The following is a 56,344-nucleotide window of genomic DNA, read 5'->3' as shown; positions in this document are numbered from 1 at the left end:
CGAAGCCCAGGCCACCAGCGGTCAGACCTTCAGCCTCGCAGCCCTCAAGGGCAAGCAAGTGGTGCTCTACTTCTACCCGAAGGACAGTACGCCGGGCTGCACCACTGAAGGCCAGGGTTTTCGTGACCAGTACGCAGCGTTCAAGGCGGCCAACACTGAAGTGTTTGGCGTGTCGCGCGACAGCGTGAAGTCTCACGAAAACTTCAAAGGCAAGCAGGAATTCCCCTTCGAGCTGATCAGCGACAAGGACGAAGCGGTTTGCCAACTGTTTGACGTGATCAAGCTGAAGAAACTGTACGGCAAGGAATACCTCGGCGTGGATCGCAGCACGTTCCTCATCGACAAGAACGGTGTGTTGCGTCAGGAATGGCGTGGTGTGAAGGTGCCGGGGCATGTGGATGCGGTTTTGGCGGCGGCGCAGGCACTGAACAAGGCGTGAGTCTGTAGTGAGCGGACTTGTCCCGCGCTGGGTTGCGAAGCGACCCCAATACAGTACAGTCTCCGCGTTCTTTCAGATGAAACGCGGTTGCAGGTTTTAGGGCTGCTTCGCGCCCAAGCGCGGGGCAAGCCCGCTCACTACAAGTTGTTACGCCGTTACAATAGCGGCGCAACCACCGGTTCTTGACGCGGCCATGCATCCAGAACGGCCTTGAACAGCGTCGCCAGGGGGATCGCAAAGAAGACGCCCCAGAAACCCCACAACCCACCAAACAACAACACTGCGCAGATGATCGCTACCGGGTGCAGGTTGACAGCCTCCGAGAACAGCAGTGGCACCAGCACGTTGCCGTCCAAGGTTTGGATAATCCCATACACCGCCATCAAGTAGATGAATTGGTCGCTCCAGCCCCACTGGAACAAGGCAATCAATGTAACCGGCACTGTCACCACCACCGCGCCTACGTAAGGCACCACCACTGAAATCCCGACCAGCAATGCCAGCAAGGCCGCGTAGTTCAGGTCCAGGGCAATAAAGGCAATGTAGGTCACGCCCCCGCAGATAATGATTTCGATCACCTTGCCGCGTATGTAGTTGGCAATCTGCCGGTTCATTTCTTCGGCAACACGGGTAATCAGCGCTCGCTCGCGCGGCAGGTAGCCACTTACCCAACGGCCGATCATGGCGCGGTCCTTGAGGAAGAAGAACACCAGGATCGGCACCAGCACCAGGTAGATCATGATGTTGACCAGCAGCGGCAAGCTGGACAGGGAAAAGGTCAGCGCCCATTGGCCGAACTTTCCGATCTCGCCGCGGGCCACTTCTATAGCCTGCAACACCTGCTCGTCCGACACCAGGTGCGGGTAGCGTTCCGGTAACAGCAGCAACAACGACTGCCATTTGGCAAGCATGCCCGGCAGTTCATTGAACAGGGTGATGAGTTGATGCCATAGCAACGGCAGCACGACCACGATAAACAGCACCAACACGCCCATGAACAAGGCGAACACCAGCCCCACCGCCACCCCGCCCGGCAGGCGCAACCGTTCCAGCGCGGTGACCAGGCCTTGCATCAGGTAGGCCAGCACCATCCCCGCCAACACCGGTGCCAACATGCCACCCAAGGTGAGCACAGCCGTAAACGCCAGAAACAATAGGACCGCCAGCACCACGGCCTCCTCATCGGAGAAGTAGCGCTGGATCCAGTCTCGTAACACTTTGAACATCAATCAACCTCGGTGGTGGGGGCAAACAGTTCAGGCCTTGCGCAACCAGTAACGGTAAACACCGGCGGCGTCTTCTTCGTGCAACAGGGTGTGGCCGGCCAGCTTGGCAAACGTACGAAAATCACGCTGGGAGCCTGCGTCCGTGGCGATCACCTTAAGTACGGCGCCACTGGCCAGACGATTGAGTTCCAGCTTGGCCTTGAGCAAGGGCAACGGGCAATTGAGGCCGCTGGCATCAAGTTCGGCATCAAAAGCTACAGCGTCGGTCATGGTTTTACTCCGGGCACGCGTTTGGGCTGCTTAGAATATCTGGTCCGAAGCTCAGTGTCCGGCTACAGTAAGCTCTTTGTCGAAAGGCTCTGTGCATGACTTTTTTGCGCCCTACCCTGCTGACGCTGGCTTGCCTGCTGGCCTCCCCAGGCTTCGCTGACGACCTGCCGTCACTTGGCGACGCCAGTTCTGCCATTGTCTCGCCACAACAGGAATACCAGCTGGGCCGCGCCTGGCTGGCCTATCTGCGAGGCCAGGTCTCGCAACTCAACGATCCGCAGCTCAAGGATTACGTCGAAACCAGCGTTTACAAACTGGTGGAGACCAGCCAGGTCAACGACCGTCGGCTGGAGTTCATCCTGATCAACAGCCCGCAACTGAACGCCTTTGCCGCACCCGGCGGTATTGTGGGGGTCAACGGCGGCCTGTTCCTCAACGCTCAGACCGAAGGGGAATACGCTTCGGTGCTGGCGCATGAGTTGGCGCACTTGTCCCAACGCCACTTCGCCCGTGGCGTGGAAGCGCAACAGCGCATGCAGCTTCCGATGATGGCCGCGTTGCTTGGCGGCATCATTGCCGCAGCCGCTGGTGCGGGTGACGCCGGTATTGCTGCGATTGCCGGCACCCAGGCTGCTGCAATCCAGGAGCAGCGCCGGTTCTCGCGGCAAAACGAACAAGAGGCGGACCGTATCGGCATCCTCAACCTGGAAAAAGCCGGTTACGACCCGCGCTCCATGCCAACCATGTTCGAGCGTTTGATGCGCCAGTACCGCTTCGATGCCAAGCCTCCGGAATTCCTGCTGACACACCCGGTCACCGAATCGCGAATCGCCGACACCCGCAACCGTGCCGAGCAGTCCAAGCCTGGCGGCAAGGAAGACAGCTTGCGCTATCAACTGATCCGCGCACGGGTGCAATTGCAATACGAAGACACCTCAGGACTCGCCGCCAAACGCTTCCAGGCACAACTGGACGAGAACCCGAAGAATGATGTGGCGCGCTACGGATTGGCCATTGCCCAGATCAAAGGTTCTCAGTTCAAGCAAGCGCGGGAAAACCTGACGATGTTATTGGCCAAGGCACCGAATGACATTACCTATAACCTGGCATTGATCCAGCTTGAGATCGACAACAATCATCTGCCTGATGCCCAGCAACGTACTGATCGAATGCTGACCCAGTACCCCGGCAACTATCCGCTGAATCAGATCCGGGTCGACCTGCTGCTCAAACAGAACCGCACTGCTGATGCGGAAAAGGCCTTGGATAGTTTGCTCAAGTCTCGTCCGGATGACCCGGACGTTTGGTATCAGGTCGCCGAGACCCGCGGCTTGTCCGGTAACATCATTGGCCTGCACCAGGCCCGCGCCGAATACTTCGCATTGGTAGGTGACTTCCAGCAGGCCATCCAACAGTTGGATTTTGCAAAGCGTCGCGCTGGCAGCAATTTCCCGCTGTCGTCGCGTATCGACGCGCGTCAGCGTGAACTGATCGAACAGGAGCGCCTGGTCAAAGGGATGATGAGCTAAATCCAGCGGCCACAAAAAAAGCCCCGCCCTCGTTAAACGAAGGCGGGGCTTTTTCTTTTTACCGGGTTACTCGGCCAACTTGAAGGTTATAAAGCTGGCACGCCCCTGACGCAGCACTCGCATCGATACCGAGCGGTTCTTCGGCAGCGCCTTGGCGATGTCAGTGAACTGCTTGGTGTTGTCGATTGCCTGATTGTTCAGGTGGGTGATCACGTCACCTGGCTGCAGGCCAATCAGGGACGCAGGGCCATCCTGCACTTCCTTGATCACGACGCCGCTCTTGAGGTCGTATGTCTTCTTCTGCTCAGCGGTCAGTTCGGCGACAGCAATGCCCAGACGATTGCTGCTGCGTTCGGCACCCGGCTTAGCGTTGCCCAAGGCATCCAGTGTTGCCCCTTCTTCAGGGATTGCACCAACAGTCAGCTCAACGTTCTGGCGCTTGCCCTCGCGGATCACTTCAAGCTTGGCCTTGCTGCCTGCCTTGAGCGCGCCTACCAGATGCGGCAGGTCGGCCGACATGACGATTGGCTGGCCGTTCATGCTAAGGATCACGTCGCCGACTTGCAGGCCACCTTTGGCAGCCGGACCATCGTCCTGGATCTGCGCGACCAGTGCACCGGCCGGCTTGTCGAGGCCGAAGGATTCAGCCAGGTCTTTGTTCACTTCCTGAATCACCACGCCCAACCAGCCACGGCTGACCTTGCCACCGCTTTTCAGTTGGTTGGAAACGTCCATGGCTACATCGATCGGAATGGCGAACGACACCCCCATGAAGCCACCGGAACGGGTGTAGATCTGCGAGTTGATCCCCACTACTTCACCGGCCAGGTTGAACAGCGGGCCACCGGAGTTGCCCGGGTTGATCGGCACGTCGGTCTGGATGAACGGCACGTAGTTTTCGTTCGGCAGGCTGCGGCCAATGGCGCTGACAATGCCTTGAGTCACGGTATGGTCAAAGCCAAACGGCGAACCGATAGCGACTACCCACTGCCCGGCTTTCAGGTCCTGGGATTTACCCAGTTTCAGCACTGGCAAGTCTTTGCCTTCAATCTTCAGCAAGGCCACATCGGATCTTGGATCGGTGCCTACCAGCTTGGCTTTCAGCTCACTACGATCAGCCAGGCGCACGAGAATCTCGTCGGCATCGGCAATCACGTGGTTGTTAGTGAGGATGTAGCCATCCGGCGAGATGATAAAGCCCGAGCCCAGGGACTGAGCCTCACGCTGGCCGCCACCGCCACCACGGGGCGCGCGCTGTTGCGGCATGCCGCGCTCGAAGAACTCGCGCAGCATCGGCGGCAGGCCTTCCAGGTCCGGCATCTGCTGATTGGAGACTTTGCGATCAGGCAGTTTTTGCGTGGTACTGATGTTCACCACGGCAGGCGATGCCTGCTCAACCAATTGGGTGAAGTCAGGCAACTCGACCGCTTGCGCAGGTAAGGCCTGACCCAGCACCAATACCGTGGCGACTATGGATAGGTAAGATTTCAAACGTGGTATCGACATACAGCTCCCGTTACGACGAGCAGGGTTGAGCGACAGGGTTCAAGAAACGCCGAAAACTGCGACCGACATCTTTGTTCCGCGAACAAGACAAGGCCAGAGCCGACAAGCCCTGACCTATAAAAAACATGAGGGATTTTTGCAAGTGAAAATGCTGATCCAGACATTTCATGCTCTCGGCAGCCAACCTGGCATGCAAATACAGTGAAACGTCAGGATGAACATAGGATTAACGACTCACGGCTGAGCGACTGGCTTTTTTTCACCGCGTACCGACAACGCGATACGTTCTGCGGTGCCGATTGGAATCTCACCCACCACTGTCACCATCATTTCGCCGTCCACCGTATTCAGGCGGCGCGACACTGCAACGGTGGGGCCCAGTTGAGTGCGGGTTTCCGTGACGCTCACATCGCTGATTGGCTCGAGGAACACCGAGAAACGCGCCAGCCCGTCCTCATACATCAGGCTGTCGACGGTCGCTTTCGTCTGGGTGTCTTTGCGAGCACCGCTATTGGTCAGCTGAAACCCCGGCGGCAACCATTCCAGATGCCAGATCTCGGTAGACTGCACCTCTGGGGCTTTATCTTTGGCGACCGTGATAGGTGTGCATTCACTGCTAGGCTGCAGATCGCGGTCTTCAGGGACGACCGAAGTATTCAACCGCGTGAACTGGAAACGCTCGAGCAACTGCCCCTGATCATTCAGTAACAGTGATTTGAGTGGCAGCGCGGTTTCACGGTCCAAGTGCAGCTCAAAACCGTAGCGGTATTGGTCACGGGGAGTGATTGACACGATCACCGCATTGCGACCGGCCACGCGGGACTTGCCAATAACGGCGAGTTCGTAGAATTGATTGAGTTTTTGCGGATCAAGTGCACGTGATGGTGCATCACGCGAATTGCCAAGGCCTGCGACAAGAGTGCCGCTGACACATTGCGTTCGACCATCCAACCGCACGACTTCCTGGGCAGAACCATCAAGCTGCAAGAGCCGCTCACGGACCTGACCATTCTGGACGCGATGCCAGATGTCATGAGTAGAAAAACTGCCGTTACGTTCGTAGACAAACGTACCTTGAAAGCTCTGCTGCTGTTCTGCACGCCCAAGTCGAGTCAACCAGTCTTCGGCTTCATCGGCATGGGCGGGGAGTGCAAAACAACCACTAAGCAAAAGCGTAAGGAGCGGTATGGCTCGCATAGAGCTCCTTACGGATTAGCGGTTTTCCAGGCTTGCTGCGCGAGCGTATGGCAGAGCGCTTTCAGTGCCTTTCAAAGCGGATTCCTGTGCGTGTTGGCGCAGGTAACCAGGAAGACGCTGATCTTGCCAGCCGGATTGCCCTTGCAACACACCGTTGGCCATAGGGCCGGTTGAGTCAGAGCTTTCCTTGTAGCCAGCCAGCACCGCTGGGCCTTTGACTTGCGGACCGGCCATGACCGGTTGCTGAGTCTGCTGGGCCAGTTCGGCACCGGCGATTTCGTCCTGATTATACAGGCGAACACCGGCCAACACTGCGACAGTCACCGAGGCAGCCACTGCGAGGCGACCCAGGCTACGCCATGGACCACGAGCAGCCTTTGCCGGAACGGCTTCATCAGCAAGCGCAGCAGAAACCGCCGCAGCAATATCCAGACGAGGGATTAGAAGATCCTTGTGCATTACCGCCCGAGCGACTTGGTAACGAGACCAGGTATCACGGGTTTCGGCATCATCAAATGCATTGAGCACTCGACGAAGTTCCAGTTCATCCGCTTCGTTATCCATCACTGCGGACAGCGATTCCTGCAGGGCATCACGACTCATGGCGGTTCCTCTCTTGGCTGTAGCCGCTGTCTTTAGTTCTCTTGCAACAGCGGTTGCAAGGCTTTATCGATGGCTTCCCGGGCCCGGAAAATCCGTGACCTTACAGTCCCCACCGGACACTGCATGACGCTCGCAATGTCTTCGTAACTCAGACCATCGAATTCACGTAAAGTTAACGCCGTACGCAAATCTTCTGGCAGTTGCTGAATTGTGCGATGAACGGTGCCTTCGATCTCGTCGCGCAGCAACGCACGCTCCGGCGACTCGAGATCTTTGAGGCCGTGATCACCGTCGTAAAATTCTGCATCTTCTGAACTTACATCGCTATCCGGTGGGCGGCGTCCGCGAGACACCAGATAGTTCTTCGCCGTGTTAATGGCGATTCGGTATAGCCACGTGTAAAACGCACTATCACCGCGAAAATTACCAAGTGCACGGTAAGCCTTGATAAAGGCCTCCTGTGCAACGTCCTGCGCTTCATGGGTGTCGTGCACAAACCGCACGATCAACCCGAGAATTTTGTGCTGGTATTTCAGCACTAGCAGATCAAAAGCCCGCTTGTCACCGCGTTGAACGCGCTCGACCAGCTGCTGATCCTCTTCCTGGGTTAGCATGAACACTCCTCGTTGTACTTGAAGGAGGCTTGCATAACTAAACGATCAGGCTTGCAAACATAGACTCGGACTTTTCGCAAAAGTTCTCCCCCTCAAAGCAAGTTTCCGGCATGCACTGATTTGGCACACACGAAAAACGCAGCACGGGCAACGCCGGCTGCGCGAATAATCTTGTCGCCGGTTTTATGACGCGTCCAATGCTCCCGACGGGCCAATAAACTCAACGTTTCCCAGCTTCCGGGCAACCTGCTATTGAGTCGAGGCTTATGCAAAAAGTTCCCGTCTCAATAACCAGCCGATTTTACCGAAGCCGTGCACCGTAATCTCATATTGCCACGAATGCCCGACTATTGTGCCGCTCCACCCCTCTATATACTAGTAGTCCGTGTGACCCTTTGATTCGCCGGTCCAGGCGTCCTGTTTGCGCCACCCCGGATCGCTTTTTGCGGAATCCTTTAAATGAGCCAACAGTTTCAACACGATGTCTTGGTGATCGGTAGCGGCGCGGCCGGCTTGAGCCTTGCGCTGACCCTCCCCAGCCACCTGCGTATTGCGGTACTGAGCAAAGGCGACCTGGCAAACGGCTCGACGTTCTGGGCCCAGGGCGGTGTTGCCGCCGTGTTGGACGACACCGACACCGTGCAATCCCACGTCGAAGACACCCTCAATGCCGGCGGCGGCCTGTGCAATGAAGAGGCGGTGCGCTTCACCGTCGAGCACAGCCGTGAGGCGATCCAATGGCTGATTGACCAAGGCGTGCCGTTCACCCGTGACGAACACGCTGGCAGCGACGACGGCGGCTTTGAATTCCACTTGACCCGCGAAGGCGGCCACAGCCATCGCCGAATCATCCACGCTGCCGACGCCACCGGCGCAGCCATTTTCAGGACGCTGCTCGACCAGGCACGCCAGCGCCCCAATATCGAGCTGCTTGAGCAACGCGTCGCCGTCGATCTGATCACAGAGAAACGCTTGGGCCTGGACGGCGAACGCTGCCTCGGCGCCTACGTGCTCAACCGTGGCAGTGGTGAAGTCGACACTTACGGCGCGCGCTTCACCATCCTGGCCTCAGGCGGCGCAGCCAAGGTCTACCTCTATACCAGTAACCCGGACGGCGCGTGCGGCGACGGTATTGCCATGGCCTGGCGCTCGGGCTGCAGGGTGGCCAACCTGGAATTCAACCAGTTCCACCCCACCTGCCTGTATCACCCACAGGCCAAGAGCTTCCTGATTACCGAAGCCCTGCGCGGGGAAGGCGCACACTTGAAACTGCCTAACGGCGAACGCTTCATGCAGCGCTTCGACCCACGCGCCGAGCTGGCCCCGCGCGATATCGTCGCCCGTGCCATCGACCATGAAATGAAGCGCCTGGGCATCGACTGCGTCTACCTGGATATCAGCCACAAGCCCGAAGCCTTCATCAAGACCCACTTCCCCACGGTTTATGAGCGCTGCCTGGCGTTCAACATCGACATCACCAAGGGCCCGATCCCTGTGGTGCCGGCCGCCCACTACACCTGCGGCGGCGTGATGGTCGACAAGCACGGCCGCACTGACGTACCCGGCCTGTATGCGATTGGCGAAACCAGCTTCACCGGCCTGCATGGCGCCAACCGCATGGCCAGCAATTCGTTGCTCGAATGTTTTGTCTATGCGCGCTCTGCGGCGGCGGACATCCTCGAACAGCTGCCACGCATCCCGGTGCCTGCCGCCCTGCCCCGCTGGGACGCCAGCCAGGTCACCGACTCGGACGAAGACGTAATCATCGCGCACAACTGGGACGAACTGCGCCGCTTCATGTGGGACTACGTGGGAATCGTGCGCACCAACAAACGCCTGCAACGCGCGCAGCACCGGGTGCGTTTGCTGCTGGATGAAATTGACGAGTTCTACAGCAACTACAAAGTCAGCCGCGACCTGATCGAGCTGCGCAACCTGGCCCAGGTAGCAGAGTTGATGATCCGCTCGGCCATGGAGCGCAAAGAAAGCCGCGGCCTGCATTACACCCTGGACTACCCGCAGATGCTGCCCGAAGCCCGGGACACTATTCTGGTGCCAACCACCTACGGCGGCTGAACTTCAAGCGCACCCGCAGGCGCCGATGCACATCGGCGACCTGCGCATCCGCCGGCACACAGATAGAACGCACCCACCACGTCCCAGGCACCCGATAGCGCAGTACCACGATCAGCGGCAGCGCCAAGCTGTCGGGACGCAACTGCACGCTATGCCAACCGCGCTCAGCACTGAGCAACTGCCAGCCATCGGCGTCGCGGCGCAGGCCACGAATCGACGAGCGGTGTGTGAGCAGGATATGACGCGGTAAAACCCAGGCGGCATGCGCCAGGCACAGCAACATGCCCAGGCTTGAACAAGACAGATCAAGAAACAAAAGCGCACCCAACGCGAACAGCTGGGCGAGGAGATACGCCGCCAGCATCAGCCGTGAGGCCTGCCAGCGGCATTCAAACGTATTACTTGGGCTGAACACGGTCCAGAATCATCCGGACCATACGCTGCAGTTCCGGGTCTTCCGATTCGGCACGCTCCATGAACCAGCCGAACATGTCCTGGTCTTCGCATTCCAGCAGCCTGACGTAGAGGTCGCGATCCACCTTATTGAGCGTCGCATACACTTCCTTGGTGAAAGGCACCAGCAACACGTCCAACTCCAGCATGCCACGACGGCTGTGCCAGTAGAGACGATTGATTTCTACATCTTCGACCATGGAGCGCTCCTCAAATAGAGCGCAAGTATACAGGCCCGACGGCACCGGAACAGTCGGCTTTGGTCGCCCCATACGGAAACTATCCATTTGCCGGGCGCCCCTCTATGATGCACCTATGACTTTTTGACCTGCGATGACCCATGGCCGACTCTGCTTTCTTCTGCCCCTTGTCCCACGAAGGCGTTCTCGCCGTCCGCGGCGCCGACGCTGCCAAATTCCTTCAGGGCCAACTGACCTGCAACCTCAATTACCTGAGCGAGACCCAGGCCAGCCTCGGCGCGCGCTGCACACAAAAAGGGCGTATGCAGTCGAGCTTTCGCATCCTGCTGCAAGGTGACGGCGTATTACTGGCAATGGCCACTGAGCTGCTGGAACCGCAACTGGCAGACCTGAAAAAGTACGCCGTGTTCTCCAAATCCAAGCTCACCGACGAAACCGCCGCCTGGGTGCGTTTCGGCCTCGTGAACGCGAATCAGGCGCTGGCCAGCCTTGGCCTGGAACTGCCGGCCGAGACCGATAGCGTCGCCCGCAGCGATGCATTGATTGCCATCCGCGTGTCCCCTGAGCGCGCCGAACTCTGGGTACCCACCGAACAAGCCGAGGCCGTGCACGAGCAACTGGTCAAGCAATTAAAAGAAACAGATTTGAATGATTGGCTTCTGGGTCAAATCCGCGCAGGCATTGGCCAGGTCATGCCGCAGACGCGCGAACTGTTCATCCCGCAGATGCTCAACCTGCAAGCCGTGGGCGCCGTCAGCTTCAAGAAGGGCTGCTACACCGGCCAGGAAATCGTCGCGCGCATGCAGTACCTGGGAAAACTCAAACGCCGGCTGTACCGCTTGAGCCTCAAGACCGTTGAAATGCCCGAGCCAGGCACCCCGCTGTTCTCTCCCAGCCATAACAGCTCGATCGGCGAAGTGGTCATTGCAGCAAAAGCTGACCAAAGCGTTGAACTTCTGGCCGTATTGCAAGCCGAAGCTGCCGATAGTGGCGATGTGCATTTAGGCACGCTAGAAGGTCCCGCCTTACAGCTGCTTGACCTGCCTTACACACTCGACCGTGATCGAGAGATCCAGCGTTAGTCGCCATACCTTTTTGCAACACCCTAGAGAGCATGAATGAACGAGCTGGCGGAAAAAGTCCAACAGGCTTTAGTGACGGCCATCGACAACGATGACCTGGTTCTGCCGACATTGCCGGAAGTGGCCCTGAATATTCGTCAGGCCGCTGAAGACCCGGAAATCAGCATCAGCCACTTGAGCAAAGTGATCGCTCGCGATACCGCGCTGTCGGCTCGCCTGATAAAAGTGGTCAACAGCCCGTTGTTGCGTGCGACCCAGGAAGTCACCGACCTGCACACCGCCATCACCCGGCTGGGCACCAACTACAGCAGCAACCTCGCAATCGGCCTGGTGATGGAGCAGATTTTTCACGCCCGCTCCGATGTGGTTGATCAGAAAATGCGTGATGTGTGGCGTCGCAGCCTCGAAGTGGCGGGCGTCAGCTATGCCTTATGCCGCCGTCACAGCCAGCTCAAGCCCGATCAGGCGGCCCTCGGCGGCCTGGTGCACCAGATCGGCGTGCTGCCGATCCTGACGTACGCAGAAGACCACTATGAGCTGCTGTCGGACTCGGTCAGCCTCAACCATGTAATCGAGAGCATCCACCCGTTACTGGGCGACAAACTGCTAAGCGGCTGGGACTTTCCGGAAATGCTGGCGAAACTGCCCGGCCAGTACCTGGACCTGGAACGCGATTCGGCCAACCTCGACTACATCGATGTGGTGCAAGTCGCCGTACTGTATTGCCATCGCGGCACCGATCACCCCCTGGCAAGCGTATCGGCCTCTACCCTGCCGGCGACCAAGAAACTGCGCATCGACCCCTACAGCGAATCCTTGCGCGCCGAGCTGGATGAAGCCCGCTCGATGTTCTACTGATCAGCCCGCGATAAAACTCACCCGCACCTTCAACCCGGCCTGCTCGCCATCATGCAGGCTGATCTGCGCCAGATGCGCCCGGCAGATTTCACCGACAATCGCCAACCCAAGGCCTGACCCCATGCCTTGTTGGCTGCGGCGGTAGAAACGTTCGAACACCCGGTCCCGCTCATCCTGCGGAATACCGGGGCCGTCATCCTCCACTTCCAGCACCGCTGGTGCCGTTACGCGCAGGATCACGTTGCCACCCGGCGGCGTGTGAGCCAAGGCATTGTCCACTAGATTGCTCAGCAGCTCATTCAACAGCGTTGGCTCACCGCGCAGCCACACCGGCTCGTCGGCTTCCAACGCCAGCGCCACGCCGCGTGCGTGGGCCAACGGCGCCATGGCCATGCCCAGCTCCCGAGCCAATTGGCTGAGGTCAAGCAGCTGCGCGCCGCCTTCGGCAATCGCCCGGGCACCGTTTTCGATGCGTGCCAGAGACAACAGTTGATTGGCCAGATGAGTCAGACGGTCAGTGCCCTGGGCTGCGGTTTCCAGAGTACTGCGCCAGGTGGCGGGATCTTCGGCGCGCAAGCCCAGTTCCAAGCGGGCCTTCAGCGCTGCCAGCGGCGTGCGCAACTCATGGGCCGCATCGGCAATAAACTGCGCCTGGCGCTCGAACTGGCCACGCAGGCGCTCGGTGAAGTGGTTGAGGGAGCGCACTAACGGGCCGAACTCGTGCTGCACCTCCACCAACGGCAAAGGCCGCAAGTCGTCGGGCTGGCGCTCCTCCACCGCCGTGCGCAAACGCTCCAATGGGCGCAACGCCGCACTCACGGCAAACCACACCAGCAACAACGCGCCGATGCCGAGCATGCCCAGGCGCAGCAAGGTGTCGGCCATCAGGCTGCGAGCCATGCTTACGCGCGCTTCATCGGTTTCGGCGACGCGGATTTCCGCCATGCCATTCATGTTGGGTTCAGAGACAGCCTTTAGCAGGCTCACCACACGCACTTCCTGGCCCTGATACACGGCGTCATAGAAACGTGCCAGTGCCGGATAGTCATCGGTGCGCGGCGTGCCCGGCGGCGGGCCGGGAAGGTTTTCGTAGCCGGAGATCAACTGCTGGTGGATGTCATTGACCTGGTAATAAATCCGCCCGGCACTGTCGTAGGCAAAAGTGTCCAGGGCGACGTAGGGCACATTGGCGCTCAAGGTGCCATCCACTTGGGTCAAGCCAGCGGCGATAGTGCGCGCCGACGCCAGCAGTGTGCGGTCGTAGGCGGTATCAGCGGCCTCGCGGCCATTCCAGTAGGCGCTCATGCCGCTGGCGAACATCAACAACACCAGCAGCAGCGCCAGGTTCCACAGCAGGCGCCAGCGCAGGCTGCTGGGCTTATGCATCGCGAGCTTCCAGCAAGTACCCAAGGCCACGAAAGGTCACGATAGCGATGGGCTGGCCGTCGAGTTTCTTGCGCAGGCGGTGCACGTAGATTTCGATGGCATCCGGGCTAGCCTCCTCATCCAGGCCGAACACCTGGGAGGCTAACTGCTCCTTGCTCATCACCCGACCCGGGCGAGCGATCAGCGCTTCGAGCACTGCTTGCTCACGGGACGTGAGCGTCATCAGCTCGCCACCCGCGGTGAAACGCCGGGTGTCGAGGTCGTAGACCAGCACACCGCAGGCCTGCTGACGCTCGCCACCCAACACGCTGCGCCGCAGCAACGCCTTGACCCGCGCCTCCAGCTCCGTCAATTCGAAAGGTTTGGCGAGGTAGTCGTCAGCCCCCAGGTTCAGGCCGTGTACGCGGTCCTTCACATCACTGCGTGCCGTCAACATCAGCACCGGCAGGTTTTTTCCACGGGCGCGCAAACGCGCGAGCACCTCGAAACCATCCATGCGTGGCAGCCCCACATCGAGTATCGCCGCCGCGTATTCCTCGCTGCTCAGGGCCAGGTCCGCCGCCACGCCGTCGTGCAGCACGTCAACGGTCAAACCCGTGCTCTTGAGCGCTTGCGCAACACTTTCGGCGAGTTGCAGATGGTCTTCAACCAGCAAGACACGCATGGATTTCTACCTCATTCAGGCGTGGTCGGCACCACGCATTGCCGGGCAGTTTACAGGCGCCGCCTGCCCTGTGAAGCCCGAAGACATTGAAAGGTGACTGAAAGGTTAGTGAAAGCTTCGCGCTTTAGCATTCGGCTACGGCAGGTTACGCCTGCCAAGCTATTTGAGTGATAGCAGCCGAAAAACGCCTCGAAGCGTTTTCGTCCCAATAAGAACAATAATGGAGACAGGCATGACCCCTTCCCTTCGTAAATTCGCGCTCGCCGCCGGCTGCATGCTGTTTGCCGGCCAACTGTTAGCCGCTGATGAACCCAAGCGCCCGGAATGTATCGCCCCAGCATCGCCTGGCGGCGGCTTTGACCTTACTTGCAAACTGGCGCAAAGCGCGCTGGTCAACCAGAAGCTGCTGAGCAAGCCGATGCGCGTCACCTACATGCCTGGCGGCGTGGGTGCCGTGGCCTATAACGCGGTGGTCGCCCAACGCCCTGCGGACGGCGGCACCCTGGTTGCGTGGTCCAGCGGTTCGCTGTTGAACCTGGCCCAAGGCAAGTTCGGTCGCTTCGATGAAAGCGCCGTGCGTTGGTTGGCAGCGGTCGGCACCAGCTACGGCGCCATCGCGGTGAAAGCCGATTCGCCCTACAAGAACCTCGACGATCTCGTCAAAGCCTTGAAGAAAGATCCAGGCAGCGTAGTGATCGGTTCCGGCGGTACCGTGGGCAGCCAGGACTGGATGCAAACCGCGCTGATCGCCAAAGCCGCCGGAATCAACCCGCGCGAACTGCGGTATGTGGCCTTGGAAGGCGGCGGTGAAATCGCCACCGCCCTGCTCGGCGGCCACATCCAAGTGGGCAGTACCGACATCTCCGACTCCATGCCGCACATCTTGAGCGGCGACATGCGCCTGCTGGCGGTGTTCTCCGAACAGCGCCTGGATGAGCCGGAAATGAAGAATATTCCGACCGCCAAAGAGCAAGGCTACGACATCGTCTGGCCGGTGGTTCGCGGTTTCTACCTGGGGCCAAAAGTCAGCGATGCCGACTACGCCTGGTGGAAAGACGCCTTCGACAAGCTGCTGGCCTCCGACGAGTTCGCCAAGCTGCGTGACCAGCGCGAGCTGTTCCCGTTTGCCATGACCGGCCCGGAACTGGACACCTACGTGAAGAAACAGGTGGCTGACTACAAAGTGCTGGCCAAAGAGTTTGGCCTGATCCAGTAATCGCCCCGCCACACAATGCCACTGTAACTGTAGGAGCGAGCTCGCTCGCGAAGAACTCAAAGACACCCCGTGCATCCAGACAGCACGCGTTATCGTTGACGTTCTTCGCGAGCAAGCTCGCTCCTGCAAAAGGTGGCTCTGGAGTTTCCTATGCTCTTACAACGCATTTTCGCCGCCGTGTTGCTGCTGGTCTGCGCTGGCCTCGCGCTGATGGCCTGGCCGTATCAAGCAGCATTTTCCTACGAGCCAGTCGGGCCTCGCGCCTTCCCGCTGCTGATGCTCGGGCTGATGAGCCTGGCGCTGGTCTATATGCTGATTCGCCCGCAGCCAACCAAACACACCGAAGAAGAACCGGCTCTGGACCGCGACACCTTGATCAAGATCGGCGTATGCGTCGCGCTGTTGATCGTGTTCGCCGGCACCTTCGAACCCCTGGGCTTCATCCTCAGCAGCATGCTGATCGGCATCCCGATGGCACGCCTGTACGGCGGCCGCTGGTTGCCCAGTGTGGTGATCGTCAGCCTGATGGCGATTGGTCTTTACCTGCTGTTCGATAAAGTCATGGATGTGCCGCTGCCCCTTGGCCTGCTCGCCGTTCTGGAGAACTGATATGGATACTTTCGGCTACTTGGGCCAGGGCTTCGGCGTTGCACTGTCCCCCTACAACCTGATAACCGCGCTGTGCGGCACCCTGATCGGCACTGTGGTCGGCCTGTTGCCAGGCCTGGGCCCCATCAATGGTGTGGCGCTGTTGATCCCCATCGCCTTCGCCCTCGGCCTGCCGCCGGAATCGGCGTTGATCCTGCTGGCCGCCGTGTACCTGGGCTGCGAGTACGGCGGCCGGATCAGCTCGATCCTGCTCAACATTCCGGGCGAAGCGTCCACCGTGATGACCACCCTCGACGGCTACCCGATGGCCCGCAAAGGCCTGGCGGGTGTAGCGCTGTCGTTGTCGGCCTGGAGCTCATTTATCGGTGCGTTTATCGCTACCTGCGGCATGGTGCTGTTTGCGCCGCTGCTGGCCAAATGGGCGATTGCCTTCGGCCCGGCGGAATACTTCGTACTGATGGTATTCGCGATTGTCTGTCTCGGCGGCATGGCGGGTGATAAACCCCTGAAGACGTTTGTGGCGGCACTGATCGGCCTGTTCCTCTCGGCGGTAGGCATCGACGCCAACAGCGGTGTGTACCGTTTTACCGGCGATAACATTCACCTCACCGACGGCATCCAGTTTGTGGTGTTGGTGCTGGGCCTGTTCTCCATCAGCGAGATCCTGTTGCTGCTGGAAAAAACCCATCGTGGCCAGGAAGCCGTGAAAGCCACCGGACGGATGATGTTCAACCTGAAGGAAGCGACTTCTGTCTTTGTAGTAAACATCCGTTGCGGCCTGCTGGGTTTCATCATGGGCGTTTTGCCGGGTGCCGGTGCAACCCTGGCCTCGGCGGTTGCCTACATGACCGAAAAACGCCTGGCCGGTGCCAGCGGTAAATTCGGCCAAGGCGACATGCGCGGCCTCGCTGCTCCGGAAACCGCGATCGGCGCCTCCGCCTGCGGCGCCCTGGTGCCCATGCTGACGTTGGGCGTACCCGGTTCGGGCACCACGGCGGTGATGATCGGCGCGTTGTCGCTGTACAACATCACCCCTGGCCCGCTGCTGTTTCAACAGCAACCGGATATCGTCTGGGGCCTGATCGCCTCGCTGTTTATCGCCAACATCATGCTGGTGATCCTCAACATCCCGATGATCCGCATCTTCACCCGTATCCTCGCCGTGCCGAACTGGGCGCTGGTGCCGGTGATCGCCATCATCACGGCGATTGGTGTCTACGCCGTTCACGCCACCACCTTCGACCTGTTCCTGATGGTCGGTATCGGCATCTTCGGTTACATCCTGCGCAAGCTCGACTTCCCGCTGTCGCCAGTACTGCTGGGCTTTATCCTTGGCGGTTTGATGGAGCAGAACCTGCGCCGTGCGCTGTCGATCTCCAACGGTGACCTGCAAATCCTCTGGTCGAGCCCGATCACCTTTGGTGTGTGGGTGCTGACTGCTCTGATGCTGGCCTTCCCGCTGGTGCGCATCTACCGCAAACGTGCCCTGCAGCGTCGTGCCGTGGCCGATGTCTGAAGTCACCTTTAGACAATGGTGGGGAACACCGCTGGTCGGCCTGGCCGGCGGTTACCTGGCCAGCCTGGTCGGCTGGCCTTTGCCGTACATGGTCGGCTCGTTGCTGGCGATCATCCTGGTGCGTTGCCTCACGCCTTGGCAGTTGGGCGAGATTCCCGGCGGGCGCAAATGCGGCCAATGGGTGGTGGGCATCGGCATTGGCCTGCACTTCACCCCGGTGGTGATCGAGCAGGTGATGAGCCACTTCGGGCTGATTTTTTTTGGCGCACTGGTCACCAGCCTGTCGAGCGTGGTCGGCGTGTGGCTGATGCGCCGTAGCGGTGAAGACCGCGCGACGGCGTTTTTCTCCAGCATGCCGGGCGGCTCCGGTGAGATGGTCAACCTCGGTGCACGTAACGGCGCGGTGCTCAGCCGGGTCGCGGCGGGGCAAAGTCTGCGGGTGCTGGTAGTCGTGCTGTGTGTGCCGGCGATCTTCAAATATCTGCTGGAAGGCGGTACGCCGCAGTTTCATCCGGCGCCGGTGAGTTGGCCTTGGTTGTTAGCCCTGTTTCCGATGGGTGCGCTGGTGGCCTGGGGATGGCAGCGTTTGCGTCAGCCAAACCCGTGGTTGTTCGGTCCCTTGCTGGTGAGCGCCACGGCCAGTGTTGTCTGGGACCTGCATATCGGCCTGCCCAATGGCGGTAGCCAGATTGGCCAATGGCTGATCGGCAGCGGCTTGGGCTGCCACTTCAATCGCCAGTTCTTCCGCCGGGCACCTTCGTTCATGGGGCGCACCTTGATTGGCACCGCCTTGACCATGGCGCTGGCGACATTGGCAGCCGTGGGCTTGAGTGCCCTGACTCACCTGGACCTGCGCTCGCTGACGCTTGGCATGATGCCCGGCGGCATTGCCGAGATGAGCCTCACCGCCGAAACCCTGCAATTGTCGGTGCCACTGGTCACGGCCATGCAGGTGATGCGATTGTTATTTGTACTGTTTCTGGCGGAGCCATTGTTCCGGTATTGGAATCGTCAACCCTGACAACCGTTACCGTTTGTCGGCACTGTCAATTCTCACAGCTGGTTGCCCCCCGAGTTCCGCGTTACACCTCTCGCAGCTACTCCCACTCAGTAAATGGGCCGTAGACATTGAGTTCCTCACTGACTGCAGAGGGTTCCACCATGGATAACGCAGAAGAATCTTCCACGCCACCCGGCCAACGCTTGATCAAGCTTGCACAGGGGCGAGCACTGCTTGCGCCGTACGCCGCCAAGCAACAACAAAAAAAGAAACAGGCTGCACGGCGTACGTTCATTGATCCTCGTTACCTGGTGCCACGCCCCTCCGACGTATCTCTCAACTCGACGCAAGCCTTCAAAAAGGTTCGCCTCGAAGACTTGGTACTGTATATCCCCGCAAATACCCAGCCGGTGCAAGGCGTCGATGCAGGTATCAATCTCGTCGCGATAACGACCCACGAGGAGGGGCTACTGATCGCCTTGCTGCCATTTCTGGAAATGGCAGCGCTGCAGCTCGTGGAACTGTTCTTTGGCGACCTGACCAAGCCCGTCGCGTCCACCACCATCCACCAGCATGAAGTGGATAACGCAGAGTTGATTGTGCTGTTCGTACCCTCGGATACGATCACCGATGGCTTTGCAATCGCGTACATCAGGGTCACAAGCCTCGGCCAGGCCGTAGGAGAAACCAGAAAATTCACGCTGAAGGTCGATAAGGTGGTACCCGCCGGACAAAACCCGAACGGCCACAGTTTTGTAAATACGAATATGCTCAAGCCAATCATTCCCCAAGAATTTCTCGACTTTGGCGTTTCAGAAGACGACGCCCAAAACTGCATAGAGATTCGCGTCCCCTTCTACCCCGCCGATACCTCATTGTCACCACGCACCTACCGGGCGGAGCGTGATGTTGTTCGCCTGAAAATCGGCGACGCATTATTCGAACATAAGGTATCTGAGCCAGAAGCGGATGGTTTTGAGGACATTGTATTCAGGCTGTGCATTGAACAGTGGCGCCAGATCGGCAGCGGCTCTCACCTCGCCGAGTACAACGTGATTGATGAATGCGGAAACTATTCGGAAGGCTGGTCGCTCCCCGAATTCATCCAGGTGTTCCTGAACGATGGTTCAGAGCCATTGTTGCCCCACTGCTTCTTCGATGAGGCTCCGGAAGACATCCTCAACCTCGACGAGGTCGTTGGTGCCTTCGTGACGATCATCATTCCAATCGCGGGTAACGCCTACCTGTTGGGCGACGTGATCAAGGTGACCCTCACTGGCAGGACGGTGGATGGGCAAACGGTGAAGAAAACCTACAGTTCCGCCCCCCTGACATCCACCACGACGCGCCAGCTTAGAATTCCATGCCCGGTAAGCGACCTGGTCCCGTTGATCAGAGGGCAGGCTCGACTTCGCTATGAGCGCATTCGCTTTGGCGCGCCGAATAGAGGCTCACAGCTTACCCAGGTCAGAGTGATCGGCACCGCCCTTCCCGTCGGGCTCTACGCCCCGATATTTCGGGAGGCTGTCGGTGAAACACTGCCTGCTGATACCCCCATCGTTAACATTGACATCCGTAAATCTCACGGACAGGATTTCTTTGACCGCATCACGCTGAAGCTGCTGGGCCGCTACCCTAACGGCAAGTATTACTACCACGAAGAATCCAAAAATGCAGGCGCAGGCAATGTGGTGTTCTCGATTATCAATGGCCCCGAGGGTGATATTGCCAAATTGGCAGGGGGCAGCCTGACAGCCTCTTATACCAGTGAGAATAGCGAGGGAACACGGCCATCCCCGGAAACAACAGTTTATGTCGGTGCCTCTGCGGCCGCACTGCCAGAACCGAGGGTGTATGATGCGCCGCCGCCTGATTACGTGTTTGATACGAGCCAATCCCCCGGCGATGCCACCATTGAGGTCGACCCCAACAACGATATCAAAGTGGGGGATACGGTCACCCTGCATGCTGAAGGCAATGGAGGAAGCGCTCCGCCGCAACCCTTCTTTGTCTCAGACACTTGGGAAGACAGGCCGCTGCCTTTCACGCTCGAGCGCAAGTACATCCTGCTCAATCACTTCATGAATATTTTCTACGACCGGTCCCGCCCAGGCGTTGTAACGCGCTTTTCGAACAGCGTGCCCATGAAAATCCTCGCAGGGCGCCATCTACCTACGCCTTTCGTTTACAACAGCACGCCGGTGGACGACGAAAACGCGACCATCAACCCGGTCATTGCTGACAACACTCCCGAGGTGACGGTGCGCGTGCAGTTTGCACCGGTGTCTTCGAACGATCTCATTAAACTCGAACTGCTGGGCAAACCCGGTGCGACGCTGCCGTCCATAACGCCCCAATACGGCAACCCAACCACAGGTTTCGTCGATTTCAAGTTCTCCAACAGTGTGATCGGCGACTACGTTGGGAGCGTCCTGCGTCTTCAGTATCACGTCACCACCAACGGCGTCACCGATGACTCAAGGGTGCTGAATCTGCGCGTACTGGACTTCGATGAACTACCCGGCGGCAATCCACTGCCGCGGCCAAGACTCAATGGCCTGAAACCCGGCTCAATCGTGGACTTGAACACATTCAACACCGACTGCTGGGTGGACTTGGCGCGGTGGCTGTTGAGCAGAAAAGGCCAACGGATCTGGCTCAGGCTCCATAGTGTTGGTGCAATACCCTTAACACTGTTGGACGGCCATCCGATCGACCAAACCCAAGCCGACAACGGGATAGTGAATGAAAAGGCAATACGCAGTTGGTTTACCCCACTTGCAAATGACAGCCAGGTTACGGCAAAGGCAGCCGTCACTTTCGATGGTAGTTCAAATGAACTGAACGCCACGTCCTTTCCGTTGAGCACTTACATCATAAGAGCGCTTCGGCTCCATGATTTGACAGACTTTGAATTATTGTCCTGGAACGGATGGGTCAATATCATCAACGGCACGGGCGTAATCAGAAATGTAAATAACAATAATTTCTGGTATGTAAAACTGAATAACGGCAGCCCTGTCGCTCCCGGCGTCATTAAAACTTTCTATATCGAGAGCGGTAAAGCCTACGACTTGAGCTTCAAGATGAAGGTGGACCTGAGCCCCTATCAACCCCAGGTTTTCATAGAGTTCGGCACTCAGTCACAGACGTTCGTCCATGTTAACCCAGGTGTGTGGACCTCACATTCGAGGACCTTTTCATTGCCTGCCGGAGTTCCCTCTCAGTTCTTGCCTATGCGCATCTACTTCAAGAGTACCTACTCAGGGGCAGAATTTTCACTGGATGATATTTTGGTTGTGGAGCGGCCATAGACTCATTCCTGAACACCGACGCAGGGTGGTGATATCGCCACCCCACGCCGCAATTCTCCAGGCATTAAAAAGGCCTCTTTACCGTCAGGTAGAGAGGCCTATTAATGTATTACTTCTTATCTACAACGTTTAAGAGCCTCATCAAACTCTTGCCCAGCCGGGCATTGGTTTGGGTATTTTATCCATCGATTGATACTGCCGTTCCACACACACCGATAATACCAACCGGGCGATATGCTTTTGAAATAACCTGCGCTAGTGCAGGCAGGATCAAGTCCGGGGTACTCACTTGAGACCGTCTCGGAAGGTCCACTGGAACAAGCGGCAAGCAGTACAGCCATGCCTGCTGCCAGTAAGACCTTGGGGACGGTACGCATAGTTTTTTTACTAATAAAATGAGGCATGGGAATCTCCTGATAAGGAATGCCCATCCAGTTAGCCCCCAAAAACACAAACCGCCTACTGTCAGATTTGACAGGTTAGCGGTTTGCCTGACGAACGGAAATCAGCCCCGACGACACTTAGAACGCGTAGCGAAGCCCCACATTCACTCCCATGGGTTGCTTGATATTCTTGCCCACGCTGCGTTCCACGTCTGCATGCAGGCTCAACGCCTGCGACACCGACATCGCCACACCCGCCCCCAGTTTCAATCGTGAACCCGACAGGTCGTTGTTGAACGAGTTATCGTTGACGAACACTTTGTTGCTCTGATCAAACTCATGGGCGACCGCGGCTTTCAAGTAAGGCTGCAGCACGCCGCCGTTGTCGAGCTGGATATTATTACCGGCAGTCACGCCCAGCTCACCAATGACCGAACTCGAACGATCACCTTTGGCTTGCAGGCCATTGTCCAGCGTATAGCTTTGGGCTTGAGTAATCACCGCCGCCAACTGGCCATAGGGTTCGACGAAGTAACCGTCATCCAGCGTAATATGGCGGCCGAACTCCGCCGAGGCGCCCATGGCGTTTTGCGTGTAGTTGCCTTTACTCTTCTTGCCGTCGCTCATGGCCACGTTGGACTCATTGTGCAAGCGGTTGAACTTGAGCACACCGTCGAAGTAGAAGCCGCTTTCGCTGTCCAGCCACGTTGCATAGCCGCCCACGTAGTAACTGTTGATGGTGGCTTTGCTGCCCAGGTTCAGGTCCAGGTCCGATTGGCTGTGCCCGGCCATCGCGCCGATCAGCCACTGCCCGTCACCGGCTTCCAGCGGCGCATCGGCACCCAGGGTGAAACCGCGTTGGCTCTGGTTATAATCCAAGCCCGTCTTGTTGTTGGACACTTCATACTTATTGCCATAGGCGCGGGTCCACAAGCCGGCGGTCTGGCCGCCATTGAAACGCAGTTCGCCCATGCGCGTACGCAGGTTGGTCATTTCCCCCAACAACACACTCGGCGCCGCATTGAACAACGCCAACACCGAGTTGGTGCTCGGACTGATGACCTTGCTGTCCGGGTCCAGGTACCAATCGTGGTTCTGGTTATCCGCTGCCAGGTCGTAAGAATAGGTGCCGCGATCGACCCGACCGCCCACCAGGCTGAAATTCGCCACACCATCGGCGGTGTGCACCATGTGCAGGCGCTCGTTCAACGGGTCGGCACCCGTGGCGGCGAGCAGCAACTGATGGTTACCTGCTGAGGTGCCCGTCACGTTCAGGAAGTCGCCGGTCAGCGAGCCGAAATCTGCCTTCATGATGAACGTACCGCCGGTGCCGGACAGGTTGGCCACGTCCAACTTATAAAAGGCGGCCGAGTCGCCAAACTTCACGTTACCGCCATTCATCGACAACTCATTGAGTGCCTGTTGACCGTCCACCATTACCCAGGTGGCGTCGCTGTTGACCGACAGTTTGTCGACATTGTCCAGGCGCCCGGTCAGCACTGAGCCGTTGTTCAGACCAACGTTGGCGATGCCGCCGCTGTTGATGATATCGCCGTTCATGAAGGCGAAATCCATGTTCAGATCCAGGGCGCTGTCTTTGCCGACTTGGATATTGCCGTTCAAGGAACTGTTGTAGACATTGACATCGGCCGCGCCGCCGTGGGCGAGCTCAAGCATGTTGCCGTTGCCGCCGACCAAGGTCGTGCCATTGTTGATGTTGATCTCGGTGCCACCGGGGTAGTCCACCAGGATGGCAGCCCCTGTTCCGCCCACCACTTCAGTCTGGTTGAGGTTAAGCACGGAGGGGTTATCCACCGTAGGCAGGCGATACGCCACAATGCCGTTGGTGCCGCCGTAAATTCGGCCGCCCTGGGTGGTCAACTGTCCGTCGTACGCTCGCAAACCAGCGTTTGCACCGCTGACCTGGGTGTTGTGCAAGGCCAAGGTGCTAGAGCCGCTAAGCACGATGCCATCTGTGGCGCCCGTCACCTCGCTATCGAACACTTCGACGGCAGAGCCGCGGTCCGAATTGGTGCCGACAATCATGCCTTCGGCACCGCCGCTGTAGATCGAAGCATCGCGCAGGGTGGCTTTACTGCCATAAAGCGCCACGCCCACTTCAGTACCGGCGGTGTTCTTGACCGTGCCACCGTTCATCGTAAAGGTCGAATCATAGGCTTTAACGCCCAGCATCCTGGCCCCATTCGAGGTCAGGGTGGCCTCGGTCACGTCGTAGCGGTCAACCAACGTGTCAGCGTCAATGACCACGTTCTGCCCAGGGTAGATGTTCAACGCATGGGCCTGTGTCGCCGCCAAGGCCACAGGCATGACGGCCAGTAATTTGATAGCACGTGATAAACGAGAAAGACAAAATGTTTTTTCAGTAGACATGTTTAGTACCTCTAGTCGGTGACTGAACAAGCCAAGCGATTTAAAGGACCATCGACTCTGGCTTTCAGAAGCGGCAAGGGTACGTATCAGGCAGGGAAGCCCATGTAGGGATAGTCCAGGGGCGGAGTAGGACTTTCCTTAATCACGGCAGGTCGTGATGTTTGAGCCGGCAATGGCTCGCGAAAAAAGAACGGTAAAAACCGTCACGGCTACCCATGACGGTTCATACCTGGCGACGCTTTCAAGGCGTAGGCAGAGCACCGCAAACGGTGTTATCGGCGTTACGACGGCTGACATAAAGAATCGTCGGTAGGGCTTGGCCCATCGTCACCCCATCGGCTTTGAGTACGGTGTAATAGAACTCAACTCGCCCCAAAACCGCTGGCTGGACATACGTGGCGAAATCCGCGACGAATTCTTCGCCATCGTGGCCCGGTAGGCTGTGATCATTTGCGACCACAATCGGAGGCAGAATTTCTGCTTCGACCAATTTGTTGGTGGACGTCAAGCCCTCTCCATACAGGGTCCAGAAACGCCTGATCGTGTCGCCTGTTTTCAGATTCACCACATCCTTGATTCTGGTGTCGATGCCAAGCTCAACAAACTGCTTGCAACTGATCGAGCGCAAGGTGCCGCCCGCACTTACGGATTTAGGGAATTCCGCCAGTGCCAGGTTTTTCAGTTCACTGGCAAACACATCAACCAGCGTAGACAGGGAGGTGTCCATGTTGGGGTTCACACCGTTCGTCAGGCTGTACCAGACGGGCTTGTCCACTCCGTTAAGGCCTGCGGCGATGATTGCCGCAGCAATAGGGAACGTAAATGTCCCTGAGTCAATCTCCGCTTGTGTCACGATATGAGGAGTGGGGGTGAAAATCGGTATTCCGGCCCAGTAGAGCTGAAGCTCGTGCCCCGCCACCGCTCCCGTATATACATCAAATTCTGCAGTAGCGTCGCCGTCATCACCCGGTCCAATTTCGTTGGTGAGTCCTTCGGAAGAAGTTACCGTAATCAGCGGTAGGTAATCCCGGATGGGGCCGGGACCTCCAGGTTCTCCAGCGGCTGAACTGAAGTCTGCAGCCACCGAAATAGAGTTGGACCATGCTGAAGGAGTGCCGCCATCCACCACTTGGTAACGAAGGTTGGCTGTACCTGCAGCGGTGATTCCATAGGCCATGAAGAGAATGAGCCATGGAATTTCAATTTTTTCGGGGTTTGCAAGCGTCGGCTCGGATGACAATGCAACCGAGAACACGTGACCACCCAGGTCGATGTTCAGGGTTTGGCCAGGTCTATAATTGTCCCAACCAAAAATATGCACTTCCACCAATTTCAACTGCGCTTCTCGAAGGTCCCACGGTGCCGCCGGTGCCGCGGGGTCAGTCAAGTTCATCGGCTGGGGCGTTAACACATACTCAACCTCTCTCAACTTTGTCGGATAAATCGTTGAGTTCTCGGAGTAGTCAAAGTAGCGAAACGACATGTGTTCTACACGTGAGCCTTTACCGATAATCTCATCCTTACTGAGAGAAATAACGACAGGCAAATTATTAACTGGCAGATCGGTAACAACTTTTATTGGTTGCTCATCGGTTAAATCCGCATACAACCACAGTTCATCCTTAAGACGTGCAATCAAACGCCCTGGAACAGAAACATCAAGTTTGTCCCCATTCGCGGCCAACGACTCCAGCGTGACTTTCCCACCCACCGCACCGCCCTTCAGGGTCACAGCATCCAATAAAATCCCACCGGCAGGGCCAATAGTATCGACGTTCACCAGGGTAGTACCGGATTGCTCATTACCACCCGACCCCAAAGCAACCTCAGAACGTACACGATACTCTCCATGACTCGAAACATCGACGGCATTGATGGTTAATTTCAATGGCCACTCCAGATCCGCCAATGGCTTGGCTCGCTCAATAGGCTTGCCATAAGGGACATCATTCACATACATCCGAAACACATCAGGAATGCTTTGAGGAAGCGGAAAGGTATCTTCCCACATACCAACTTCAAGGTTGACGCCTTCCGTTTGCGCAACGATAGTTTTCATCAGATTAGGCGGCAAACCGTCCACTGGAGGAAGGGCATTGATAACTTCCGGATCATCCAAAGCCCGAGGTCCAGGGGGCGCAAGACCATGGGGAACAGGACTCACCAAGGGGTCGACGTACGCTTTGGTACCGCCCTCGGCTTTTGACTTCTTTGTTTTCTCGGCTGAGGCTTTTTGCGTGTTGTTCGACTTAGCCATGTTTTTATACTCCAATGAATGAGGGACTGTTCGCGTTCATCGCCCGAGACGCGAGACGAATGACAGCTTAATTAGACCTCGTTCACCCTGAATGCACAGCCTGTTAACTTTGACAGCTGCACAAACGCACAAAGTATGCTTCTAACTAACACTGCGCACAAACACCTTCCTTAATAGCAAACCCGTGGAAAAATAGATCCTTTTAACGCCAGTTAATCTAAACACCGCCTTAAATTTTAGAATCGTTTCGCTGCAAAAATCGTGTCACCGTTTCCACACAAAAAAAACAAGAGGGCTTTCGCCCTCTTTTATTGAGTCAACGTTTTAATTGCCGTCACTATGCGGTCCCAGGCACGTTCCACCACCCGGTATTTTCAAATTGACGTATATAAGTTTCCTGGAGGACAACCCGGTCTCCCCTGTTGCCTTGAACAAACGATACCGCACAACCGCCGAGCCGAAATCCGTCACCAAGCCCGGCAATGTGATCAGGCTGAATGGCTGGATGCGGATCTCGACTTGGCCTCTGTCACGATCATCCAATGTCAGGCGGTGCTCAAAAAACACATCGGTGCCACTGAAAGGCTCACCACTGCCATTTTTCGACGGGTAACTTGTCCAATATAAATGTAGGTAATCATCGATGGCGAAATGATTAAAATCCCAGCCTACGCCAATGAATACCCCCTCATAAGGTGCCGGCTTGGTCCCGCACGCAATAAAGAACTCGTCGCTGTCATTCAATAATACCGGACTTTTCAGGCCGGTCAGGGTATCGAGGTTCACCCGTACAGGTGTCGAAGGGCTGCGCTGCCGGTTTATGCCGTTGTCAGTCCAGTAATAGACTTCAGCGAAGTTGACGGACGACGCCACTGCCCAGAGCACCCAAAGGGTGATCAACTTCCCGGCCACGTCACCCGGCTGAACGTCATAGGCCGCGACGATAACGTCGTCGCTGTTCCAACACAGTTCAAGGCTTTCACCTTCTTTCGGGTTTTCAAACAATCGCACTTCAACAGGCACCGGCCCGGGGCTATCAACGGAAGTCAGCACATTGTCGCCGGTCTTGCCCTTTACAGTGGGCACGGCCAGCTTGCGATTGATTGGATCAGGCCCGCTGGGGTCCGGACCGGCTACCCTTCCATCAACTTCGTAAAAGCTGTCGGGTGATGGCTTGGAGGCTGAACCTCGCTCATACACATAACGCACACGCACTGGGTAGCGCGCCAAGAAGCCACCGGCAGCAAAAATGGCCCACGGCACACTCACGGGGATGGGCCATGTCTGCACTTCGCCAACTGTCTTGACTTCAAGAGCATGAGTGTTCCAATAGGTATAAATCTTGTCCCCTGCTTCTGCGTCATCTACCCGAGGGATGGTGACCGCCAGCGCCTTCGGCGGCCAGGTATCTTCAAAGAGGACTACACCTGTCAGCTCAGCCAACTCAATGAAAGGACGAGGCAGGTCCGGCAATACAACCGGGAAGACCTCGAGCTTGAGTGCATCAGAAAACTGCCCCACATTGCCGCCTCGATCCTCAAGCCGGCAGGACACGAACCTGTCACCGCGACCGCTGGCACGCACGTGCGCCTCAGGAACGGTGAACGCGATGGGGGCGCCTTGCACGTGCGCTCTCGTAATGCAAAAGGTGGCAGCCTGGCTTACATCGGGAAGTGTTCCGTAATAGATGTGGATCAAATCGCCAATACGCATATCAAACCAACGCGCGAGCCAAAAAGGTATGCCAGCGTGCGTCACTAGATACTCATCTGTCACCTTGTGGCGAGCCTCGTCATCCACCTGCACATCCGGGCCAGGGTTGCCGCCATTCGGAGCGGTTTTGTCGACATTAACGAAAGTTGGAAATGAGTCGGTCGGCCCAATCAACCTCGCGCTGACATTGTAAGTCAGCCGGTGGATGCCCTCGGGCGACAAGATCGACTTGGATAAATACTGCACTAACGGAAAGTAGTCGTCAGGGTTGTACGGACCTTGAATAGGATAGGAAAGCACAGGTACGTCATCCCAACGGTACTCCACCGTTGTCACCATGTCCTCCTCATGGAGGTTGAACGGCCAGACCCGTGCAATCGTGACTTCCAGATCCTGATCATGGAGTACAAGCGGCAAGGTCCGAGCCGCTTCGTCCCACTCTAAATCCAGTGCCTGGGTAGGGTTAGGCGCGTCCAGCTCAAGTATCACAGGGTCATCGCGCACCGAGGGGCATCTGCACTTCGGGGCCGGTCTTGGCCAATGAGGGCGCCGCCGGCCTGAGGGCTCGTTCGAATCAGACATGGTCACACTCCTTGAGCAATCAATCGAGGATCGACCCGGGCGATCAGCGCGCTCAGGTCCGGATACTTATTGAATGCGCAAAAAAAGTGCCCGGATACTGTCAGAAATAACAGGTCCGAGCCGTGACCGATGAACGGCAGTCCGCCGCCCCAAGAGACTCAGAGCGGTGGCAACACCCAATTGATCGGCGTCTCGCCATTCTGCTCAAGAAACTTGTTGGTGCGGCTGAAATGCCCGCAACCCAGAAACCCGCGATACGCCGACAATGGCGACGGGTGCACCGAGGTCAGCACCAGGTGCTTGGTGGCATCAATCAGCTTCTGCTTGCCCTGGGCATGTGCCCCCCATAGCAGGAACACCAAGTGCGGCTGATGCTCACTGACCACTTCGATAATGCGGTCAGTAAAGAACTGCCAGCCCTTGCCCGCATGCGCATTGGCGTTGGCGCGCTCCACGGTCATGGTGGTGTTGAGCATCAGCACGCCCTGGTCAGCCCAGCTTTGCAAGTAGCCATGGTTGGGGATGTCGATGTTCAGATCGTGCTTGAGTTCTTTATAGATATTCACCAGCGACGGCGGCGCCGGCACGCCCGGTTGCACCGAGAAACACAAACCATGAGCCTGGCCGGGGCCGTGGTACGGGTCCTGGCCGAGGATCACCACTTTTACCTTGTCCAGCGGCGTGGAATTGAGTGCGTTGAAAATCAGCGGGCCGGGCGGGTAGATCTCCTTGCCGGCGGCATGTTCCTGACGCAGGAACTCACGCAACTGAGCCATATACGGCTGCTCAAACTCCTCGCGCAGGGCGTGTTTCCAGCTGGGTTCGAGTTTGATACGGTCGTCTTCGGTCATGTTGAATGGTCTTGTATAAAAGAATGAGGCGAACCCTAGGAAAGCCGACTCCGCTTGTCAATTGATCTGACACACCACCGGCACTTTCCTGCGAAGCGATCATACTGATCCTTCACCTTCTCGATTGAGGTCACGATGAACCTGCACTTCGAAGAGCTGACCGGCAGCGACGGTGCCCGCATCGGCATCGCCAGCCTCGATGCTGAAAAGTCCCTTAATGCCCTCTCCCTGTCGATGATTTTGGCCTTGGGCGAACGCCTGGATGCCTGGGCCAAGGATCCGAATATCGTCTGCGTACTGTTGCGCGGCAATGGGCCCAAAGCCTTTTGCGCTGGAGGCGAAGTACGCAGCCTGGCCCAGGCCTGCCGTGAACATCCCGGCGAGGTGCCGCCACTGGCTGCGCAGTTTTTCGCCGCGGAATACCGCCTCGACTACCGCCTGCACACCTACCCCAAACCGCTTATTTGCTGGGGCCACGGCTATGTGCTGGGTGGCGGCATGGGCCTGCTGCAAAGCGCGTCGGTGCGTATCGTCACCCCGAGCAGCCGGTTGGCGATGCCGGAGATCAGTATCGGCTTGTATCCGGACGTAGGCGCCAGCGGGTTCCTGTCGCGCCTGCCGGGCAAGCTCGGTGTGTTCCTGGGCCTTACCGGCGCACATATCAACGGTCGCGACGCCCTGGACCTTGGCCTGGCCGACCGTTTCCTGCGCGATGATCAACAAGACGAACTGCTCGATGGCCTGCTGCAACTGAACTGGCAGGAACAGACCTCGATGCAGCTCAATAGCCTGCTCAAGTCGCTCGCCCAGGAAGCCGTCGATCAACAACCCGAAGCGCAATGGCTGCCACGGCGGGCGCAGATCGACGAATGGTTGGACGTAGGCGATGTGCGGTGTGCCTGGCGTGCCTTGAGCCAACTGCGTGAGCACGCCGATCCACTGTTCAGCCGTGCCGGCAAGACGCTAAGCGAGGGCTGCCCACTGACCGCGCACCTGGTGTGGGAACAGATCGAGCGCGCCCGGCATCTGTCGCTGGCCCAGGTGTTCCAGATGGAATACACCATGAGCCTCAATTGCTGCCGTCACCCCGAATTCAGCGAAGGGGTACGCGCACGGTTGATCGACAAGGACCAGACGCCCCATTGGCATTGGCCCGATATCAATACCGTCCCAGAAAAGGTGGTGCAGGCGCATTTCAACAAGGCGTGGGACGGCCGCCATCCGTTGGCGGACTTGTCTGATTACTGATTATTGGCGCCCAAAAAAAAGCGGCGCTTCATGCGCCGCTTGCAATACTGGCCTGTCAACGGTGACCGCCGCGGCCACCTCCATGGTCGGAGCCGCGTCCATGCCCGCCATTGCCCCACCGATCGCCGCCCCACCCCTGGTTCGGATAAGGCCGGTAGCCAGCACGCGGCCCGTAGTAGCGCGGCGCTGGCTGGTAATAACGCGGTGCCGAGTAATAACGCGGTTGTGGCGCGTAATAACGCGGCGAAGGGTAGTAGTCACGGCGGTAAGGGTACGCCGCGCCACCGCCGTAGTAGTACACCGGCGCCGGTGAGGTGTAGACCTCGGATCGATAGTAGCTCTGGCCTCCATCGTAATAGGGCACACAGGCAGAAAGGGTCAGACCGAGTAAAGCACTGAGCAGCAGTCGTCGATACATGGCGGCCTCCTGGACCGCGGAAGAGCACCTCCAGCGACGCTGAAGGGCGGCATTCAGCTTTCACTGAATGACGAAATATCTGACATCAAAAACCGAATCTGGTGCGTTTCCGCAATAGCTTGATACATCTGCGCGCACTTTAACGTTTCAGTAAATTTAGCTGGCCCGAAACTTTGCCAATTGCGATGATGTCACTATGGCATCGCACGAGACCAGACAGGCTCTACCGTGCGCCCTTCGCGACTATGGCCGGACTCGACTCATGAAAATATCTACCAAACTGCTGCTTTCATTCCTTCTATGTGCGCTGGTCACCCTCGGGGTCGGCCTGCTGGGGATCAAAGGGGTGGTGCGCCTCGCCACGGCATTGGAGCAGACGTTCTCCAACAATCTGGTGTCCGTCAGCAACACGGCGGCCACCCTCAATGGCTTGGTCGCGCATAACCGGGGCCTGTACCGATTGATGGATGCAAGCAAAGGCGACGTCTCCGCCCAGGACCGCGATCGCGTGCGCCAGGACATCGCCAACGAACTTAAGCGCAGCCAGGCGGCTTACGCTACCTACCGCGCAACACCGCTGGAAGATGACGAACGGGCGGCGGGAGACAAACTCGACCAGATTTGGCCCGCTTATACCAGCAGCTCCGAACGCATCATGGCGCTGCTCGACAGCGGCCAGGTCGAACAGGCCCGCACCCAGCTCAACACCGCCAACAACGAACTCTTCCGTCAGGCGCGCGAGTTGATCCGCGTGATGATCGAATCCAATAGCCGCCAGATCAAGGAAGGCGCCGTCGCCGCCGATGAGCTGCGCGGCAGTGCGTTGGCGTGGATGATCAGTGGCATTGTCCTGGCCTTCATCATTGCCCTCACCATTGGCGTGTTGATCACCCGCCTGATCACCCGCCCTATCGCCCAGGCTGTGGAAAGCGCACAACGCATTGCCAAGGGCGACCTGACCCAGGTCATCCTCACCGAACGCACCGACGAAGCCGGGCAATTGCTGATGGCACTGGCGGATATGCAGGGCGGTTTGAAGAGCACCCTGGTGGAAATCGCCAACGCTTCCGACCAGCTCGCTTCAGCCGCCGAAGAATTGAGTGCGGTCACCGATGAAAGCAGCCGTGGTCTGACCCGTCAGAATGATGAAATCCAACAGGCCGCTACGGCGGTGAACCAGATGACCGCTGCGGTGGACGAAGTGGCGAGCAACGCCGTATCGACCTCGGAGGCTTCGCGCCAGGCCACCACCGAGGCCGAGGACGGTCGCCAGCAAGTCGAACAGGCCGTGTCCGGCATGAGTTCGATGGTGAGTGAAATCAACGATTCCACGCAATCGGTTGCAGATCTCGCCGGGCAAGTGCGGGAAATCGGCAAGGTGATCGATGTGATCCGTGGCATCGCCGACCAGACCAACCTGCTGGCCCTCAATGCCGCCATCGAAGCGGCCCGCGCGGGCGAGCAAGGTCGCGGTTTTGCAGTGGTCGCCGATGAGGTGCGTGCACTGGCGCATCGCACTCAAATCTCCACCGTCGACATCGAAAAAATGATTGGCGAAGTGCAAATCGGCGCTGATGGCGCGGTCGCGGCAATGAACAAGAGCCTGACCTGGGCCAACAATACCCAGACCCTGGCACAGAACGCCGGTGAAGCGCTGCAACGTATCACCGCCAGTGTGTCGATGATCAATGAACGCAACCTGGTGATCGCCTCCGCGTCGGAGGAGCAGGCCCAAGTGGCTCGCGAAGTGGACCGCAACCTGCTGAACATCCAGGACCTGTCCACCCAGACGGCCGCCGGTGCCAACCAGACCAATGCCGCCAGCCAGGACCTGTCGCGCCTGGCCACGTCCTTCAATGCACTGGTCAGCAAGTTCCAGCTCTAAGTAGCCTGCGCGGGGTCGGCCCTGTATCGTGCAAGGCCCCCCGGGATTGTCCGGAACCTTGCCCGATCCAGCCCGAACCTGCCGATGACCACGCCAACCCTCTGCCCTGCCTGCGGCGCCCGCAACGACTGTACCCTGGCTGACCCACGTACGGTCGACCAGGCCTGCTGGTGCTACAGCGTCACCATCGACCCGGCCGTGCTCCAGGCCCTGCCCGATGAATTGCGCAACAAGGCCTGCCTGTGCCCGCGCTGTGCCAGGGTAGATCAGCAATTGCGCGGGGCCGAGCCGACGTAATGCGGGTTGATCGTTTCCTCAGCAACCTGCCGCGCTTCAATCGCCAGCAAGTGCGTTTGCTCTTGGTTGAACGGCGCGTGTCGGTCGATGGCGTGGCAGTCAGCGATCCTCATCATGAGGTGCGCGAATTCAGCCGCATCTGCGTCGACGATGAAGTGCTGCAGGCGGGTAAACCCGCGCGCTACTTCATGCTGCATAAGCCCCAGGGTTGTGTGAGCGCCACGGCAGACCCGCAACACCCGACCGTCCTGGATTTATTGAATGAGCCCGACAAAGCCGACTTGCACATCGCCGGCCGCCTGGACTTCAACACTACGGGGCTGATGCTGATCACCAACGACGGCCAATGGTCGCGCCGACTGACGCAACCGCAGACCAAGTTGCCCAAGGTCTACCGGGTGGAGACCGAGCAAGACATCAGCCCTGAGTACGCGATTACCTTCGCCAAAGGCCTGTATTTCGCTTTCGAAGACCTGACCACGCAACCCGCAGGGCTGGAACTGCTAGGGCCGAGAACCGCTCGTCTCAGCATAATCGAAGGGCGCTACCACCAAGTGAAGCGCATGTTCGGGCACTTTGATAACAAAGTGATCAACCTGCATCGCGAGCGGATGGGCCCTTTGGTGCTGGATGCGGCCCTTGCGCCGGGCCAGTATCGGGCGCTGACTGACGACGAAATCCGACAAGTCTGACGACCGTTCGGCCGGTGATGGCGAAAAATCGGCTCATCGCCTTGCGGGCTGGCATCTCTGCTGCTTGAATCAGGATCACCAGTTTAAATATGACTGGCGAGTCGCCTATAACCTCCAAGAAACACATTGCCCCGCCCGCGCTTGATCTACGGGCCTTCCCGGCAAACAGCCCGCCATAACAACACCCGTCGGCCAGCCGTCATCGGATCGACATGGGCCTCCCACTTCAAGGCGTATGCCTACCTGTCACATAGCTCGTGCAGAGTTACCTGCGCGCCCTACCCGCTTGCCAGGAGTCTTACGACATGAGGCCAGAAATCGCTGTGTTGGATATACAGGGTCAGTATCGGGTTTACACGGAGTTCTATCGCGCGGACGCTGCTGAAAAGACCATCATCCTGGTCAACGGCTCCATGGCCACCACGGCATCCTTCGCTCAAACCGTGAAAAGCCTGTACCCGCAATTCAATGTGGTTTTGTACGACCAGCCCTACGCTGGCCGCTCCAAAATCCATAACCGCCATGAGCAGATGCTGACAAAGGAAGTCGAAGGCCAGATCCTGTTGGAGCTTATCGACCACTTCGCCGCCGAACACGTATTGTCATTTTCCTGGGGCGGCGCCGCCGCGCTGGTTGCCCTCGCCCATCGCCCTCGTCGGGTCGAAAAGGCCGTGATCAGTTCGTTCTCGCCGGTGATCAACGCCCCCATGCGCGACTACCTTGAACGCGGCGTCGACTACCTCGGCAACCTCGACCGCGACCGCGTCGGCCATCTGGTCAACAGCACCATCGGCAAACACCTGCCGTCGCTGTTCAAACGCTTCAACTACAAACACGTCAGCAACCTGGCCGAGCATGAATACGGGCAGATGCACTTTCACATCAGCCATGTGCTGAACAGTGACCGGCAGTGTTACGTCAAAGCGGCCAGGCAAATCGCCGTTCCCGTGTTGTTTGTGAACGGCGAATGGGACGAATACACCAGCGCCCAGGATGCCAAGCTGTTTGGTCAGTACGTGGCTCACAGCAGCTTCAGCACCATTCAGGCGACCGGGCATTTTCTGGATATGGAGCACAAGGCGGCGTGCCGCGACAGTCGGGATGCGGTGGTGGGCTTTCTGAAACCTGAGCGGCAGGTCAGCCGGTTGCGGTATCACCAAGGCCAGACGCAGCATGCCTTTGCGATCTGAAATGAGATCCACTGGAGGCGCGAGCGGGTGTGGGAGCTGGGCTTGTGTGGGAGCTGGCTTGCCTGCGATAGCATCAACTAAGTGTGATTGACACACCGAGGTGCCGGTATCGCAGGTACCCCACACATTTTTGAAGAAAAACTTCAAATCCAGGCGAACATCTGGTACAAAGTCAGCCGCTCTGAGCGGGTATAGTTTAATGGTAGAACAGTAGCTTCCCAAGCTTCCGACGAGGGTTCGATTCCCTCTACCCGCTCCACTCAAATTCTCGTTCCGCGTCAGGTCTGTTATTGACGGGAATGTATAAAAAACCGGTCCTATGAGGCCGGTTTTTTTATGGCTGCGATTTGAGGCATCCGTTATTCCCGTCGCGAAAACCTGTACAAATCTATATTTCTGTACAAGTATCTATTCAACACGCTGGCAATTCGCCGCGCGCGATCACGGAGCCGGGCAATGACTCGTCTACTGGTTTCATTGTGGCTGGTATTGAGTTTGAGCAGTTGCGCCAACGTTGGGGTCGAGCACTACGCTGACCAGCAGCCGCAGCTGGACTTGGAGCGTTTTTTCAGCAAGCCCGTCAAGGCTTGGGGGATTTTCCAAAAGCGTTCCGGCGAGGTCGCCAAGCGCTTTGAAGTGAACATAGCCAGCCGACGCGAGGGGAACGCCCTGATTCTCGACGAGCGCTTCCTGTACAGCGATGGCACGCGTCAACAACGCGTGTGGACGCTGACACCGGATGGCCCGGGGCGCTGGCGGGGCCGAGCAGGTGATGTGGTCGGCGAGGCAATCGGCGAAGTGGCGGGTAACGCACTGCGTTGGCGCTACCGACTCAACCTGCCCGTGGACGGCTCGGTCTACGAGGTGAGCTTTGATGACTGGATGTACCTGATGGACGAGGACACCTTGATCAACCGCTCCAGCATGACCAAGTTCGGCGTCGAATGGGGCCAGGTCACGTTGTTCTTTCGTCGCCAATAAATAACTCGCAGCGAGGCTCAATCATGAATATGCACATGCTGACTGAATTGGCGGTAAAAGGTGAAATTCGCGAGCTGGAGTTACTGTCGCTGGAGGGTGGTTTCTACATCGCGCGCGTCAGGCTGGATGACGCTGAAATGACATTGCTGGGCGATGACGCCAAGCCGCTGCGCATCGGTTCTACCACGCATTTGCGCGACCTGTTGCAACGGGTGCCGCCGTTTCCCTGCGTGCTGGTGCAGCAGTGCGTGCACGATGAAATGTGCGGTGTTCGGGAAGGGCCGATCGGCGCGCTGCGCATTCCGTTTTCGCTGGCCTCATCTCTTTAAAGCGCTATGCATTTTTTGGCTCCCCTCCCCCTTGGTATGGGCGGCCTGGGAAGGCAAGCCTATGCAGTGCGCGAACGGCCTTACGCGGCTTGATCCACGCGGTCCTGCGCCGCTTCCACCAGCATCAGCCCCAACTCGATCATTTGCTGAATCGCAAGGGCCAGGTAGCGCTGTTGGGACGGTAGGGTTTCGGCGAACTCATGGGTCATGGCGCCCGCGCCGGCAATGGTTTCATAGGCGTTGGCGAGTAACGCTTCGGTGTTGACGTCGGGACGGACGCTGAACAGTTTTACGGAGGGGTCACAGGGGTCATTGCACATCTGTTGATCCTCGGTAAGGACCACCTTCCACAGCTACTAAACAATGGGTGGCGGCTGTATGCAGGTTAGTAGACCGGCGGATCAACGAAACCGGCGCACTCGAAAGTGCCCTGCGTACAGCCACCATTGAGAACAGACACCAAGATGCCTGAACGCTGGTATAGCCATACGCCGTTGATCAAATCGAGCTACTAAACCCGACCGCTGATGGGCAGCGGCAAACGAACCTTAAAGAGGTCGACCAAGGCGCACAACTCGGACGATTCTGATCGTTGTGTAGGCAATGGCGCAAGCTGCAAAAGCACATCCCAACATCGCACTGATCACTCCTCAACCATCCCCCGCTGCACCTCCCACGCCAACGGCAACGTCACCATCAACACCCCCGCCAAGACCATCATCGCCACCGGCACGCCCAATGCGTCCCCCACCCCACCAAACACCACCGGCGCCAGTGCCCCGCCGCCAATCGTGCCGGTGTAGAACACGGCAAATGCCTGCTCCCGTTTCCCTGCGCCGGCCAGGTCCGGCACGGCGCCGTACAACACTGAGGACGTGCCATTGAGCACCAGGCCCAGCACCGGCAGCATCACCATCAACCCGGCCAGTGGCAAATACACGGCGGCAATGATCAGCAACGCGGTGCTGCTCTCCGTCAGCCACACCGTCCTCATCATGCCGATGCGCGCACCAAGATAACCGCAGAGCAATTTGCCGAATGCGCCACCGATAAACAGCAGCGTCAGGGCCAGGCCAATACCGGCGGTGCCAGCCCCCTTGGCTTGCAGCACAAATGGCAGGAACGTGAGGAAACCCATGCGCACGGCGCTGTCGAGGGTGCCCGTGAGAATCAGGGCGCGCAGGCCTATGACGGAACCGGTTCCGCTGTGGGGTTTGGTCTTTTTTGTGGAGTCAGATTCGGATACTTGTGTAGGAATCAACCACCACAACAACCCCGCCGCCGCCAAACCCAGCAGTCCCAGAAGCGTGGCACTCGCGCGCCAACTGATCACCGTAAGCAGCAGTCCCACCAGTCCGGGGATCAGGGTTTTGCCGATATCGCCGCTGAAGTTGTATTGAGACAGCGCCTGCTTGATCCCACCACCGTCCTCGTAGGCATCGCTGATCATAGAGGAGGCGAGCGGGTGTTGGGTGCTGGCGCCACACCCACCCAACAGCAGCGCCAGCAGTAACATCGCCAGTCCGCTGGCCTGGCCCACCAACACGTAAGCCACGCCCGCGAGCGCGGTGCCGCCCACCAGCATCGGTACACGCCCCCAGCGCTTCGCGGCGCGACTGGCCATGAGCTGGAACACCGCCATCATCCCGGAATAGGCCCCGCGTAACAGTCCGATTTGCGCGTAGGAAAGCGCGAACTGCGCCTGCCAGATCGGCAGCAACACGTAGATGACATCGGTAAGGCCGTCATGCACGGCATGCGCACCGCAGCCGGCGATCAGCGTGCGACGACGGGTTGATGATGCGGCAGCAGGCACCTCGACGGTATCGTTCATGGCGTCGGAGTCGGTTCAGGTTCAAGGGGCTTCCAACCCGTCAGGGCAATCAGCAAGGTCAACACCTGGAAGGTCATAATCAGCGCCACGCACCCGGCCCAGCCCCAGCGTTCCCAGATCAAAGCCGGGATAATCGCACCGCAACTTCCGCCCAGGTAATAACACGTGAGGTACACGCCCACGGCGCCTGCTTTGTTGTCACGGGCGGTAGCGGTGGTGAACGCGTTGGCGGCTGCCTGGGCGAGGAATACGCCGGTGGAGCTGAGGGCCAGGCCCACAACGATGCACCATAAGGAAGGCACTAACGTCAGCGCTGAGCCGGTGATGCCCAGCACCGCAGCCACGCACAGCAGTTCGGCGTGAGGTCGGGCTTTACTGAGGCGACCGGCGACGGGGATCACGACCAGCGCCAGCAGGAACACGATGTAAAGCGTGCCCAACGCCGCAGGCCCCAAGTTGAATGGCGGTAATCCGAGGTACAAACCGGCGTAGGTAAACGCTGCGACTTGGGAGAACAACACGCAAAAACCTACAGCGTAAGCAGCCAGCAAAGGCTTGCGAAAAACGGCTGAGAAAGAGGTTTTAACCTTCGCCGTTCGCGCACGATTGATCGGCAACAAGAACTGGATAAATCCACCCACCATCAGGCTCAGCACCGCCAGCAACTCAAAGGCTTCGCGCCAGCCCACGTATTCAGTCATCACACCCGTGACAAAACGCCCGGCGAACCCACCCAGTACGGTGCCTGCCACATACAGGCTGGTGACCTCCGTCACCGTGCCGCCACTCCAGCGGTCGCCGATGTAAGCCACGCTGGTGGCAAACACCACCGGGATCAACATGCCTTCGACAAACCGCCACACGAGCACTTCGGCAAAACTGTCGGCATAGGCGGTCATCAGCGCCGGCACCGCCAACAGCAATGCCGCCACGCTGATCACCGTGCGTTGCTCAAAGCGCCCGGTCAGTCGGCTGACAAACGGTGCAGTGATCGCCACGGCCAGCGTCGTCACGGTGATACTCCACCCCGCCGCCTTGGCGCTGACCTGAAAGTTCGCGGCAAAGGTCTGCAGGATGCTCTGGGTGGCATAGAGGTTGAGGAACGCCGCGCAGCCACACAGGAACAGGGCAAGGCGGGCACAATGCAGGCGCGGTTTCATGAAACCTCTCGTTTTATTTTGTGAGGTCTTTATAGAATGGCCGGCGGGTCTTAAACCAATACCGATTTCGAACCGATCGATACCCAAGGATCAGGATGCTCGACCTACGCAAGCTGCGGTACTTTCTGACGGTCGCTGAAGAATTGCACTTCGGTCGCGCGGCCATTCGCCTGCACCTGGCTCAGCCACCGCTGACCCGGCAGATCTCGGCGCTGGAAACCGAGCTGGGCTTCAAGCTGTTTGATCGCACCAGCCGCACCGTCACCCTCACCGCTCAAGGCCGGTCATTCCTGCCCTACGCGCGCGGCGTGCTGGAGCAGGTGGAGCTGGCGCAGGTGATTGCCAGCAAACTGGCTGCGGGCACCGCCGGGCAGCTGGCGTTGGGGTATGTCAGCTCGATTGCCTTGTCGGACTTGTTCAGCCAGACGATCCAGGCGTTTGCGCAACGTTTTCCCGACGTGCAGCTGACTTTGGTGGAGTGCGCCTCCGGCAGCCTGGGCGCACACGTGGCGGATGGGCGGCTGGATATCGGGTTGAGTCGCCTGCTACCGCAAGGCGAAGAGGTGCAAGTGCTGTCTTTGGGTGACGAAAGGCTGGTCGCAGCAGTGTCCAGTGAAAGCCCGATGGCCAGTCTGCCAAGTGTCAGTCTGGCGCAGCTGAGCGCCTATCCAGTGATTCTGTTTCCTGCGGATTTTGGATCGGGGCTCAACCAGTCCATCGAGCAACTTTACCGGCACCACGGCCAACCGTTACGCCTTGGGCCAACCGGGCGGCAGATCACCTCGATCATAGCGCTGGTAGCGGCTGGGCAAGGTGTGGCGTTGGTGCCGGAATGTACGCAGAGCTTGATGAACAAAGGTGTGACATACAGGCCCCTGGTGGAGGGGGATGCGTGTGCGCCCTTGTTAGTATTGACCCGGTCTGAAACAAAAAGTGTGCTGGTTGATGCGTTTCTCACTGTCATTGCACAGTCCCTACACACTCGGTAACTCCTTCGCAAAACCCCGCAATACCTCTCCCCGGCGCCATTCCCAGGCGCTCATACACTGCATTGACCGCCTGACAGGAAGCCGGTCATCGGCCACTGGTAGGTAGAGTGTTGATAATTCCAATTCAGTGGTTATAGTCACCACCATCACACACCACAAGGAGGTGCTGTGGATAGCCGATATTTAATAGGTCACATCGTTGCGGACGGTTGGTATCTGGTGCGCATCAAAGGCAGTCATCACCACTTCAAACACCCGACAAAACCGGGGCTGATGACGATTCCACATCCAAAGAAGGACCTGTTGGACAAGACCGCTAAGAGCATTTTGAAACAAGCTCTGTTGAGTTAATCGTCCGAGGAGGACAACAGACATGCTTTACCCGATTGCAATTTCAACCGGCGACGACGATCACGCCTGGGGTGTAGAAGTGCCGGATATTCCCGGCTGCTATTCCGCCGGCGACGATTTGGACGACGCCATGGCCATGGCCCGCGAAGCCATCGAAGGGCACTTCGAGATTCTCGCGGAAGACGGTGCAGCGATTCCCAGTGCGCAAAAGGTCACCTTGCATGCCGCCAATCCTCAGTATGCAGGCTGCACCTGGGCAGTCGTGGACATTGATGTCACCAAGTACCTGGGCAAAGCGCAGAAGCTCAATATCACGCTGCCCGGTTATCTGCTGAACCGCATCGATGAATATGTGCTGCATCACCCTGAAGAAAAAAGCCGTTCGGGGTTTCTGGCCTCAGCAGCGCTGAAAGTGCTTCAGCAGGGGCATTGATTAAGCCCATCCCTACAGGGACCAGAAAGTTCTCCTATCACCATGGGAAACCTTAACCAGAAACAGGACAAAGCAGAATGCTCCCGCGCGGACAAAAAACGTCGACGCAGGTCTTTAGAAAAGTCGTAGGGCTGGTGCTGATCATCCCACTGCTGGCCCCACTGATGCCTATTCCCACGATAGGCCTGGGCCGTTTTGTATTGATAGCGGCAGTTGCCGGTTCTATCTATGGCGCGTGGTACGCAAGGCAGCACGCCGGTCGAGGCCTGACAATCGGCGCGACCATCATCGCTCTACTCAATCTTGGCTCATTGGTCGCACTGTCAACGCCCTCGATAGTCTGGTTTGTCTACTTGGTCTCCTCGGTCTATGGGTCGGGCAATTGGATTCACTGGCGCTTTTAGCGGGCGTAGAATTACACCGCAAGAAACAAGGTTCCCCCACGGTTCGCAGGACGGATAATGGCGCCCTACAGCATCAAGGATTATGCCCATGCCTTATGAATACAAGCTCATGCCCTCCCCTGTGGGCCAGCTCACCCTGGTGGCGCGCAATGGCAAACTCGGCGCCATCCTGTGGGAAACAGAGCGCGCCAACCGTGTGCGCCTGGGTGAGTTGCACGAGGCCAATGACAGCCCGGTGCTGTTGGAAGCCGAACGCCAACTCAAGGAGTACTTCGCCGGTACCCGTAACCGATTCGAGCTGGAACTGGACTTCGATGGCACCGACTTCCAGAAACAAGTCTGGCAAGCGCTGCTGACCATTCCTTTCGGCGAAACCCGCAGCTACAGCCAGATCGCCCAGCAGATCGGCAACCCGAAAGCCGTACGTGCGGTGGGCGCAGCCAATGGGCGGAATCCGATCTCGATCATTGCGCCGTGCCATCGAGTCATCGGTGCGTCGGGCGGGCTGACCGGATTCGCCGGCGGGCTGCAAGCCAAGCAGTATTTGCTGGCACTGGAAGGCACGGGCCAGGCGCAATTAGCCTTCTAAAAAAACAGCCGCCGACAAAAACGTACACCGTTGTTCATCAGGCGAAATGTAAAAAGAAATTTCAAAGAATCCCTGCGGTCCATTATTTCATCACCCCCTACCAAGGAAACCGGTCATGAAATTCTCCACAGTCTCCCAATCCCTGTCCCGCTGGGCCGGCAGCCCACGCACGTTCTACGCGGCGGTGGCGTTGATCCTGGCGTGGAGCCTGAGCGGGCCGTATTTCCACTACAACGACACCTGGCAACTGATCATCAATACCTCGACCACCATCATCACGTTTTTGATGGTGTTCCTGATCCAGAACACGCAGAACCGCGACAACGACATCCTGCATATCAAGATCGATGAACTGCTACGCGTGTCCAAGGATGCTCAAAACGCTGTGCTCAGCCTGGACGGCCTGGACCGTAAAGAATTGGAAAAACTGCGCCAGGAATACCGTAGCATTGGCAAGGCTGGCACTGTGAGCCTGAACAGCAGTTGTGGCCATGCTGCCGACGATGCAGGGCCGAAAAAAATTGATTTGAACCAGGCATAAAAAAACGGCGGTTGGAGAAGATCCAACCGCCGTTTTTCATTTCAAGTGACGAATTCAACCGTCGCCTTGATGGCCTTTGGCGTAGGTGGACGCCAAGGCACGGGCTTTCTGCAAACGCTCCTCCAACTTAGGCAGCGTCTCGTCCACCAGGGCTTTTATTTCAGGTACATCCGATGCCGCGCCTTCCCGTTTGAACAGGGCGATGGCGTCTTCGTTTTCCTTCACCTGTTGCGCGGTGTAGGCCGCATCAAAGGAATCGCCGTCCTTGAGTTCAGGCATCAGGGTTTCGGCTTTATCGACGATTTTCTCCCGCGGCGCCACGGGCAAGTCGAGCTTCTTGGCAATGGCCGCCAGATGCTGGTTGGCCAAGGTGCGCTCGTTGATCACCTCGATGGTGTAGTCCTTGATTTCCTGCGACGAAGTTTTGGCATGGGCCATGCGACTGGTTTCGATATCGGCCATACCTTTGGCCGAAGCCTGCTCGATGAATTCAGCAGGCGACTGGGCGAAAGCATTGCTGGCGCCGAGGCCCAGCAGCATCGCGAAACTGGCGGTGCGTAACCGGATAGCCATGCGGCTCATGATGGGTTCCTCCAGGGCAAAAATAGGCGCGGGAGAACACAGCCCGCCCTCAATTCGAATTTTCAGGGCAGCAAAGGTTTAGAAAAAACTTTCCAGTGCGACGAACGGTCATCTTCGAGCCCGGCTGGTTTGCTGCCTGCCTAACCCGCCAACACGTGCGCTTGAGCGTTTACGCGCCTGCCCGTCCTACGGGTAAAACGTCATTCCGGCATAAGGCTTTGCGCGGCACGCTTGTAGCCGTGAGGCCAGGTCGCCGACATGGGCTTCGAGCTTGTGACCATCGGGGTCGAGAAAATAGAACGAAGCGCCCTCACTGCGGTTGTCGCGCCACTCTTCAACATCAACCGCTCGCAGGCGCTCGATCAGCGCGGCGAAATCAGCCGCAGCGACGGTAAACGCATAGTGGGTGTAATCGGCGGCTGGATTCGCGTCGCGCAATGGATCGAGCGATAAACACAGCCATAAACCCGGCAGTGAGAGGTAGGCGCCGGCGTCCCAGGTGGCGTCGAGCTGAAGTTGCAACAGCTCATGGTAGAAGCAGACGCTGCGATCCAGATCGGTGACGGCCAGGGTCAGGTGGTTGAAGCCTGAGAGCATGTTGTTGTTCCTGTCAGCGGTAGTCTTCGGACAATACACCCTGCACCTGCCCAATCAACCACTGCAACCCCGAATCCCCACCCCGCCGTGCATGCCACGCCAATTCAAATGCAAACGACGGAATATGAAACGGCGGCAGCACCGCCAGCAAGTGCTGATGATCGATATCGAGCACGCCACGGGACGACACCGTAAGGATCAGGTCCGTGCCCCGTATCAACTGCGGTGCCACCCCCCAGTGCGGCAGGCTGATCGCCACATGCCGCCGTTCCCGGATCGCCGTCAACGCCCGCTCGATTTCCGGCGTACCGCTGCCGCGCATTTCCAACAACACATGCGGCCGTGACAGGTAGGTGGGCAAATCCAGCGTACCGTCCTCCGGCAGACTGCTGCGGTCCACCAGGCAGGTGTAGTGCTCTTCGAACAGCGGCGTAGTACGCAGCTCGGCGGGCGTGTCGGGGAAAACACCCGCCGCCAGGTCGAGGTCGCCATTAAGCACCCCATCCACCATGCCTTCACGGCTGGCCTGGATGATTTGCAGATCGATACCCGGTGCTTCATTGCGCAGCGTACGCACCAGAGCGGGTAGCAAAATCGCCGCGCTGTAGTCAGACATCGCCACGCGGAACCTGCGCTTGGCCGATGCCGGCTCAAAGCGATTCGGCGCCAGCAGGGCTTGCACCTGGGCCAGGGCTTCAGCCAGTGGCGTGGCCAATTCCAGCGCGCGGGCGGTCGGCACCAAACTACCGCCCTGACGCACCAGCAGCGGATCGCCGAGCAGGTCACGCAAGCGCGCCAGCGCATGGCTGACCGCCGGTTGGCTCAGGTGCAGACGCTCGGCGGCACGGGTGACGTGTTGCTCGCTGAGCAAGGCGTCGAGGATCACCAACAGATTGAGGTCGATGCGGCGCAGATCATTCATCAGCTGCATGCTCACCATAAGAACTTGGAATTTAAATTTGCGCGACGAATAGCCTAGAGTCCAGCAAAACCTCTGGGAGATTTGAAATGACAACATTGCATTGGGTGGGTTTATTGGCGCTGGCCGTGATTGCCGGGGCCGTGGTGCCGTTTCAGAGTGCGATCAACGCCAACCTCGGGCGCGGGCTCGGCCACCCGTTGTGGGCCACCCTGGCGTCGCTGCTGGTGAGCATCATCGTGTTGCTGCCGGTGATTATCGCGATGCGTTTACCGCTGCCGAGCCTGACGTTTGTCACCCAGGCGCCCCTGTGGACGTGGGCGGGTGGCGCGTTCGGCGTGTGCTTTATTTCCCTGGCGTTGATGTTATTGCCTAAGCTCGGCGCCTCGGGGTTTATCGCGTTGGCCATGGCCGGGCAGATTCTTGCGTCACTGGCCCTCGATCACTTTGGCCTGTTCGGCCTGGCTGAGCGCCAACTGACAACGCCCCGCGTGCTGGGGGCGTTGTTGTTGATTGGCGGGGTGGTGTTGATTCAGTTCAGCGCCTCCCCCGCCCGTGCATTGTCAACGGCGAGCTGATCAGCCTTTGTCGAGTGTGCGCAGCTTCTGCGGCAGGCCCCACAGCAAGAGCGCCGCCGCCAACAGCGCACACACGCCAATCACATACAGCGCCGGGGTGGTGCTGCCCGTGAGGTCCTTGATGCGGCCCACCATCACCGGGCTGACAATCCCACCGAACTGCCCGAGGGTGTTGATCACTGCAATACCGCCCGCCGCGCCTGCGCCGGCGCCCGCCAGCAATTTGGGTGGCAGGGTCCAGAAGGTCGGGATCGACGCAATGATGCCTGCGCCCAACATGCCCAGGGCAATGATCAGGAAGGTGGTGTGGTCGGCGAAAATCCCGGCGCTGAAAAAGCCCACCGCACCGAGCACCACTAGGCCGCAGACAAACTTGCGCCGCTCGCCGGTAGCATCCGACAGTCGCCCGATCACCACCATGCTGATGGCGCCGCACACATACGGAATCGCCGTGAGCAGGCCGATCATCACCGGGCTCTGGGTGCCCGCGCTGCGGATCAGTTGCGGTGCCCAGAAATTGAGGCCGTACGACGCCACCTGAATCAAAAAGTAGATAAAGCCGAGCATCAGGAACCCCGGAATACGGATCGCCGACAGCAACGAGCCACCGTGCTGGTTCGGCTCATGCTTGGCGATACGGCTCGACAGCAACGCTTTCTCCGCCGGCGTCAGCCAATGGGCGTCTTCGATGCGGTCCTTGAGCCGCGTCAGCACCAGGAACCCCAGGCCGATGCACGGCAAGCCGCCGAGCAGGAACAACCAGTGCCAGCCACGCATCTGCAACACGCCGTCGAGGTGTTCCAGTACCAGGCCGGAAAACGGTGCGCCCACCAGGCCCGCAAACGCCGAAGCCAGGAACAGCATTGAGGTGATGCGCCCACGGAAATGCTGCGGGAACCACAGGGTCAGGTAATACAGCACGCCGGGCGCGAAACCCGCCTCCATCGCCCCGATCAGAAAGCGCAGCGCATAGAACTGCCACTCTGCCGTGACAAACACCATGGCCGCCGTCGCCAGGCCCCACGACATCATGATCCGCGCAATCCAGCGCCGCGCGCCGACCTTGTACAGCATCATGTTGCTCGGCACTTCGAAGATCACATAACCCACCACAAACAAACCGGCGCCCAGGCCGTAGGCGGTGTCGCTCAGGCTCAGGTCTGCCTGCAACTGAAACTTGGCGAAGCTGATGTTGATCCGGTCAAAAAACGCGAACAGGTAGCACACCATGATCAGCGGCATCAGGCGCCAGGCGACCTTGCTGACCAGGGCTTTTTCGGCATCGATTTCAGCGGCCGGGCGCGTGCCGGCCTCCAACGTATTAGTGCTCATGGTTTCTCTCCAGCGGGCTGCTCACAGGCGCCCAATTGTTTTTGTTGTCTGGTGTAGCGTTACAACGTGGCGATATAGGCCGGCGGCGAGTGCAGGTCGCAATTGCGCCCTGCCTTCGCCACCTGGCCAAGAAGTTCGTGGCCCAACAGGGCCGGCAAGCGGCGGGACATTTGCAGCAGGTGCGGCAGGTCGATACCGGTGTGAATTCCGACTTCCTCGCACAGGTTGACCAAATCTTCGGTGCAGATATTGCCCGACGCCCCCGGCGCAAACGGGCAGCCGCCCAAGCCACCGAGCGCCGCGTCAAAACGACGGGCACCGGCCTCGTACGCGGCCAGCACGTTGCACAACCCCAGGCCGCGGGTGTTGTGAAAATGCAGGGTCAGGTCACTGGCCGAGACGCGCTGCAGCACGCGTTTGACCAGGCGCTCCACCTGACGCGGGTTGGCCATGCCCGTGGTGTCGGCCAGGCTGATACCCTGGATGCCCAGCGCTTGATAGGCCTCGATAATCTGCAGCACGCGGTCTTCGTCGATCTTGCCTTCGAACGGGCAACCAAAGGTGGTGGCGATGCTGCCGTTGAGCCTCACCGGGTGGTCGGCGGCAAAGCTGACGATATCGCCAAACGCCGCCAACGACGCCTCGCAGCGCATGCGCATATTGGCCAGGTTGTGGGTCTGGCTGGCGGACATCACCAGGTTCAGTTCATCGGCGCGAGACTCGATAGCGCGCTGCGCCCCCTTGAGATTCGGGATCAACGCCACATAGATGACACCGGGCTTGCGCCTGATGCCCTGGAACACTTGCTCGCCATCACGCAATGCCGGGATGGCCTTGGGCGAGACAAATGAACCGGCCTCGATCCGCGAAAAGCCCGCCTGGGAAAGCTGGTCGATCAAGGCGATTTTGTCGGCCGTCTCGACCCACGTCGGCTCGATTTGCAGGCCGTCGCGCGGGGACACTTCCTGCACAATCAGCGGGTCGGAATAATCAGAAATCATTGCACCACTCCCGAGCGTTTCAGACGTTGGATATCAGCACCGGCCAGGCCCAGGCTGCCGAGAATTTCATCCGTGTGTTGCCCCAGGGTCGGGCCCTGCCAGTTCACGCCGCCCGGGGTTTCCGAGAGTTTGGGCACGATGCCGGGCATCTTCACTGACACACCGCCGGGCAACTCGGCAGTGAGCAACATGTCACGCGCCTGGTAGTGCGGGTCGCTGACGATGTCCGCCACCGAATAGATACGCCCGGCCGGCACTTCGGCGGCCTCCAGGGCGCTGAGCACTTGGTCGATGGGCAGGCTGCTGGTCCAGTGGGTGATCGCGGCGTCGAGCAAACCGCTCTGGGCGGCGCGGCCATCGTTGTGGGCAAATGCTGGGGCTTCGGCCAGGTCGGCGCGGCCGATGGTGGTCATCAAGCGTTTGTAGATCGGGTCGCTGTTGCCGGCAATCACCACGTAGGCACCGTCGGCCGTCAGGTAGGTATTGGAAGGCGCAATGCCCGGCAAGGCGCCGCCACTGCGTTCACGCACATGGCCGAGCATGTCGTATTCCGGCACCAGGCTTTCCATCAGGTTGAACACGCTTTCGGCCAGGGACACATCGACAATCTGCCCATCGCCCTGCCCCGTCTTGACCCGCAGCAACGACATCAGCGCGCCGATCACGCCATGCAACGAGGCCAGGGAATCACCGAGGCTCACACCGACCCGCGCGGGCGGCGAATCCGGGTTGCCGGTGGTGTAGCGAATGCCGCCCATGGCCTCGCCGATGGCACCGAAGCCAGGGCGGTCGCGATAAGGGCCGGTCTGGCCATAGCCAGAAATACGCACCAGCGTCAGCTTGGGGTTGAGCGCGTGCAACACGTCCCAACCCAGGCCGAGTTTTTCCAGGCCGCCGGGGCGCAGGTTTTCGATGAGGACGTCGGCGTCGCCGAGCAGCTGCTTGATCAAGTCCAGCCCTTCTGGCGACTTGAGGTCCAACGCCAGGGACTTCTTGTTGCGCGATTGCAGGTACCACCACAGCGACGTGCCTTCGTGCAGCTTTCGCCATTTGCGAAGCGGGTCACCCTGGCCCATGGCTTCGATCTTGATCACCTCCGCGCCAAACTCGGCCATCAGCCGGGCGGCGAACGGCGCGGCAATCAGGGTGCCGATCTCGATCACCTTGATACCGCTCAGGGGAGCCGTCATGGCGTGTACCTCTTATTCTTGGAATGTGCGACCAAGGCTAGAGGACAGGGGCAGAAGAAATCCAACCGTCAGTTGGCAAGGCGCGTTCGCGAAATGCGAACACTGTAGTTCGCTTACACCGGCATCTTGCGCAGATATTCGAACAACAGCCGGCTGACCGGCGACAGCTGTGCCTCATCACGCACCACCAGGATCAGGCTGCGATCCGACCAGTCATCCGTCAACGGCACGGCATGTAACCCCAACGCGCGACCGAAAAGTTCATAGGCCTTTTGCGGCAGGATGCCAATACCCATATTCGCCTGGACCATCCGGCACATCGCATCAAACCCCGGCACATGAATGCGCAGGCGCAGCATCTTGCCCGCCTCGCGCGCGGCGGCGTGGGTGCGCATATTGATGGAGCTGGCGGCGTGCAGGCCGACGTAATCGCTGTCCAGGGTTTCGGCAAATGCCAGGGTTTCCCGGGTTGCCAACGGATGATCCGCCGGCATCAGCACCACCAATTTGTCGTGCCGATACGTCACGCTCGGCAGGCCCTTGGTGTCAGTGTCAATGGAGCAAATCCCCAAGTCCGCCACGCCATCCAGAACGCCTTGCACCACGCCGTTGCTGGGGCGCTCTTCCAAGTCGGTTTTCACTTCGGGGTGCTGCTCGGAAAAGTCCCGCAAATCTTCAGGAAGGAACTGAATGATCGCCGACAGATTGGCCAGCATCCGCACATAGCCGCGCACGCCGTGGCTGTGTTCGCCCAATTCCAGGCCCATCTTTTCGACGTTGAACAGCATCTGCCGTGCATGGTGCAACAGGGTTTCGCCGGCTGCGGTCAGCTCCATGCCCTTGGCCCGCCGCACAAACAGGCTTACGCCCAGCACCTGCTCCAGTTCCATCAAGCGCTTGCTGGCAGCCGAAACGGCAATGGCTTCACGGTTGGCGGCACGGGTCAGCGTACCTTCCTCAAATACCGCGACAAACAATTGCAGCGTGATCAGATCCAGCCGACGCACCAGGCTTTTGTGCATCATCAGCGACGCTCGCTGGCCAACCGATTGATCTCGGCCTGCTCCACCACTGGCTGCGACGCGCCATGACTCGCCGCCTGCAACATAGCCCGGCCGACGGTCTCGGTGCTTACCACCCAACCCGGTTTTATCCGCCGGACAAACGACAACAACGGCCCAAGCACCGAATAGAAGGTCTGGTACAACGGCGTCTTCGAGCGCACGCCATGCAAGGGCTGGATCACCCCCGGTCGAAACAGATACACCGCCTTGAACGGCAGGCGCAGCAGGGCATTCTCGGTCTTGCCCTTGACCCGCGCCCACATCGACTTGCCCGCCTCGGAACTGTCGGTCCCGGCGCCGGATACATAGATAAAGGTCATCTGCGGATTGAGCCGCGCCAGGGTGCTGGCCGCGACCAGAGTGAGGTCATAGGTGAGGTGGGTGTACTTGGTTTCATTCATCCCTGCCGACGAAACGCCGAGGCAGAAGAAGCACGCATCAAAACCTTGCAGCAGGTTTTCCAAAGGTTGGAAATCCAGCATGTCGCCGTGCAACACCTGATGCAGCTTGCCGTGTTCCTGGGTCAAGGGCGTGCGGCCCACGGCGATGACTTCCTGAACGTCGGCGGCCAACAGGCACTCGCGTAGCACGCCCTGACCGACCATGCCGGTGGCGCCGAATAGCAGAACTCTCATAGGGGGACCTCAGCGGCAAGCCGCAAGCTTCAAGCTCAAGTTGAATGCAGTTCAGCCTGTAGCTTACCGCTTGCAGCTCATAACTACCCCATTCAGAACGCGTTACGAAAGATCTCCTCAATTTGACGCTGATCCGCCCGCCGTGGGTTGGTCAAACCACAGGCATCCTTGAGCGCATTGGTCGCCAGCAGCGGAATGTCCTGCAACTTGGCGCCCAATTCTCGCAGGCCCGCCGGGATTTCAACGTCCGAGGCCAGGCTACGAATCGCGGCGATGGCGGCTTGTGCGCCCTCTTCGTCGGTGATGCCCTTGATGTCGGCGCCCAATGCGCGGCCCACGTCGCTCAAGCGTTTGGCGCTGACGCTGGCGTTGAAGCTTTGTACGTGGGGCAGCAACACCGCGTTGCACACGCCGTGGGGCAGATCGTAAAGACCACCCAACTGGTGCGCCATGGCGTGCACGAAGCCCAACGATGCATTGTTGAACGCCATCCCGGCGAGGAACTGCGCGTAGGCCATGTTTTCCCTTGCCGCTTTGTCGCTGCCGTCGCGTACGGCCAGGCGCAGGTTGGCGCTGATCAGTTCGATGGCCTTGATCGCGCAGGCGTCGGTGATCGGTGTAGCGGCCGTGGACACGTAGGCTTCAATCGCGTGGGTCAACGCGTCCATGCCGGTGGCAGCAGTGAGGCCCTTGGGCATGCCGACCATCAGGCTCGGGTCGTTGACCGACAGCAGCGGTGTAACGTTGCGGTCGACGATGGCCATTTTCACGTGGCGGGTTTCGTCGGTGATGATGCAAAAACGGGTCATCTCGCTGGCGGTGCCGGCGGTGGTGTTGATGGCCACCAGTGGCAGTTGCGGTTTGCTCGACTGATCGACGCCTTCGTAGTCGCCGATATGCCCGCCGTTGGTGGCGCACAGGGCGATACCCTTGGCACAGTCATGGGGCGAGCCGCCGCCCAGTGACACCACGAAGTCGCAGTCGCTCTGTTGCAACAGCGCCAGGCCTTTCTCGACGTTTTCCACATTGGGGTTGGGCTTGGCGCCGTCGTAGATCACTGAGTCGATGTCCTGCATCGCCAGTTTCTCGGCGATCATGCTCGCTACGCCCGCCTTGGCCAGGCCGGCGTCGGTGACGATCAGTGCCTTGTGAAAGCCGTAGTTGCGGATGGCGATCATGGCTTCGTCGAGGCAGTCGGTGCCCATGATGTTGACGGCGGGAATGAAGAAGGTGCTGCTCATGGCGAATCCTCGGATGACGTTTATGCCTACAGCATCGACCTCACCTGCCTACGCCATCTTGATCAGGATCAACGCCCGCTCGTGATAAAGTCGCCGTCCAGCCGATTTCGAGTAGACCCGCCGCAATGAAGGATTTCCAGGATATTGACGCCCACCTTGAAGACTGGAGCGCACTGCGCAGCAGCACCGACTTCAGCGGGATTCTGATCGGCAACGGCGCAAGCCGCGCGATTTGGGAAGACTTTGCCTACGATTCGCTGTTCGAAAACGCCCGCACCGTCGAAGAAAAACCCCTGAGCCCCTCCGAGCTCAGCGTGTTCGATGCCCTGCAAACCCGCAGTTTCGAGCAGGCGCTGGGTGCATTGAAAACCACCAGTCGGGTCAACAAGGCCCTGGCGGTCAGCTCGGCGGCGCCGCGTAATCGCTATTACGCGATCAAGGAAGCCTTGATCAATACCATCCACACCGTGCACATCCCATGGCGCCTGGTGCAGCCGTCGACGTTGGCAACGATCAACAGCGAACTGGCCAATTACGCGACGGTGTTCACCAGCAACTACGACTTGCTCAACTATTGGGCGATCCTGCACACGCCGGGCATCGACGACTTGTTCCGCAGCGCCGACGCCAGCTTCGACCTGCGCAACACCCATACAAGCGCCACGCGCATCCTCTACCTGCATGGCGGTCTGCACCTGGTGCGCAACCTTGATGGCACCGCGCGCAAATTGCCGACCACCGACAGCACGTTGCTCAGCAGTTTTGCCATCAACAACACGATCAAGACCCTCGACGATGTTCCGCTGTTTGTCAGCGAAGGCAAGGTTGAGGAGAAGCTCAAGACCATCCGCAGTTCGGACTATCTGTCGTTTTGCTATGAGCAGTTGCTGACGCATGAGGGCGCGCTGTGCATCTTTGGCCATGACTTGGGACCGCAGGATAAGCATCTGGTGGATGCGATTCGCCAAGCCAAACTGACGACCCTGGCGATCTCGGTTTCGGGGCGCAGCGATGGGTTTATTCGGCAGCAGAAACGGCGGTATTCGGAGTTATTTGATGGCACTGGCGTGGAGCTGAAGTTCTTCGCGGCGCGTACGCATCCATTGGGTAATTCTGCACTGTCAGTCCCCGTCGAACGCTGATCCCCTGAACGAAGGAGATCAACTGTGAGAGCGGGCTTGCTCGCGAATGCGGTGTAACAGTCAACAGATCCGCTGTCTGACCCACCGCTTTCGCGAGCAAGCCCGCTCCCACATTTTTGATTGAGGACATCTGTTACAGAGAGACAAATAGCAATAATTCTCGATATCATTCACGACTTTTCCAAATCGTGCTTCGTCCAGAAGGATATCCATGTCTCGTCCCAAGCCCGACCCGTTGTCGGCCGATGCCTTTCGCGGGTTTTATACAGATATCCTGTATTTCCTGCGCAGACGCACGGACAACGCCAGCGACGCGGCGGACATGACGCAGGATGTCTTTACCCAGTGGCTGGACTACCGCGACCGGGCCAAGGTCGAGCAGCCACGGGCGTTTCTGTTCCAGATGGCGCGCAACCTGCTGCGTGATCACTGGCGCAAACAGAAGGTGCGGCACTCCGTTCACGTTGATCAGGCCGACATGGACGCGGAACCGGTCACCGACGAGCAAAACGACCCCATGGCCGCCGCGCAACGCTTGCAACGCCTGGAACAGTTGAAAGAAGTCCTCGCCGGACTCTCGCCCCGCCGGCGAGAAGCCCTTATGCTGCACCGCTTCGAAGGCTTGAGCCAAGCGCAGATCGCCGAACGCATGGGCATTTCCACCAGCATGGTGGAAAAACACATCGCCTTTGCCCTGCTGCATTGCAAGCGAAGCCTTCAACAAGAACCCGGCACGGAGCAGCCAGAATGAATCGCCTGAGCGACACCGAGCTCTTGGACATCGAAGCCAGCGACGCCATCGATGCCCAAGCCGCCAGCTGGTTTGCCCGCAACCGCAATGACATGGGGCGCGCCGACCGCAAAGCGTTTGCCGCCTGGCAGGCTGAGCCCGCCCATGCCCGCGCCTATGCCGAATTCGAGCAACTGTGGGCCGACCTGGCCCAGTTACAGCAACTGAACAAGCCCGCGACGCTGCCCAAGCGCAAACCGTCGGTATGGCGCCCTGCCCTGGCCGTGGCCGCCGCCTTGCTGTGCGCGGTGCTGGCGACCCACATCGGCGCGCCCCGCGAGCTGTATCACACCCAGGTAACGGCGCACGCCAAAGGCATGCGCACCCTCAACCTGCCCGACGGCAGTACCTTGTATGTGAATGCCAACACCCGCGTGCGTGTGGACTTCACCGCGCACCAGCGCATCGTGCACCTGGACAAGGGCCAGCTGTACATCGAGGTGGCCGCCGACAAGGAACGACCGCTGTTCGTGCAAGCGGGTGAAGCCAGCGTGCGCGTGGTCGGCACCGGCTTTGACGTGCGCCGCAGCCAGCAGCAACTGGTGATCAGCGTCGCCCATGGCCAGGTCGCCTTCGAGCCGGATGCAAAAAGCCCGGTGACGCTGCTTGGCGCCCAGCAACGTGCTACCTACCGCTATGCCAATGGTTCGTTGCAGCAGCAAACCCTTCCCTTCGAGGAAGTCGCTGACTGGCGCAGCGGACACTTGTCGTTTCGCAACCGCGAACTCGCCAGCCTGATCGACGAGTTGAGCCTGTATCGCCCTCAGGCGCCGTTGCAGGTCAGCAACGCCGTGGCGCACCTCAAGGTCTCGGGCAATCTTGATGTGAATGATCCAGACGCCCTGCTCAACGCCCTGCCCGCCCTGTTGCCGGTGAAAACCGTGGCGTCGGCGGACGGCATTATCAAAATCGAACCGAGCAAATAACCGCGCAAATTCTTATTTGAGAATATTTTGCATTCGCAGGTGTGGATTTTTTTATCTGCCCCGTCTTCCTCCGGTCTGCATTCAATACGCACGCCTTTTTGGCCATTTGGCCACACCGGGGGATTTCATGTTTCGCGCGCCTTGCCACGCTTCGCACCTATTGCTTCGACCGACCCTCATCGCCACCTGCCTGGCATTCAGCCTCAGCGCCCAAGCGGAGCCATTCAAGCTGCCCGCCCAGGCCCTGGCGACATCCCTGAGCCAGGTGGCGCAGCAGGCGAAAATCCAGCTGTTGTTCGATGAAGCGCTGTTCAGGAATGTGCAGGCGCCGGCACTCGACGGTGACTTCACCGCGGAAGTGGCGATTCGCACCTTGCTGAAAAATGGTGAGTTCACCCTGATCAAAGTCGGCAACACCTATGTGGTAAGGCCCGAAGAGGCGAAAACTACCCAGAGCGGTTCGATTCAGTTGGACGCCCTGAGCGTGATCGGCACCGGTAACGAGGTCGACTCCAGCACCGTAGGCCGCTCCACCTTGAGCCAGGCCGATATTGACCGTTACCAGCCCGACAACATCCCTTCGCTGTTGCAGACTTTGCCCGGTGTGTTCATGGGCGGCTCGCCCAAGCCAGGTGGCCAGACCATGAACATTCGCGGCATGGGCGATGCAGAAGATGTGCCGATGACCGTGGATGGCGCGACCAAAAGTGGCTTCGAGCGCTATCAACAAGGCACGGTCTTCATCGAGCCCGAGTTGATCAAGAGCATTGAGGTGGAGAAAGGCCCTTACTCGCCGTTCACCGGTAACGGCGGCTTCGGCGGCACGGTCAACATGACCACCAAGGATGCGCCAGACCTGCTCAAGGACGGGCGTAACGCCGGGGCGATGGCCAAGTACGGCTACTCCAGCAACACCCACGAACAGGTGTACAGCGGCGCGGTATATGGCCGCACCGACGATGGTCGCATGGATGGCCTGATTTACCTGACCAAGCGCGACGGCGACGACTTGAAGCTCGCCGGCACTCCGCCCGACCCGCGCAATCAATACCCGATCAACCCCAAGCGCCT

Annotated in this window: 55 protein-coding genes and 1 tRNA gene (2 of these 56 cut by a window edge); 28 read left to right on the top strand and 28 right to left on the bottom strand. The window is 58.8% G+C overall.

Features of this window, described 5'->3' with window-relative positions:
- Positions 1-439, top strand: partial view of a peroxiredoxin gene (locus JBO08_RS03755; RefSeq protein ID WP_065874763.1) — the 3' portion only. It extends 35 nt beyond the left edge of the window; the window shows 439 of its 474 coding nt (coding positions 36-474); its start codon lies beyond the left edge, outside the window; its stop codon occupies positions 437-439.
- Positions 440-594: 155 nt separating this feature from the next.
- Here the strand turns inward: JBO08_RS03755 and JBO08_RS03750 are convergent, their stop codons facing one another.
- Together JBO08_RS03750 and JBO08_RS03745 are read right to left on the bottom strand one after the other, a co-directional pair.
- Positions 595-1,665 carry an AI-2E family transporter gene (locus JBO08_RS03750; protein ID WP_065882099.1) on the bottom strand — a complete coding sequence of 357 codons (1,071 nt, stop codon included), beginning with the start codon at positions 1,663-1,665 and terminating at the stop codon, positions 595-597.
- A gap of 30 nt (positions 1,666-1,695) precedes the next feature.
- On the bottom strand, positions 1,696-1,935 hold the full coding sequence (locus JBO08_RS03745) for a sulfurtransferase TusA family protein (RefSeq protein ID WP_010212198.1): 240 nt from the start codon (positions 1,933-1,935) through the stop codon (positions 1,696-1,698).
- A gap of 95 nt (positions 1,936-2,030) precedes the next feature.
- Here JBO08_RS03745 and JBO08_RS03740 point away from each other — a divergent pair, with 95 nt between their 5' ends.
- On the top strand, positions 2,031-3,464 hold the full coding sequence (locus tag JBO08_RS03740; RefSeq protein ID WP_065874761.1) for a M48 family metalloprotease: 1,434 nt from the start codon (positions 2,031-2,033) through the stop codon (positions 3,462-3,464).
- A gap of 66 nt (positions 3,465-3,530) precedes the next feature.
- Here the strand turns inward: JBO08_RS03740 and JBO08_RS03735 are convergent, their stop codons facing one another.
- From JBO08_RS03735 to rpoE, 4 genes are all read right to left on the bottom strand, one after another.
- Entirely contained in the window at positions 3,531-4,970 is a 1,440-nt protein-coding gene (locus JBO08_RS03735; protein ID WP_065874760.1) for a DegQ family serine endoprotease, read from the bottom strand.
- Between the two features lie 234 nt (positions 4,971-5,204).
- Positions 5,205-6,167 carry a MucB/RseB C-terminal domain-containing protein gene (locus tag JBO08_RS03730; RefSeq protein WP_065882097.1) on the bottom strand — a complete coding sequence of 321 codons (963 nt, stop codon included), beginning with the start codon at positions 6,165-6,167 and terminating at the stop codon, positions 5,205-5,207.
- Positions 6,168-6,182: 15 nt separating this feature from the next.
- Positions 6,183-6,770: a sigma-E factor negative regulatory protein gene (locus JBO08_RS03725; protein WP_065882095.1), complete on the bottom strand. Its 588-nt coding sequence runs from the start codon at positions 6,768-6,770 to the stop codon at positions 6,183-6,185.
- Between the two features lie 32 nt (positions 6,771-6,802).
- Entirely contained in the window at positions 6,803-7,384 is a 582-nt protein-coding gene (gene rpoE, locus JBO08_RS03720; RefSeq protein WP_003172477.1) for an RNA polymerase sigma factor RpoE, read from the bottom strand.
- A 459-nt stretch (positions 7,385-7,843) separates the two neighbouring features.
- Between rpoE and nadB the strand changes: the two genes are divergently transcribed.
- Positions 7,844-9,460: an L-aspartate oxidase gene (gene nadB / locus JBO08_RS03715; RefSeq protein WP_065874757.1), complete on the top strand. Its 1,617-nt coding sequence runs from the start codon at positions 7,844-7,846 to the stop codon at positions 9,458-9,460.
- Here the strand turns inward: nadB and JBO08_RS03710 are convergent.
- Positions 9,429-9,875 (bottom strand): hypothetical protein, encoded by a 447-nt coding sequence (locus JBO08_RS03710; protein WP_065874756.1) that lies wholly within the window; start codon positions 9,873-9,875, stop codon positions 9,429-9,431. The two genes, nadB and JBO08_RS03710, sit on opposite strands and share 32 nt — an antisense overlap.
- Positions 9,859-10,113 carry a succinate dehydrogenase assembly factor 2 gene (locus JBO08_RS03705; RefSeq protein WP_049709510.1) on the bottom strand — a complete coding sequence of 85 codons (255 nt, stop codon included), beginning with the start codon at positions 10,111-10,113 and terminating at the stop codon, positions 9,859-9,861. Before JBO08_RS03705 ends, JBO08_RS03710 begins: the two co-directional genes overlap by 17 nt.
- A 140-nt stretch (positions 10,114-10,253) precedes the next feature.
- Between JBO08_RS03705 and JBO08_RS03700 the strand changes: the two genes are divergently transcribed.
- Positions 10,254-11,195, top strand: coding sequence for a folate-binding protein YgfZ (locus JBO08_RS03700; protein ID WP_220074524.1), 942 nt, complete (start codon positions 10,254-10,256; stop codon positions 11,193-11,195).
- Positions 11,196-11,231: 36 nt separating this feature from the next.
- Complete coding sequence (locus JBO08_RS03695) at positions 11,232-12,053, top strand: HDOD domain-containing protein (protein WP_065874754.1); 822 nt, start codon at positions 11,232-11,234, stop codon at positions 12,051-12,053.
- Here the strand turns inward: JBO08_RS03695 and JBO08_RS03690 are convergent, their stop codons facing one another.
- A complete protein-coding gene (locus JBO08_RS03690; RefSeq protein WP_065874753.1) occupies positions 12,054-13,439 on the bottom strand; it encodes a sensor histidine kinase in 1,386 nt (461 codons plus the stop codon).
- Positions 13,432-14,103: a response regulator gene (locus JBO08_RS03685; protein WP_065874752.1), complete on the bottom strand. Its 672-nt coding sequence runs from the start codon at positions 14,101-14,103 to the stop codon at positions 13,432-13,434. The genes JBO08_RS03690 and JBO08_RS03685 overlap by 8 nt, the downstream gene beginning before the upstream one ends.
- 232 nt (positions 14,104-14,335) lie before the next feature.
- Between JBO08_RS03685 and JBO08_RS03680 the strand changes: the two genes are divergently transcribed.
- The 5 genes from JBO08_RS03680 to JBO08_RS03660 all read left to right on the top strand — a co-directional run bounded on the left by JBO08_RS03680 (position 14,336) and on the right by JBO08_RS03660 (position 21,758).
- A complete protein-coding gene (locus tag JBO08_RS03680; protein WP_065874751.1) occupies positions 14,336-15,319 on the top strand; it encodes a tripartite tricarboxylate transporter substrate binding protein in 984 nt (327 codons plus the stop codon).
- A gap of 150 nt (positions 15,320-15,469) precedes the next feature.
- Positions 15,470-15,928: a tripartite tricarboxylate transporter TctB family protein gene (locus JBO08_RS03675; RefSeq protein WP_065874750.1), complete on the top strand. Its 459-nt coding sequence runs from the start codon at positions 15,470-15,472 to the stop codon at positions 15,926-15,928.
- Position 15,929: 1 nt separating this feature from the next.
- Positions 15,930-17,444, top strand: coding sequence for a tripartite tricarboxylate transporter permease (locus JBO08_RS03670; RefSeq protein ID WP_065890310.1), 1,515 nt, complete (start codon positions 15,930-15,932; stop codon positions 17,442-17,444).
- The gene (locus JBO08_RS03665) at positions 17,437-18,465 is read left to right on the top strand and encodes an AbrB family transcriptional regulator (RefSeq protein WP_065874989.1); all 1,029 of its coding nucleotides are present in this window, start codon (positions 17,437-17,439) and stop codon (positions 18,463-18,465) included. The genes JBO08_RS03670 and JBO08_RS03665 overlap by 8 nt, the downstream gene beginning before the upstream one ends.
- A 140-nt stretch (positions 18,466-18,605) precedes the next feature.
- Entirely contained in the window at positions 18,606-21,758 is a 3,153-nt protein-coding gene (locus JBO08_RS03660; RefSeq protein ID WP_220074525.1) for a hypothetical protein, read from the top strand.
- Positions 21,759-21,874: 116 nt separating this feature from the next.
- Here the strand turns inward: JBO08_RS03660 and JBO08_RS28385 are convergent, their stop codons facing one another.
- The 5 genes from JBO08_RS28385 to ung form a co-directional block, all read right to left on the bottom strand.
- Positions 21,875-22,099, bottom strand: a complete 225-nt coding sequence (locus tag JBO08_RS28385) for a chitin-binding domain-containing protein (protein ID WP_367617457.1) — start codon at positions 22,097-22,099, stop codon at positions 21,875-21,877.
- Positions 22,100-22,279: 180 nt separating this feature from the next.
- Complete coding sequence (locus JBO08_RS03655) at positions 22,280-24,469, bottom strand: autotransporter outer membrane beta-barrel domain-containing protein (protein ID WP_371913939.1); 2,190 nt, start codon at positions 24,467-24,469, stop codon at positions 22,280-22,282.
- A 304-nt stretch (positions 24,470-24,773) separates the two neighbouring features.
- Positions 24,774-26,789 carry a hypothetical protein gene (locus tag JBO08_RS03650; RefSeq protein ID WP_220074526.1) on the bottom strand — a complete coding sequence of 672 codons (2,016 nt, stop codon included), beginning with the start codon at positions 26,787-26,789 and terminating at the stop codon, positions 24,774-24,776.
- A gap of 324 nt (positions 26,790-27,113) precedes the next feature.
- On the bottom strand, positions 27,114-29,006 hold the full coding sequence (locus tag JBO08_RS03645) for a hypothetical protein (RefSeq protein ID WP_139114647.1): 1,893 nt from the start codon (positions 29,004-29,006) through the stop codon (positions 27,114-27,116).
- 236 nt (positions 29,007-29,242) lie between these two features.
- Positions 29,243-29,935: a uracil-DNA glycosylase gene (ung, locus tag JBO08_RS03640; protein ID WP_065882087.1), complete on the bottom strand. Its 693-nt coding sequence runs from the start codon at positions 29,933-29,935 to the stop codon at positions 29,243-29,245.
- A gap of 135 nt (positions 29,936-30,070) precedes the next feature.
- Between ung and JBO08_RS03635 the strand changes: the two genes are divergently transcribed.
- Complete coding sequence (locus tag JBO08_RS03635; RefSeq protein ID WP_065882085.1) at positions 30,071-31,183, top strand: enoyl-CoA hydratase/isomerase family protein; 1,113 nt, start codon at positions 30,071-30,073, stop codon at positions 31,181-31,183.
- A 55-nt stretch (positions 31,184-31,238) separates the two neighbouring features.
- Here JBO08_RS03635 and JBO08_RS03630 read toward each other — a convergent pair whose 3' ends face one another.
- Entirely contained in the window at positions 31,239-31,601 is a 363-nt protein-coding gene (locus JBO08_RS03630) for a hypothetical protein (protein WP_065882083.1), read from the bottom strand.
- Between the two features lie 262 nt (positions 31,602-31,863).
- On the opposite strand from JBO08_RS03630, the gene JBO08_RS03625 reads away from it, so the two are divergent.
- The 7 genes from JBO08_RS03625 to JBO08_RS03595 all read left to right on the top strand — a co-directional run bounded on the left by JBO08_RS03625 (position 31,864) and on the right by JBO08_RS03595 (position 36,975).
- Positions 31,864-33,486, top strand: a complete 1,623-nt coding sequence (locus JBO08_RS03625) for a methyl-accepting chemotaxis protein (RefSeq protein WP_065882082.1) — start codon at positions 31,864-31,866, stop codon at positions 33,484-33,486.
- A gap of 84 nt (positions 33,487-33,570) precedes the next feature.
- Complete coding sequence (locus tag JBO08_RS03620) at positions 33,571-33,783, top strand: cysteine-rich CWC family protein (RefSeq protein WP_065874741.1); 213 nt, start codon at positions 33,571-33,573, stop codon at positions 33,781-33,783.
- Positions 33,783-34,475, top strand: coding sequence for a pseudouridine synthase (locus JBO08_RS03615; protein ID WP_065874740.1), 693 nt, complete (start codon positions 33,783-33,785; stop codon positions 34,473-34,475). The genes JBO08_RS03620 and JBO08_RS03615 overlap by 1 nt, the downstream gene beginning before the upstream one ends.
- 305 nt (positions 34,476-34,780) lie before the next feature.
- Positions 34,781-35,665 (top strand): alpha/beta fold hydrolase, encoded by an 885-nt coding sequence (locus tag JBO08_RS03610; protein ID WP_065874739.1) that lies wholly within the window; start codon positions 34,781-34,783, stop codon positions 35,663-35,665.
- 185 nt (positions 35,666-35,850) lie between these two features.
- A tRNA-Gly gene (locus JBO08_RS03605) sits at positions 35,851-35,924 on the top strand.
- A 197-nt stretch (positions 35,925-36,121) separates the two neighbouring features.
- The gene (locus JBO08_RS03600) at positions 36,122-36,646 is read left to right on the top strand and encodes a DUF3833 domain-containing protein (RefSeq protein ID WP_065882081.1); all 525 of its coding nucleotides are present in this window, start codon (positions 36,122-36,124) and stop codon (positions 36,644-36,646) included.
- A gap of 23 nt (positions 36,647-36,669) precedes the next feature.
- The gene (locus JBO08_RS03595) at positions 36,670-36,975 is read left to right on the top strand and encodes a DUF6482 family protein (protein ID WP_065874727.1); all 306 of its coding nucleotides are present in this window, start codon (positions 36,670-36,672) and stop codon (positions 36,973-36,975) included.
- An 80-nt stretch (positions 36,976-37,055) separates the two neighbouring features.
- On the opposite strand, the gene JBO08_RS03590 is transcribed toward JBO08_RS03595, so the two are convergent.
- The 3 genes from JBO08_RS03590 to JBO08_RS03580 all read right to left on the bottom strand — a co-directional run bounded on the left by JBO08_RS03590 (position 37,056) and on the right by JBO08_RS03580 (position 39,969).
- A complete protein-coding gene (locus tag JBO08_RS03590; protein WP_065882079.1) occupies positions 37,056-37,295 on the bottom strand; it encodes a DUF6124 family protein in 240 nt (79 codons plus the stop codon).
- Positions 37,296-37,618: 323 nt separating this feature from the next.
- Positions 37,619-38,809, bottom strand: coding sequence for an MFS transporter (locus JBO08_RS03585; protein WP_065946172.1), 1,191 nt, complete (start codon positions 38,807-38,809; stop codon positions 37,619-37,621).
- The gene (locus JBO08_RS03580) at positions 38,806-39,969 is read right to left on the bottom strand and encodes an MFS transporter (protein ID WP_065882075.1); all 1,164 of its coding nucleotides are present in this window, start codon (positions 39,967-39,969) and stop codon (positions 38,806-38,808) included. Before JBO08_RS03580 ends, JBO08_RS03585 begins: the two co-directional genes overlap by 4 nt.
- Before the next feature lie 95 nt (positions 39,970-40,064).
- On the opposite strand from JBO08_RS03580, the gene JBO08_RS03575 reads away from it, so the two are divergent.
- The 5 genes from JBO08_RS03575 (at position 40,065) to JBO08_RS03555 (ending at position 43,276) form a co-directional block, all read left to right on the top strand.
- Positions 40,065-40,958 carry a LysR family transcriptional regulator gene (locus tag JBO08_RS03575; RefSeq protein WP_065874723.1) on the top strand — a complete coding sequence of 298 codons (894 nt, stop codon included), beginning with the start codon at positions 40,065-40,067 and terminating at the stop codon, positions 40,956-40,958.
- 168 nt (positions 40,959-41,126) lie between these two features.
- Positions 41,127-41,309, top strand: a complete 183-nt coding sequence (locus JBO08_RS03570) for a type II toxin-antitoxin system HicA family toxin (RefSeq protein WP_220074527.1) — start codon at positions 41,127-41,129, stop codon at positions 41,307-41,309.
- A gap of 22 nt (positions 41,310-41,331) precedes the next feature.
- Entirely contained in the window at positions 41,332-41,742 is a 411-nt protein-coding gene (locus JBO08_RS03565; protein WP_065874721.1) for a type II toxin-antitoxin system HicB family antitoxin, read from the top strand.
- 492 nt (positions 41,743-42,234) lie between these two features.
- Positions 42,235-42,735, top strand: coding sequence for a methylated-DNA--[protein]-cysteine S-methyltransferase (locus JBO08_RS03560; protein WP_065874719.1), 501 nt, complete (start codon positions 42,235-42,237; stop codon positions 42,733-42,735).
- Positions 42,736-42,850: 115 nt separating this feature from the next.
- Entirely contained in the window at positions 42,851-43,276 is a 426-nt protein-coding gene (locus JBO08_RS03555) for a low affinity iron permease family protein (protein WP_065882074.1), read from the top strand.
- A 54-nt stretch (positions 43,277-43,330) separates the two neighbouring features.
- On the opposite strand, the gene JBO08_RS03550 is transcribed toward JBO08_RS03555, so the two are convergent.
- The 3 genes from JBO08_RS03550 to JBO08_RS03540 all read right to left on the bottom strand — a co-directional run bounded on the left by JBO08_RS03550 (position 43,331) and on the right by JBO08_RS03540 (position 45,386).
- The gene (locus JBO08_RS03550; protein ID WP_065874717.1) at positions 43,331-43,858 is read right to left on the bottom strand and encodes a DUF4142 domain-containing protein; all 528 of its coding nucleotides are present in this window, start codon (positions 43,856-43,858) and stop codon (positions 43,331-43,333) included.
- 186 nt (positions 43,859-44,044) lie between these two features.
- Positions 44,045-44,455: a fosfomycin resistance glutathione transferase gene (fos, locus tag JBO08_RS03545; RefSeq protein WP_065874716.1), complete on the bottom strand. Its 411-nt coding sequence runs from the start codon at positions 44,453-44,455 to the stop codon at positions 44,045-44,047.
- A 13-nt stretch (positions 44,456-44,468) separates the two neighbouring features.
- Positions 44,469-45,386, bottom strand: coding sequence for a LysR substrate-binding domain-containing protein (locus JBO08_RS03540; RefSeq protein WP_405045932.1), 918 nt, complete (start codon positions 45,384-45,386; stop codon positions 44,469-44,471).
- A 77-nt stretch (positions 45,387-45,463) separates the two neighbouring features.
- Between JBO08_RS03540 and JBO08_RS03535 the strand changes: the two genes are divergently transcribed.
- Complete coding sequence (locus JBO08_RS03535) at positions 45,464-45,952, top strand: DMT family transporter (protein ID WP_065874714.1); 489 nt, start codon at positions 45,464-45,466, stop codon at positions 45,950-45,952.
- On the opposite strand, the gene JBO08_RS03530 is transcribed toward JBO08_RS03535, so the two are convergent.
- The 6 genes from JBO08_RS03530 to yiaY form a co-directional block, all read right to left on the bottom strand.
- Complete coding sequence (locus JBO08_RS03530; RefSeq protein ID WP_065874713.1) at positions 45,953-47,284, bottom strand: MFS transporter; 1,332 nt, start codon at positions 47,282-47,284, stop codon at positions 45,953-45,955.
- A 59-nt stretch (positions 47,285-47,343) separates the two neighbouring features.
- Positions 47,344-48,285, bottom strand: a complete 942-nt coding sequence (locus JBO08_RS03525; RefSeq protein ID WP_065910474.1) for a hydroxymethylglutaryl-CoA lyase — start codon at positions 48,283-48,285, stop codon at positions 47,344-47,346.
- Complete coding sequence (locus JBO08_RS03520) at positions 48,282-49,475, bottom strand: CaiB/BaiF CoA-transferase family protein (RefSeq protein WP_065874711.1); 1,194 nt, start codon at positions 49,473-49,475, stop codon at positions 48,282-48,284. Before JBO08_RS03520 ends, JBO08_RS03525 begins: the two co-directional genes overlap by 4 nt.
- A gap of 113 nt (positions 49,476-49,588) precedes the next feature.
- On the bottom strand, positions 49,589-50,500 hold the full coding sequence (locus JBO08_RS03515; RefSeq protein ID WP_065874710.1) for a LysR family transcriptional regulator: 912 nt from the start codon (positions 50,498-50,500) through the stop codon (positions 49,589-49,591).
- Positions 50,500-51,174 carry an NAD(P)H-binding protein gene (locus tag JBO08_RS03510; protein ID WP_065882071.1) on the bottom strand — a complete coding sequence of 225 codons (675 nt, stop codon included), beginning with the start codon at positions 51,172-51,174 and terminating at the stop codon, positions 50,500-50,502. The genes JBO08_RS03515 and JBO08_RS03510 overlap by 1 nt, the downstream gene beginning before the upstream one ends.
- 92 nt (positions 51,175-51,266) lie before the next feature.
- On the bottom strand, positions 51,267-52,415 hold the full coding sequence (gene yiaY, locus JBO08_RS03505) for an L-threonine dehydrogenase (RefSeq protein ID WP_065874708.1): 1,149 nt from the start codon (positions 52,413-52,415) through the stop codon (positions 51,267-51,269).
- A gap of 125 nt (positions 52,416-52,540) precedes the next feature.
- Here yiaY and JBO08_RS03500 point away from each other — a divergent pair, with 125 nt between their 5' ends.
- The 4 genes from JBO08_RS03500 to JBO08_RS03485 form a co-directional block, all read left to right on the top strand.
- Positions 52,541-53,557, top strand: a complete 1,017-nt coding sequence (locus JBO08_RS03500) for a DUF4917 family protein (protein WP_065882069.1) — start codon at positions 52,541-52,543, stop codon at positions 53,555-53,557.
- Positions 53,558-53,768: 211 nt separating this feature from the next.
- Positions 53,769-54,308 carry an RNA polymerase sigma factor gene (locus JBO08_RS03495; protein WP_065890281.1) on the top strand — a complete coding sequence of 180 codons (540 nt, stop codon included), beginning with the start codon at positions 53,769-53,771 and terminating at the stop codon, positions 54,306-54,308.
- Positions 54,305-55,273, top strand: a complete 969-nt coding sequence (locus JBO08_RS03490; RefSeq protein WP_065882067.1) for a FecR domain-containing protein — start codon at positions 54,305-54,307, stop codon at positions 55,271-55,273. Before JBO08_RS03495 ends, JBO08_RS03490 begins: the two co-directional genes overlap by 4 nt.
- A gap of 127 nt (positions 55,274-55,400) precedes the next feature.
- Positions 55,401-56,344: the 5' portion of a TonB-dependent receptor gene (locus tag JBO08_RS03485; protein WP_220074528.1), read on the top strand. The gene runs 1,621 nt beyond the window's last position; the window shows 944 of its 2,565 coding nt (coding positions 1-944); the start codon lies at positions 55,401-55,403; its stop codon lies off the right edge, out of view.

It is taken from the genome of Pseudomonas sp. LAP_36 (genome assembly GCF_019456785.1).
Taxonomy (GTDB): domain Bacteria; phylum Pseudomonadota; class Gammaproteobacteria; order Pseudomonadales; family Pseudomonadaceae; genus Aquipseudomonas; species Aquipseudomonas tritici.
The sequence above is the reverse complement of the archived record's forward strand: the minus strand, read 5'-3'. Positions and strand labels throughout refer to the sequence as shown.

Excerpts from the sequence above, each read along its gene's own strand:
- JBO08_RS03750 (WP_065882099.1), bottom strand. The coding sequence starts at position 1,665 with ATGTTCAAAGTGTTACGAGACTGGATCCAGCGCTACTTCTCCGATGAG.
- JBO08_RS03745 (WP_010212198.1), bottom strand. The coding sequence starts at position 1,935 with ATGACCGACGCTGTAGCTTTTGATGCCGAACTTGATGCCAGCGGCCTC.
- JBO08_RS03740 (WP_065874761.1), top strand. The coding sequence starts at position 2,031 with ATGACTTTTTTGCGCCCTACCCTGCTGACGCTGGCTTGCCTGCTGGCC.
- JBO08_RS03735 (WP_065874760.1), bottom strand. The coding sequence starts at position 4,970 with ATGTCGATACCACGTTTGAAATCTTACCTATCCATAGTCGCCACGGTA.
- JBO08_RS03730 (WP_065882097.1), bottom strand. The coding sequence starts at position 6,167 with ATGCGAGCCATACCGCTCCTTACGCTTTTGCTTAGTGGTTGTTTTGCA.
- JBO08_RS03725 (WP_065882095.1), bottom strand. The coding sequence starts at position 6,770 with ATGAGTCGTGATGCCCTGCAGGAATCGCTGTCCGCAGTGATGGATAAC.
- rpoE (WP_003172477.1), bottom strand. The coding sequence starts at position 7,384 with ATGCTAACCCAGGAAGAGGATCAGCAGCTGGTCGAGCGCGTTCAACGC.
- nadB (WP_065874757.1), top strand. The coding sequence starts at position 7,844 with ATGAGCCAACAGTTTCAACACGATGTCTTGGTGATCGGTAGCGGCGCG.
- JBO08_RS03705 (WP_049709510.1), bottom strand. The coding sequence starts at position 10,113 with ATGGTCGAAGATGTAGAAATCAATCGTCTCTACTGGCACAGCCGTCGT.
- JBO08_RS03700 (WP_220074524.1), top strand. The coding sequence starts at position 10,254 with ATGGCCGACTCTGCTTTCTTCTGCCCCTTGTCCCACGAAGGCGTTCTC.
- JBO08_RS03695 (WP_065874754.1), top strand. The coding sequence starts at position 11,232 with ATGAACGAGCTGGCGGAAAAAGTCCAACAGGCTTTAGTGACGGCCATC.
- JBO08_RS03690 (WP_065874753.1), bottom strand. The coding sequence starts at position 13,439 with ATGCATAAGCCCAGCAGCCTGCGCTGGCGCCTGCTGTGGAACCTGGCG.
- JBO08_RS03685 (WP_065874752.1), bottom strand. The coding sequence starts at position 14,103 with ATGCGTGTCTTGCTGGTTGAAGACCATCTGCAACTCGCCGAAAGTGTT.
- JBO08_RS03680 (WP_065874751.1), top strand. The coding sequence starts at position 14,336 with ATGACCCCTTCCCTTCGTAAATTCGCGCTCGCCGCCGGCTGCATGCTG.
- JBO08_RS03675 (WP_065874750.1), top strand. The coding sequence starts at position 15,470 with ATGCTCTTACAACGCATTTTCGCCGCCGTGTTGCTGCTGGTCTGCGCT.
- JBO08_RS03670 (WP_065890310.1), top strand. The coding sequence starts at position 15,930 with ATGGATACTTTCGGCTACTTGGGCCAGGGCTTCGGCGTTGCACTGTCC.
- JBO08_RS03665 (WP_065874989.1), top strand. The coding sequence starts at position 17,437 with ATGTCTGAAGTCACCTTTAGACAATGGTGGGGAACACCGCTGGTCGGC.
- JBO08_RS03660 (WP_220074525.1), top strand. The coding sequence starts at position 18,606 with ATGGATAACGCAGAAGAATCTTCCACGCCACCCGGCCAACGCTTGATC.
- JBO08_RS28385 (WP_367617457.1), bottom strand. The coding sequence starts at position 22,099 with ATGGCTGTACTGCTTGCCGCTTGTTCCAGTGGACCTTCCGAGACGGTC.
- JBO08_RS03655 (WP_371913939.1), bottom strand. The coding sequence starts at position 24,469 with ATGCCTGTGGCCTTGGCGGCGACACAGGCCCATGCGTTGAACATCTAC.
- JBO08_RS03650 (WP_220074526.1), bottom strand. The coding sequence starts at position 26,789 with ATGGCTAAGTCGAACAACACGCAAAAAGCCTCAGCCGAGAAAACAAAG.
- ung (WP_065882087.1), bottom strand. The coding sequence starts at position 29,935 with ATGACCGAAGACGACCGTATCAAACTCGAACCCAGCTGGAAACACGCC.
- JBO08_RS03635 (WP_065882085.1), top strand. The coding sequence starts at position 30,071 with ATGAACCTGCACTTCGAAGAGCTGACCGGCAGCGACGGTGCCCGCATC.
- JBO08_RS03630 (WP_065882083.1), bottom strand. The coding sequence starts at position 31,601 with ATGTATCGACGACTGCTGCTCAGTGCTTTACTCGGTCTGACCCTTTCT.
- JBO08_RS03625 (WP_065882082.1), top strand. The coding sequence starts at position 31,864 with ATGAAAATATCTACCAAACTGCTGCTTTCATTCCTTCTATGTGCGCTG.
- JBO08_RS03620 (WP_065874741.1), top strand. The coding sequence starts at position 33,571 with ATGACCACGCCAACCCTCTGCCCTGCCTGCGGCGCCCGCAACGACTGT.
- JBO08_RS03615 (WP_065874740.1), top strand. The coding sequence starts at position 33,783 with ATGCGGGTTGATCGTTTCCTCAGCAACCTGCCGCGCTTCAATCGCCAG.
- JBO08_RS03610 (WP_065874739.1), top strand. The coding sequence starts at position 34,781 with ATGAGGCCAGAAATCGCTGTGTTGGATATACAGGGTCAGTATCGGGTT.
- JBO08_RS03600 (WP_065882081.1), top strand. The coding sequence starts at position 36,122 with ATGACTCGTCTACTGGTTTCATTGTGGCTGGTATTGAGTTTGAGCAGT.
- JBO08_RS03595 (WP_065874727.1), top strand. The coding sequence starts at position 36,670 with ATGAATATGCACATGCTGACTGAATTGGCGGTAAAAGGTGAAATTCGC.
- JBO08_RS03590 (WP_065882079.1), bottom strand. The coding sequence starts at position 37,295 with ATGTGCAATGACCCCTGTGACCCCTCCGTAAAACTGTTCAGCGTCCGT.
- JBO08_RS03585 (WP_065946172.1), bottom strand. The coding sequence starts at position 38,809 with ATGAACGATACCGTCGAGGTGCCTGCTGCCGCATCATCAACCCGTCGT.
- JBO08_RS03580 (WP_065882075.1), bottom strand. The coding sequence starts at position 39,969 with ATGAAACCGCGCCTGCATTGTGCCCGCCTTGCCCTGTTCCTGTGTGGC.
- JBO08_RS03575 (WP_065874723.1), top strand. The coding sequence starts at position 40,065 with ATGCTCGACCTACGCAAGCTGCGGTACTTTCTGACGGTCGCTGAAGAA.
- JBO08_RS03565 (WP_065874721.1), top strand. The coding sequence starts at position 41,332 with ATGCTTTACCCGATTGCAATTTCAACCGGCGACGACGATCACGCCTGG.
- JBO08_RS03560 (WP_065874719.1), top strand. The coding sequence starts at position 42,235 with ATGCCTTATGAATACAAGCTCATGCCCTCCCCTGTGGGCCAGCTCACC.
- JBO08_RS03555 (WP_065882074.1), top strand. The coding sequence starts at position 42,851 with ATGAAATTCTCCACAGTCTCCCAATCCCTGTCCCGCTGGGCCGGCAGC.
- JBO08_RS03550 (WP_065874717.1), bottom strand. The coding sequence starts at position 43,858 with ATGAGCCGCATGGCTATCCGGTTACGCACCGCCAGTTTCGCGATGCTG.
- fos (WP_065874716.1), bottom strand. The coding sequence starts at position 44,455 with ATGCTCTCAGGCTTCAACCACCTGACCCTGGCCGTCACCGATCTGGAT.
- JBO08_RS03540 (WP_405045932.1), bottom strand. The coding sequence starts at position 45,386 with ATGCAGCTGATGAATGATCTGCGCCGCATCGACCTCAATCTGTTGGTG.
- JBO08_RS03535 (WP_065874714.1), top strand. The coding sequence starts at position 45,464 with ATGACAACATTGCATTGGGTGGGTTTATTGGCGCTGGCCGTGATTGCC.
- JBO08_RS03530 (WP_065874713.1), bottom strand. The coding sequence starts at position 47,284 with ATGAGCACTAATACGTTGGAGGCCGGCACGCGCCCGGCCGCTGAAATC.
- JBO08_RS03525 (WP_065910474.1), bottom strand. The coding sequence starts at position 48,285 with ATGATTTCTGATTATTCCGACCCGCTGATTGTGCAGGAAGTGTCCCCG.
- JBO08_RS03520 (WP_065874711.1), bottom strand. The coding sequence starts at position 49,475 with ATGACGGCTCCCCTGAGCGGTATCAAGGTGATCGAGATCGGCACCCTG.
- JBO08_RS03515 (WP_065874710.1), bottom strand. The coding sequence starts at position 50,500 with ATGATGCACAAAAGCCTGGTGCGTCGGCTGGATCTGATCACGCTGCAA.
- JBO08_RS03510 (WP_065882071.1), bottom strand. The coding sequence starts at position 51,174 with ATGAGAGTTCTGCTATTCGGCGCCACCGGCATGGTCGGTCAGGGCGTG.
- yiaY (WP_065874708.1), bottom strand. The coding sequence starts at position 52,415 with ATGAGCAGCACCTTCTTCATTCCCGCCGTCAACATCATGGGCACCGAC.
- JBO08_RS03500 (WP_065882069.1), top strand. The coding sequence starts at position 52,541 with ATGAAGGATTTCCAGGATATTGACGCCCACCTTGAAGACTGGAGCGCA.
- JBO08_RS03495 (WP_065890281.1), top strand. The coding sequence starts at position 53,769 with ATGTCTCGTCCCAAGCCCGACCCGTTGTCGGCCGATGCCTTTCGCGGG.
- JBO08_RS03490 (WP_065882067.1), top strand. The coding sequence starts at position 54,305 with ATGAATCGCCTGAGCGACACCGAGCTCTTGGACATCGAAGCCAGCGAC.